At 47.1% G+C, this 57,671-nt stretch carries 37 protein-coding genes and 1 riboswitch (1 of these 38 only partly in view); of the genes, 14 read left to right on the forward strand and 23 right to left on the reverse strand.

The window, feature by feature from the left end; genetic code table 11:
• Positions 1-179: 179 nt before the first annotated feature.
• Positions 180-3,044, forward strand: a complete 2,865-nt coding sequence (locus tag JUB15_RS18900; protein ID WP_207514089.1) for a DEAD/DEAH box helicase — start codon at positions 180-182, stop codon at positions 3,042-3,044.
• A 179-nt stretch (positions 3,045-3,223) separates the two neighbouring features.
• Here the strand turns inward: JUB15_RS18900 and JUB15_RS18905 are convergent, their stop codons facing one another.
• Together JUB15_RS18905 and JUB15_RS18910 are read right to left on the reverse strand one after the other, a co-directional pair.
• Positions 3,224-4,555 (reverse strand): sugar porter family MFS transporter, encoded by a 1,332-nt coding sequence (locus JUB15_RS18905; protein WP_207514090.1) that lies wholly within the window; start codon positions 4,553-4,555, stop codon positions 3,224-3,226.
• 16 nt (positions 4,556-4,571) lie between these two features.
• Complete coding sequence (locus tag JUB15_RS18910) at positions 4,572-6,563, reverse strand: glycoside hydrolase family 2 protein (RefSeq protein ID WP_207514093.1); 1,992 nt, start codon at positions 6,561-6,563, stop codon at positions 4,572-4,574.
• Positions 6,564-6,722: 159 nt separating this feature from the next.
• On the opposite strand from JUB15_RS18910, the gene JUB15_RS18915 reads away from it, so the two are divergent.
• The 5 genes from JUB15_RS18915 (at position 6,723) to JUB15_RS18935 (ending at position 12,015) form a co-directional block, all read left to right on the forward strand.
• Entirely contained in the window at positions 6,723-7,610 is an 888-nt protein-coding gene (locus tag JUB15_RS18915) for an AraC family transcriptional regulator (RefSeq protein ID WP_207514095.1), read from the forward strand.
• A 273-nt stretch (positions 7,611-7,883) separates the two neighbouring features.
• On the forward strand, positions 7,884-8,216 hold the full coding sequence (locus JUB15_RS18920; RefSeq protein WP_207514096.1) for a YegP family protein: 333 nt from the start codon (positions 7,884-7,886) through the stop codon (positions 8,214-8,216).
• 210 nt (positions 8,217-8,426) lie between these two features.
• Positions 8,427-8,891 (forward strand): SRPBCC family protein, encoded by a 465-nt coding sequence (locus JUB15_RS18925; RefSeq protein WP_207514097.1) that lies wholly within the window; start codon positions 8,427-8,429, stop codon positions 8,889-8,891.
• A gap of 397 nt (positions 8,892-9,288) precedes the next feature.
• Entirely contained in the window at positions 9,289-9,756 is a 468-nt protein-coding gene (locus JUB15_RS18930; protein ID WP_207514098.1) for a (2Fe-2S)-binding protein, read from the forward strand.
• Between the two features lie 141 nt (positions 9,757-9,897).
• The gene (locus JUB15_RS18935) at positions 9,898-12,015 is read left to right on the forward strand and encodes a xanthine dehydrogenase family protein molybdopterin-binding subunit (protein WP_207514099.1); all 2,118 of its coding nucleotides are present in this window, start codon (positions 9,898-9,900) and stop codon (positions 12,013-12,015) included.
• A 187-nt stretch (positions 12,016-12,202) separates the two neighbouring features.
• On the opposite strand, the gene JUB15_RS18940 is transcribed toward JUB15_RS18935, so the two are convergent.
• The 5 genes from JUB15_RS18940 to JUB15_RS18960 all read right to left on the reverse strand — a co-directional run bounded on the left by JUB15_RS18940 (position 12,203) and on the right by JUB15_RS18960 (position 23,192).
• Complete coding sequence (locus JUB15_RS18940) at positions 12,203-12,796, reverse strand: protoglobin domain-containing protein (RefSeq protein ID WP_207514100.1); 594 nt, start codon at positions 12,794-12,796, stop codon at positions 12,203-12,205.
• 74 nt (positions 12,797-12,870) lie between these two features.
• A complete protein-coding gene (locus JUB15_RS18945; RefSeq protein ID WP_207514101.1) occupies positions 12,871-13,908 on the reverse strand; it encodes a PorP/SprF family type IX secretion system membrane protein in 1,038 nt (345 codons plus the stop codon).
• 26 nt (positions 13,909-13,934) lie between these two features.
• Positions 13,935-19,850, reverse strand: a complete 5,916-nt coding sequence (locus tag JUB15_RS18950; RefSeq protein ID WP_207514102.1) for an MBG domain-containing protein — start codon at positions 19,848-19,850, stop codon at positions 13,935-13,937.
• 406 nt (positions 19,851-20,256) lie between these two features.
• Positions 20,257-21,099 carry a metallophosphoesterase family protein gene (locus JUB15_RS18955; RefSeq protein ID WP_207514104.1) on the reverse strand — a complete coding sequence of 281 codons (843 nt, stop codon included), beginning with the start codon at positions 21,097-21,099 and terminating at the stop codon, positions 20,257-20,259.
• A gap of 80 nt (positions 21,100-21,179) precedes the next feature.
• Positions 21,180-23,192 (reverse strand): glutaminase family protein, encoded by a 2,013-nt coding sequence (locus JUB15_RS18960; RefSeq protein ID WP_207514106.1) that lies wholly within the window; start codon positions 23,190-23,192, stop codon positions 21,180-21,182.
• A gap of 160 nt (positions 23,193-23,352) precedes the next feature.
• Here JUB15_RS18960 and JUB15_RS18965 point away from each other — a divergent pair, with 160 nt between their 5' ends.
• The gene (locus tag JUB15_RS18965; RefSeq protein ID WP_207514108.1) at positions 23,353-25,932 is read left to right on the forward strand and encodes a calcium-translocating P-type ATPase, PMCA-type; all 2,580 of its coding nucleotides are present in this window, start codon (positions 23,353-23,355) and stop codon (positions 25,930-25,932) included.
• Here the strand turns inward: JUB15_RS18965 and JUB15_RS18970 are convergent, their stop codons facing one another.
• From JUB15_RS18970 to JUB15_RS18980, 3 genes are all read right to left on the reverse strand, one after another.
• Entirely contained in the window at positions 25,933-27,015 is a 1,083-nt protein-coding gene (locus JUB15_RS18970; protein ID WP_207514110.1) for an exo-alpha-sialidase, read from the reverse strand.
• 45 nt (positions 27,016-27,060) lie between these two features.
• Complete coding sequence (locus tag JUB15_RS18975) at positions 27,061-27,810, reverse strand: hypothetical protein (RefSeq protein WP_207514112.1); 750 nt, start codon at positions 27,808-27,810, stop codon at positions 27,061-27,063.
• 455 nt (positions 27,811-28,265) lie between these two features.
• Positions 28,266-28,460 carry a hypothetical protein gene (locus JUB15_RS18980; RefSeq protein WP_207514114.1) on the reverse strand — a complete coding sequence of 65 codons (195 nt, stop codon included), beginning with the start codon at positions 28,458-28,460 and terminating at the stop codon, positions 28,266-28,268.
• Between the two features lie 237 nt (positions 28,461-28,697).
• On the opposite strand from JUB15_RS18980, the gene JUB15_RS18985 reads away from it, so the two are divergent.
• A complete protein-coding gene (locus JUB15_RS18985) occupies positions 28,698-29,327 on the forward strand; it encodes a phosphoribosyltransferase (protein WP_207514116.1) in 630 nt (209 codons plus the stop codon).
• A 104-nt stretch (positions 29,328-29,431) separates the two neighbouring features.
• Here the strand turns inward: JUB15_RS18985 and JUB15_RS18990 are convergent, their stop codons facing one another.
• The 8 genes from JUB15_RS18990 to thiS all read right to left on the reverse strand — a co-directional run bounded on the left by JUB15_RS18990 (position 29,432) and on the right by thiS (position 36,520).
• Complete coding sequence (locus JUB15_RS18990) at positions 29,432-29,785, reverse strand: HPF/RaiA family ribosome-associated protein (protein ID WP_207514118.1); 354 nt, start codon at positions 29,783-29,785, stop codon at positions 29,432-29,434.
• A 165-nt stretch (positions 29,786-29,950) separates the two neighbouring features.
• Positions 29,951-31,087 carry a 2-iminoacetate synthase ThiH gene (thiH, locus tag JUB15_RS18995; protein ID WP_207514119.1) on the reverse strand — a complete coding sequence of 379 codons (1,137 nt, stop codon included), beginning with the start codon at positions 31,085-31,087 and terminating at the stop codon, positions 29,951-29,953.
• Entirely contained in the window at positions 31,080-31,853 is a 774-nt protein-coding gene (locus tag JUB15_RS19000) for a thiazole synthase (protein ID WP_207514121.1), read from the reverse strand. Before JUB15_RS19000 ends, thiH begins: the two co-directional genes overlap by 8 nt.
• Positions 31,854-31,956: 103 nt before the next feature.
• A complete protein-coding gene (locus JUB15_RS19005; RefSeq protein WP_207514123.1) occupies positions 31,957-32,583 on the reverse strand; it encodes a thiamine phosphate synthase in 627 nt (208 codons plus the stop codon).
• Positions 32,580-33,332 carry a hydroxymethylpyrimidine/phosphomethylpyrimidine kinase gene (locus JUB15_RS19010; RefSeq protein ID WP_207514125.1) on the reverse strand — a complete coding sequence of 251 codons (753 nt, stop codon included), beginning with the start codon at positions 33,330-33,332 and terminating at the stop codon, positions 32,580-32,582. Before JUB15_RS19010 ends, JUB15_RS19005 begins: the two co-directional genes overlap by 4 nt.
• A 2-nt stretch (positions 33,333-33,334) precedes the next feature.
• Positions 33,335-33,952, reverse strand: a complete 618-nt coding sequence (locus tag JUB15_RS19015) for a thiamine phosphate synthase (protein ID WP_207514127.1) — start codon at positions 33,950-33,952, stop codon at positions 33,335-33,337.
• 85 nt (positions 33,953-34,037) lie between these two features.
• Positions 34,038-35,924, reverse strand: a complete 1,887-nt coding sequence (gene thiC / locus JUB15_RS19020; protein ID WP_207514129.1) for a phosphomethylpyrimidine synthase ThiC — start codon at positions 35,922-35,924, stop codon at positions 34,038-34,040.
• Between the two features lie 392 nt (positions 35,925-36,316).
• Positions 36,317-36,520, reverse strand: a complete 204-nt coding sequence (thiS, locus tag JUB15_RS19025) for a sulfur carrier protein ThiS (RefSeq protein WP_207514131.1) — start codon at positions 36,518-36,520, stop codon at positions 36,317-36,319.
• Between the two features lie 69 nt (positions 36,521-36,589).
• A riboswitch (TPP riboswitch) is annotated at positions 36,590-36,682 on the reverse strand.
• Between the two features lie 417 nt (positions 36,683-37,099).
• On the opposite strand from thiS, the gene JUB15_RS19030 reads away from it, so the two are divergent.
• The 4 genes from JUB15_RS19030 (at position 37,100) to JUB15_RS19045 (ending at position 42,907) form a co-directional block, all read left to right on the forward strand.
• A complete protein-coding gene (locus JUB15_RS19030; protein ID WP_207514133.1) occupies positions 37,100-37,933 on the forward strand; it encodes a LamG domain-containing protein in 834 nt (277 codons plus the stop codon).
• A 298-nt stretch (positions 37,934-38,231) separates the two neighbouring features.
• Positions 38,232-38,603: a hypothetical protein gene (locus JUB15_RS19035; protein ID WP_207514136.1), complete on the forward strand. Its 372-nt coding sequence runs from the start codon at positions 38,232-38,234 to the stop codon at positions 38,601-38,603.
• Positions 38,604-38,883: 280 nt separating this feature from the next.
• On the forward strand, positions 38,884-41,178 hold the full coding sequence (locus tag JUB15_RS19040) for a TonB-dependent receptor (RefSeq protein ID WP_242696422.1): 2,295 nt from the start codon (positions 38,884-38,886) through the stop codon (positions 41,176-41,178).
• Between the two features lie 154 nt (positions 41,179-41,332).
• On the forward strand, positions 41,333-42,907 hold the full coding sequence (locus tag JUB15_RS19045; RefSeq protein ID WP_207514140.1) for a PepSY domain-containing protein: 1,575 nt from the start codon (positions 41,333-41,335) through the stop codon (positions 42,905-42,907).
• Here JUB15_RS19045 and JUB15_RS19050 read toward each other — a convergent pair.
• A complete protein-coding gene (locus JUB15_RS19050; protein ID WP_207514141.1) occupies positions 42,904-43,812 on the reverse strand; it encodes an AraC family transcriptional regulator in 909 nt (302 codons plus the stop codon). The two genes, JUB15_RS19045 and JUB15_RS19050, sit on opposite strands and share 4 nt — an antisense overlap.
• Before the next feature lie 92 nt (positions 43,813-43,904).
• Here JUB15_RS19050 and JUB15_RS19055 point away from each other — a divergent pair, with 92 nt between their 5' ends.
• Positions 43,905-46,265 (forward strand): DUF5703 domain-containing protein, encoded by a 2,361-nt coding sequence (locus JUB15_RS19055; RefSeq protein WP_242696423.1) that lies wholly within the window; start codon positions 43,905-43,907, stop codon positions 46,263-46,265.
• Between the two features lie 8 nt (positions 46,266-46,273).
• Positions 46,274-46,969, forward strand: a complete 696-nt coding sequence (locus JUB15_RS19060) for a hypothetical protein (RefSeq protein WP_207514142.1) — start codon at positions 46,274-46,276, stop codon at positions 46,967-46,969.
• A 137-nt stretch (positions 46,970-47,106) separates the two neighbouring features.
• Here JUB15_RS19060 and JUB15_RS19065 read toward each other — a convergent pair whose 3' ends face one another.
• The 4 genes from JUB15_RS19065 to JUB15_RS19080 form a co-directional block, all read right to left on the reverse strand.
• Positions 47,107-49,128, reverse strand: a complete 2,022-nt coding sequence (locus JUB15_RS19065; RefSeq protein ID WP_207514143.1) for an aceric acid hydrolase — start codon at positions 49,126-49,128, stop codon at positions 47,107-47,109.
• 26 nt (positions 49,129-49,154) lie between these two features.
• Positions 49,155-52,622 carry a glycosyl hydrolase gene (locus tag JUB15_RS19070; RefSeq protein ID WP_207514144.1) on the reverse strand — a complete coding sequence of 1,156 codons (3,468 nt, stop codon included), beginning with the start codon at positions 52,620-52,622 and terminating at the stop codon, positions 49,155-49,157.
• A 383-nt stretch (positions 52,623-53,005) separates the two neighbouring features.
• Positions 53,006-54,547 carry a RagB/SusD family nutrient uptake outer membrane protein gene (locus JUB15_RS19075; RefSeq protein ID WP_207514145.1) on the reverse strand — a complete coding sequence of 514 codons (1,542 nt, stop codon included), beginning with the start codon at positions 54,545-54,547 and terminating at the stop codon, positions 53,006-53,008.
• A gap of 11 nt (positions 54,548-54,558) precedes the next feature.
• Positions 54,559-57,671: the 3' portion of a SusC/RagA family TonB-linked outer membrane protein gene (locus JUB15_RS19080; RefSeq protein ID WP_207514146.1), read on the reverse strand. 34 nt of this gene lie beyond the right edge of the window; the window shows 3,113 of its 3,147 coding nt (coding positions 35-3,147); the start codon falls outside the window, past its right edge; it ends in the stop codon at positions 54,559-54,561.

Here is a 57,671-nt window from a genome sequence, read left to right on the forward strand (position 1 = left end):
AGACTGTTTTGAGGATTGAAATTGGTGCCCTGGAACCTGCAACCTGTAACATGTAACGCCAATTGCAAATTGCCAACTGCCAACTGCCAATTATTTCCACATTTGTGCAAAAAACGACACTGTGTTAATCCCCTCCTCCCCCTATTTTTGCCCATTACACCAATAAGTATTTTCTGCCAATGATTTCTACGAAAAGCGATCAGAAAAATGTGTTATTGCTACAGCCCCATCGTTTATTGTCGGATCATCATCTGCTGGAATGTTTGCAGATCACGAAGGAAAAAGGTATTCCCAAATATGTGAACAGTGAGCTTAACAGTGCGGAATTAAATAAGAATTTTCCCAAACTGCCGAAAGAGGTTAAAGACGTTTTACTGTCTTTTGGTAAAGAGCGGATCGGCCTGCTGAAGGAAGAGATCCAGAAAAAGTTTACCCTGCAACGCGCCGGCGTTTCTTACGAAGTATATTCCAAAACGGCTATCAGCCGCCGCCTGCACGAGCATATGGAAAGAATGAAACCATTTGCCGCACTGGTAAAATGGTATCATAAAATTCCGGGTGAAAAAGGCAATTTCAAAACAGCGCCCGGCAGTTTCAGCACCTTCAAACCGCAATTGCAGTTTGAGGTCACTAAAGACGGCAACGCCCTTCAGTTAAATACCTTGATTTCCATAAATGGGAATAGCTATGGTATCAACGAGTTCAGCCGTTACCAGTTCCTGCTGCTGAGCGGGAATGAATATTTCATTCTCTCTTATAAAGATTTTCAAACCCTGGAATGGCTGAAGGACAATGATCCGCAGCAATACAGTACCAACCCCCAGGAATTTTCCGAGACCATTCTCGCAAAACTGGAATCGGATTATACAGTTAACCGCAATAATCTTTTTCAGAAAAATGAGATCCGGGAAAAACCGGTAAACCGCGTACTGCTGAGTGAGATCAGCCAGTCGTTCCTGGTGTTGACGCCGCAATGGGAATACGATGGCTTTATTGCGGAAGGTCCATGGAAAGAAACCTATGAGATCACCCGCAACGGACAGGCTTACGCCATCTATCGCAACCAGCAGGAGGAAAAAGCACTATGGCAACTGCTGGAGGGATTACATCCCAATTTCGAAAAACAACTGAACGGCTATTATTACCTCTCTTTCGAGGAAGCGCAAAAAAAGCAATGGTTCCTGAAAGTATATCACAAGCTGCTCGACCTGAACATCCAGGTGATCGGCATGGATATGCTGCAGCATTTCCGCTATTCACAGCATAAAGTAAAAGCCGAGGTAACTATAAGAAGCGAGATCACCGATGCCCTGTTATTGCATATGGTCATCTCCTTTGGCGAAGAAGAAGTGTCACTCGTGGAAGTGCAAAAGATCATCCAGGCCGGACAAAGAGCCATTCTCTTACAGGACGGCTCATTAGGGATCCTCAATGATGAATGGTTACAAACTTATGGCACCATCATCCGCCATGGAAAAATTTCCGGACAGGACATCCAGGTGCCGCGCTGGCTTGCTTTCAGTGAAGAAGCAACTACCGACGGCACTGCCGTTTTAAAACCAACTTTAAAGAACAGCTGGCTGGAAAAATGGCAGCAATGGCAACAGGATGGGGAAAAAGTATACGAAGTGCCCGCAACTGTTCAGGCCCAATTGCGCCCTTACCAGCAAAAAGGTTTTGAATGGATGTTGCTGCTGGCCGAAGCAGGCGCAGGCGCGTGCCTGGCAGATGATATGGGTTTGGGTAAAACCCTGCAAACGATCAGTTTGCTCACCCATCAATTGCATGCAAAAGCTGCGCAACGCCATTTGATCGTTTGTCCATCGTCACTGATCTATAACTGGTCGCAGGAATTACAAAAATTTGCACCGCATGTTAAGGTGCTGATCTATCATGGCGCCAATCGCGCCATCCAGGATGCAGCCACCGGCGAATACCAGGTGATCATTACCAGCTATGGCACCGTGCGGCAGGATATCGAAGAAATGTGCCTTATCCCTTTCGGCACTATCGTGCTCGATGAAAGCCACAATATCAAGAATCCCGCGGCGCAGATCACCAAAGCAGTGGAAAGATTACAATCAAACTTCCGCGTGGCGCTGAGTGGTACGCCTGTCATGAACAACACGTTCGACCTCTACGCACAAATGAACTTCCTGTTACCGGGCATTTTTGGTACGCGGGAATTTTTCCGGCGGGAATATGCCGATGCCATCGATCATCGCCGTGATACCGACAAGATCAAGACCCTGCAGCGCATTACGGCGCCCTTCGTCTTACGCCGCACCAAAGAACAGGTGGCCGGCGATCTGCCAGCCAAGACTGAAATGGTCATGTGGTGCAATATGAGCGATGCACAAAAGCGATTATACGACGAAGTGAAGGACAGCATCCGCCAAAGTGTATTCCTCAACATCGAAACAGAAGGGCTTAATAAAAGCAAGCTGGCGGTTTTACAGGGCATGCTGAAACTACGACAGATCTGTAACTCGCCCTTACTGCTGCCCAGCGAGGAACAGACCTGCAACGATTCGGTGAAGACAGATATGCTAATGAACGAATTGCAGAACAACCTGAAAGATCAAAAGGTGCTGATCTTCTCCCAGTTCACTACCATGCTCAACCTGCTGGCAGCCAACTGCCGCGAGCAGGGCATAGCGTATTATCATCTCGACGGACAAACCGCTCCTGAAAAACGGATAGAGATGGTAAATAAATACCAGGAACCGGGCAATACCACCAACGTATTTCTCATCAGTCTGAAAGCCGGTAACGCCGGTTTGAACCTCACTGCTGCCGGCTATGTATTCCTCTTCGATCCCTGGTGGAATACAGCGGTGCAACAACAGGCCATTGACCGTACGCACCGCATTGGCCAAACGAAGAATGTATTTGCCTACAAAATGATCTGTAAAGACACCATTGAAGAAAAGATCATTTCGCTGCAACAGCATAAAAAGCAACTGGCTGAGGAACTGATCGCGGAAGATGAGGGTTTTGTGAAGTCGCTGACCGAAGATGATATTAAGTACTTATTTAGTTAGTACCCTTGGTACAGTTACAGGTTGTTGATAATTGGTTACAGGTTTCAGGTTACAGGTTACAGGGTTATCAGTTACCAGGCACCAGTTGCCGGGGCTTAGGTTTATTGCAGGTGGAGCTTAGATATGCCTTCGGCATTAAGGGCCCTGAACCCGGTAACCGGCGACTGGTAACTGCTCAATCAATGACGTATACTTATTTCTTCCAATGTCTTTCCTTTCGTCTCCGTTATTCTCCTCTTAACAAACAAAAATCCCAGCACACAGATCCCGGCATACATATAGAACGGGCCAAAAGCCCCTATTTTTTCAGCAAGTATGGGGAAGGTAAATACCAGCACGAAATAAGCGGCCCATAACGCCACTACCGCCACGGTAGTCGCTTTTGCGCGGATATGGTTGGGAAATATCTCTGCAATAAGCACCCAGGTAACCGGCGCCAGGGAGGTTGCATACAGCGCTATTGCTATCAGCACAAATACCGAAACGAGCGAAGCCGCTGCCTGTGCCTGTAATAACAAAGCCAGTACAATGTAGATCACCGATAAACCCGCAGCACCAGCCAGCATCAATGGTTTGCGGCCCAGTTTATCAACCTGCCACATGGCAATGATGGTAAACAGAAGGTTCACGGCGCCAATGGACACCGTTTCAAACAACTGTTGATTGAGATTGGCGCCAACCGATTCAAAAATGGTTGACGTATAATTGAACACTACGTTGATACCGCAGAATTGCTGGAACACCGCGAGCAGAATGCCCGGTACAATAAACTTGCGCAGCGAGGGCGACCAGATCTTATTCGACGCACGCTGCTGTGAACCAAATAAGGATCGCTTTATTTCGCTAATTGTAAGCTCAGCAAAATCAGGATTGCCGATCCTGCTCAAGATACGTCTGGCTTTTTCCTGTTGATTGGCCTGCATCAACCAGCGCGGACTTTCTGGCAACCACATTACACCGAGCAGAAATAACAGGGAGGGCACAGCGCCTAACCCGAACATCCAGCGCCACGCATCGGGTCCATTGTCAGCCAGCAGGTAATTAACGAGGTTGGTGATGAGTATGCCGATCACAATGGTGAGCTGGTTAATAGCCACATTACGGCCACGCACTGCTGCGGGTGATATTTCTGCGATATACATGGGACTTAACATGGATGCCATACCCACCCCAATGCCAGCCGCAAACCGCATGGCAATAAAAACGGTCAATGAACCGGAGATCGCCATACCGATCGACGACAATGCAAAGATGATAGCAGCAGTCATCAGTCCGGGCCGGCGGCCATAGCGGTCTGCCAGTGCGCCGGCAATTAAACAACCTACGATACAGCCCAGCGCCAGCGAACCGGTCAAAAAGCCTTCCCACCAGGCGTTCAGGCCAAAGGTCGTACGCAAAAAAGGCAGTGCACCGGAGATCACGGCAAAATCAAACCCGAACAAATATCCTCCCAGTGCTGAAATAAAGGAGATAGCTATAATGTAACCTGAATTAAAACGGTATTGGGTCATGGCAAACAATTTAAGATTAATGTACGAATGGATAACTGGTCACGCGATAACCGGCCGGTGTACAAATATCGAAACCAGCGCGGGCATTCATATCGGTAAGGGTAACAGTGGCGGTTTCGCCCGGTTTTAGCGCCGGCAGTTGCTGCGATAACCGCTTGCCGTCTCTACCGGGCCAGGTGATCATAAAATTCCGCACAGTATAACAAGGCAACTGATCTTTATTCTTCAGGCTCACCTGCACGGTCGTCTCGTTCAATTTTTTTGTATTGGTAATGAGAATGGGCGATGCCAGCTGTTTGAAAACATGGTATGATGATTTCTTATTAAAATACAGATCGGTAATACCATGTATCCGCGCCTTATAATTGGCGGACCCGTCTTCCCCGATATGCGTACGGTAATCGTTCAGGCAAAAATAGATACAGCCCGCAATGTATTTCCGTTTAGCCCATTCATTGTAATGATAGATCATATCTTCGATGCGCCGCAGATCGCCACCGGCAAACCGCGGTTCACACAAACCGTTTTCGGTGATGAGCAAAGGCCGGTCGCCAAGGAAACTTTCTATCCCGGCAAAATAGGCCGGCAGTTCTTCTGTCTTTTTGCCAAACCAGGTGCCAATATACTCATTCCAGGTGGGCAGATCGCCAATAAAGGATTCATCCTTCTCTTTCCGCCGGAACGTTTCATTCGATACTACATTCACCAGACGAGAACTATCCAGTCCTTTTACAAATTGCTTCAATGCCCTGTATTGGTTCGGGTTGCGGTCGTCGCCATACACTTCATTGCTGATGCCCCAGGCAAAAATGCAGGGATGGTTATAATCGCGTTCGATCATTTCAACAAATTGTTTCCGCGCCACTTCTTCCAGCTCGGGCGTTAACCGGCCGGGTTGCTGCCACCAGGGGATTTCCGCCTGCAACAGCACCCCTTTTTCATCCAGCTGGTCGAGCATATATTCATCTACCTGCCAGTGGAAACGGCTGATGGTTACGTTCAGGTCTTTGAACATATTCGAAACGGAGTCCATTACCCAACGTGGCTCTGCGCTGCCATAGGCTGGATGGCTCGAAGGCATATATTCCAGTCCCGGTAATCGAACGGCTTCATTATTCAGCAAAAACTGCTGACCGCGCAACTCTATTTTACGGCAGCCAAAAGTTTGTGTTACCTGGTCGGTCGGTTGTTCCTGTTGTTGAACCGTTACCTGCAGCTGATAGAGGAAGGGATCGTTAAAATGCCAGAGGTGAACCTTACCCAGATCGATGGCACTTGTAAACGCTTCCCCGTTTTTAGTTAACGACAGTTTTTTGGTGAACACATTTTTCTTCGAGTGCTTTTCAAAAATACGTACCTCTGCCTGTATGGCGGCAACGTCCTCCTCCCATAACTTCAGATCGAGCCTGGCTTTGGCAGTGGAATCGGCCAGATTGAGATCGGGTGTTATATGTACATAACGGATGGAAGGTTTCCCGGTAACCTGCAAATGCACGCCCCGAATGATTCCCCCGTCGTTGCACCAGTCGAACTTTTGTTTATAGGGCAGGTTGGAAGCAGCATAGGCATTGCTTACTGAAACTACCAGCTTGTTGGGCGCCCCGGTCTTTATTTGCCTGGTAACATCTACATAAAAGGTTGTATAACCGGCATTGGTATGCGCAGCAAGCCGGGTTCCATTCAGGTAAATCACAGCATCATGATACACGGCATCAAATTTCAATCTGAACTGTTTATTGCGGCTTGATGCAGGCACCGTAAATGTTTTTTCATACCAGGCCAGGCCGCTGTAATCTTCCAGTCCTTTCATTACATTCCAGGTATGCGGCACCTGAACGGTGACAGCGCCGGCCGGCAAACCGGCTGCCCAGTTCTTACCCTGTCCGGCATTGGTTGAATCGCTGATGAACCGCCAGCTGCCATTTAAGGAGATCGTATTTCTTAAGGTTTGCGCATGAATAGCTATTATAATAAAAAGCAGCAGGCACGTGCACGCGGTCTTTTTCATGATGGCAGCTTTGTTTGATCGTATAAATATAATTATACAAATATGCCGGTAAGCCGTTGGCAGGAAAATAGAAATTTTTACGGAAATGATGGACAATGTTATTTTCCCGGCTATCAATTATCAACTATATTTATAGACAAATCATACAAACAGCTTGTCATGCCGGTACTCAAGAAACGAGAAGGATTCCAGGGTCAGCGTTCCATCGTATTGCCCAGAAAGATCATCACTGAATTCAGCAACAGCAATACGATCGCATCGGGACTTTATATTACAGATATAGGCTATTATCCAAAGGCAAAATATCATTACCGGCAACGGACACATGGCAGCGATCAGCATATTCTTATTTATTGCCTGGAAGGTAAAGGCAAAGCGCAGGTATTGAAAAATAATTATTCCCTGCAACCCGGCTCTTTCATCATCATTCCGGCCGGACATGCCCACAGCTATGCATCGGCTGAGGAAGACAGCTGGACAATTTACTGGATCCATTTTACCGGTTCGTTATCCAAGAAAATGGTAGACACCTTAAAGCAAAAAATGAATGGTTATTGCAGCCGGGTCAATTTCAAACAAAAGCGGCTCGATCTGTTTGATGATATGTATGCCTGCCTCGAACGCGGTTACGGCAATGACAACCTGTGTTATGCCAATATGTGCTTATACCATTTTATTTCCAGCTTCCTGTACGACGATCAGTTCAACCTCGCGGAGAAAGTGCATGGCGATGACCCCGTAGAATTGTCCATCAGTTTTATGCAACAGCATATTGCCCAGGCGCTTTCCCTGGAAACCATTGCCCAATCCGTCAATTTTTCTGCTTCACATTATTCCGCCCTGTTTCGTAAAAAGACGGGATTTGCGCCCATTGAATATTTTAATCATTTAAAGATCCAGCTGGCATGCCAGTATTTACATTTTACCGAACTGCGGGTAAAGGAAATTGCCGATAAACTGGGTATTGAAGACCCCTACTATTTTTCGCGGTTATTCACCAAGTTGATGGGCATGTCGCCTAACCAGTACCGGAGCAGCAAAACCTGATGTGATAATTTGATAATGTGATGATTTGATAATGTGACAATCCCGACTAAAGCCGCGACAAGTTGTGACAAAGTGAATGCAGTTTGAATTTATTGCTTATTAGTGTTATTTGTACAAGATTGATCTAAATCAAAAGTTAGCCCCGATCCCTCAAACATGTATCATATTTCAACAATATGATTATTTTTATGCTATACGTAATAGTTAGTTAATCAATACCAAAGATCTACCGGTGCGAAAGACCGGATTTCAAAACCAAAAAACCTTGATGATATGGGAAAATTCGTAATCACCAAACGCGTGAGCGGGGAATTCCAGTTCAGCCTAAAAGCCGGCAGTGGCGAAACCATCCTGAGCAGCGAAGGCTATTCCACTAAATCAAACTGCCAGAATGGGATTGATTCGGTAAAACGCAATGCACCGGACGAAAACAAATACGACCGGAAAATAGCTTCCAATGGTAAATTCTATTTCACCCTCGAGGCGGTTAATGGCCAAACCATTGGTATAAGTGAATTATATGAAAGTGAGAGCAGCTGCATGAACGGGATACTGTCGGTAAAAGCACAGGCCCCGGATGCGACCATCCAGGATGCTACCATCTAATTATCATCTAGTTTTTTTGCAAGCACAATTCAGCTTCATGCGGTCCGCCAACTGGCGGATCGCATTTTTTATATGATCCCGGGTAGCGGCCAGCCCACTGTCGCAATCACCCCCTCAATTTGTCATAACTACACCCTTTTCAGGTTCGGAATTTGCATCAACTTTATACTGTTGAACAAACCCAATTCTTTCATTAAAAAAGCATTAACAATGGAAAAGCAGGAATTCAAGATCGCCATCGACGCACCCCGTGAAAAAGTATGGAAAGTATTATGGAGTGATGATTCCTACCGGGCATGGACAGCTCCTTTTTCAGAAGGCTCGCACGCAGTGGTACAGACCAATGGCGGAAGCACTTCTACCGACTGGCAAAAAGGCAACAAAGTGCTGTTCCTCGACGGTAGCGGAATGGGTATGGTTTCCAAAATTGAAGATGCCATTCCTAATGAATACATGAGCTTTCTGCACCTGGGCATTGTTAAGGACGGTATTGAAGATACAGAGAGCGAAGAAGTAAAGAAATGGGCTGGCGCACATGAAAACTATATTCTGAAAGATGTTCAGGGAAAAACCGAATTGCAGGTAGAACTCGATATCGATGAACAACATAAAGACATGTTCTCTCAAACATTTCCGAAAGCCTTGCAAAAGGTAAAAGAACTGGCTGAACAATAAATACAGGTCACATTTAAAGTTCATAGTTTATAGTTCCCGGGACCCGCGTTTTAGCGTTTGGAAAGTTTGAATAAAGCCGGTCTCCCGAATAAGTGAACTTAAAACTTTGAACTTTGTACTTAAAACTGTGAACCTTAAAACTTTGAACTTAAAACTTTGAACTTAAAACTTTGAACTTAAACTTTGAACTTAAAACTTTGAACTTAAAACTTTGAACTTTGAACTTTTATAGAGGTGAGCCACAAAGAAAGTGGTTCACTTTTTTTATGCCCCAACAACTAACCTTAATTACCCTACTATTAAGCCTTCCTGTCATTTTTTCGTTAAGCGCACAACCGTCCTTCATATTCTGACGTCATATAGGCCTGATTTCATTAATTTTATCAAAACCACTATCATGGCTTCCTATACAATTACCGTCAACAATAAAAAACACACTGTTGATGTGCTGCCTGATACGCCCCTGCTTTGGGTTTTGCGCGATGAACTGAACCTGGTAGGCACCAAGTACGGCTGCGGTATTGCCCAGTGCGGCGCCTGTACGGTGCTGATGAATGACAATGCCATCCGCGCCTGCAGTTATCCCGTTTCAGCGGTAGGCACCAACAAGATCACTACCATCGAAGGATTGAGCGAGAACGGGGATCACCCGGTGCAAAAAGCCTGGGATGAAATGGACGTACCCCAGTGCGGCTATTGCCAGAGTGGCCAGGTTATGGCGGCGGTTGCCCTGTTAAAAAGAAAGCCCAATCCCACCGATGAAGATATCAATGCAGCCATGAGCAATATCTGCCGCTGTGGCACGTATGTGAGAATTCGTAAGGCGGTGCATCTTGCCTCGCAGTCATCTAAACAGGGCAGTTGAAAAGTTAATAATGTTGAAATGTTGATAAAGGCCCAATATTCGAGTGCCCGACATATTTCATAACTCATCAATTTCTGCCCTTTATCAACCGTATCAACTTTATCAACTCAATCAACTCGTTAACTTGTCAACTAACTTCCAATGAAACAAAGTACCACCAATATATCCCGAAGAAATTTTTTAAAGATCACGTCCCTCGCCGGTGGCGGCATGTTATTGGGTTTTGAGCTGCTGGCCAATGCCACAGCCGAAACTATGGCCGATTCCCCGCTCTTTGCACCCAATGCTTATCTGTCTATCGACCCTAAGGGCATTATTACGCTGATGGCGCCCAATCCCGAGATCGGTCAGGGTGTTAAAACAGCATTGCCTATGTTGCTGGCCGAAGAGCTGGATGTGGATTGGAACAAAGTGGTGATCAACCAGGCCGATTTTGATAAAGAAAAGTATGGTAACCAGTCAGCCGGCGGCAGCGGCGCCATTCGTAGCCGCTATGAACCTATCCGGAAAGCCGGCGCTGTAGCCCGCCACATGTTGATCGCCGCAGCTGCAGCAACCTGGAATGTGCCGGCAGATGAATGCACTACCGAAAATGGTTATGTGCTGCACAAGGGCAGCGGCAAAAAGCTCAGTTATGGCGAACTGGCCGGCAAGTCGGCCACCATGCCCGTTCCGGACAATGTGAAACTCAAAGACCCGAAAGATTTCAAGATCATCGGAAAGCGCATAAAGAATGTCGATAATAAAGGCATCCTTACCGGTAAACCTTTGTTTGGCATCGATACCCGCCGAGAAGGCATGCTCTATTGCATGGTATCGCGGCCGCCTGCTTTTGGCAAGAAACTGAAGTCATACGACGATACCGAAACCCGTAAGATTCCCGGCGTTAAAAATGTGGTGCGTACTGACCATGTAGTAGCCGTGCTCGCCACTAATACCTGGGCAGCAAAAAAGGGACGCGATGCCCTGAAAGTGGAATGGGAAGATACCGGCAAACTGGAAAGTACAACAGATCACATAGCCGCCTTCAGGAACCTGATCCAGCAAAAAAGCGACAAACCCGACCGTAACGACGGTGATGCGGAAAAAGCGCTCATGAACGCCAAAAAAGTAATTGAAAGTATTTACGAAGTGCCCGTGCTGAGCCATGCCCCGATGGAGCCGATCAATTTTTTTGCCGATGTACGCGATGGTAAAGCCGACCTGTACGGCCCCACCCAGGTACCCGGCCGGGCCATTGCCGATGTAGCCAAAGCATTGGGCATTGTCGAAGCTAATGTTACATTGGGATTGCCCCGCCAGGGTGGCGGATTTGGCAGAAAACTGCGCAGCGACAATGCAGTGGAAGCGGCATTGATCTCTTCCGTCGCCAGGGCGCCGATACAAATGTTATGGACACGCGAAGACGATATGCAGGGCGATTTTTACCGGCCGAACGGCATGTATCGCTACCGGGCTGCTATCAATAACGACAACGAACTCGATGGCTGGTATCTGATCGCAGCCGCGCTGAATGCGGGCCGTGCCGCCGCTGCTGATAATTTCCCGGCCGGCGCCATAGCCAATTACCGCACCGACAGCCAGGGACTCACCTCCAATATTCAAACAGGGCCCTGGCGCGCCCCAACACATAATGCCATTGCATTTGCAGAACAGAGCTTCCTCGATGAAATAGCCCATGAACTAAAAAAAGATCCGGTTGCATTCCGGCTTGAACTGCTCGACAAGGCAAAAAACAATCCGGTTGGCAAAGTCAACTATAATATCGATAAATTTAAAAGTGTGATTGACCTGGTGGCCAAAATGAGCAACTGGGGTAAGAACACACCAGGCCGTTATAAAGGCTTTGCCGCTTATTACTCCTTCAACACCTATGTGGCTGAAGTGGCCGAGATCTCAATGCAAAATGGCAAACCCAAAGTACATAAAGTGTATTGCGCGGTGAACTGCGGACAGGTGGTAAACCTGAGCGGCGCCGAGAACCAGGTGCAGGGCGCTATTGTGGATGGATTGGGCCATGCCTGGTTTACCGAGATCACCTTCGATAAAGGGGCCGTTCAACAAAAAAACTTCAACACCTATAAAATGATGCGGATGCAGGATGCGCCGCTCGATGTGGAAGTGCAATTCGTAGAAACCAATGAAGCGCCAACCGGGCTGGGTGAACCTGCCCTGCCGCCGATTGCAGCCGTGGTATGTAATGCCATCTTCGCAGCAACGGGCAAGAGAATACGAAAAATTCCTTTTGGAAAAGCTTAACGCTGAACGTTAAATGCAGAACGCTAACGCTGAATGCCCAACGCTTAAGACATAAGGCAAATCACCAACGGCCAACGGGCACCCTCATAATAAAACGGCCTCGGGCTTCAGGTCAGCAACGATCGAAGCCAGAGGCTGTTCTTTTCCATTATCACATTAGCTAATTATCACATTAGCTAATTTAGTCTTACCATCCGCTATCACAATACGCCCTGGTCCACAAGACAACGTGCAGCAATACCGCTTTGCACCAGGCTTTATGCATTTTTTCAATAACGCCGAGGCTATGTCCTTTTTTGGCCAGAAATGGTTTCATGGTATCATTAACGACTGCGGTAAACGCAAGCACATATCGCATAGGTATATGCGGTGGAGTATTGGCATTATCTGTTTTATTCTTTTTGGCCTCCATATGACGCAATCCGATCTCATGCTGGTAGTTGAGCCAATCCTGATCGTATGGTTTATAACATACATCCAGGATCCATTGCTTAAAGCGCTCCTTTACTTTTTCTTTATATTGTTCGTCGATATTGCCTTGTGCATCCTTAAAATAATACGACAGGTGCGGTGTAGAGCTTATAACGCCACGCCACAACGTAACGATCGCTTCCGTCTGGGTTTCCAGCACATCGCCTGCCATACGCAGGTATTTCATATCATCCGAATCCAGGGTGATGGTTTGCTTCAACTGTTCCAGCTCTTTCATAGAAACCGGTGACGTGGCCAATTCTTTCGCACCATAGTCGTACCCGGCTACATTGTCCACTACTGTTTCCATAACTAATTGTTTTTATTCGTTTTAAACAATTCTAAAAAAACCGTACCAGCAGTATGGAGAAAATTACACACTGCCTACCATACGTTGCGTGGACAGGTGTCGCCGTACCGGTTACCTATTATAAATCCGATCATTAATTCATGGGTACCCTTACTGTACGTTCGCAGATCGGTTTTAGTAAAATCATAGGCATACCCAACATTTACCGTGTTGGCCACATTGAGTCCAAGCATAGCAGCATAACCATCGAACTGCCGGTAGCTTCCACCTGCCCATAACAGGTCACGGTACTGCAGCTTTACATTTATTTCAGCCTGATAATCATGCTTAAAAGCGCCGCTTACATATTTCACCATCACCGAAGGCAGGGCATTGATATCTTCATTCAGCAGGAACCGGTACCCGGCAGACAGGAACAGATGGGGCACCAGCTTTCCGGTTGTTTTGAAGGTGGCATCATCTACAAAAGCCAGCTTTTGAGGAACGAGCTGCTGGGCCGATAACCCAACAAAATAATCAGCCGAGTACAGCCACAGTCCGGCAGAAAAATCGGGTTTTATTTTTCGCAATTCGCGGGCAACAGCACCGCCAACGGCTGGGTCGGCGGGGTCGGACCCAAAAAAGGCTTTCCCATTTGTATTCAGTCCAACGGAGGTTATGCCGCCCGCAAAACCCGCGGCCAGGCTCGTCCGGGCCGTTATTCCCAAATGGTATGCATAACTTACCGTGGCCGTAAACCGGTTAAAATTGCCGGTTCTGTCGTTAATGATGCTCATGCCCACGCCATGATGAGGTTCAGCAGCATTGTACGATTCCCAATAAGAACTGCCCCTGGGGTTCTCGCCGGGGATCTCAAACGAAGTGGCCGTTGTTCTTGTATCGTTTTTTCCTAAAGGGGTGTGTACAGTCACATAGGCGGTACGTGGGGCACCGCTCATGCCGGTCCACTGATCCCTTGCACTGATCTTTATATCGGTATAATTCTCGATGCCGGTGAGGGCTGGATTGAGAATATAATTGTTGAGAATATACTGCGTATAATGCGCCCTTTGTTGGGCAGATGCAATATAGCAGCCATACATAACCGCCAGCAGCAACAATATCTTTTTCATGGTAAGGGTTATTTGGTTTGAATGTTTTATCTGATGATGTCTATATAGCCGGTTACTGGTTTTTGACCGTTCTTCGGATCAATTATGTAATAGTAAGTTCCTACCGGCATATCCTTGCCATTGACCTTACCATCCCAGGAAGTGAAATTGGTCCATTTAAATACCGCCTGACCGTACCGGTTATACAGCTGAACCACGTTGCCCGGATAGTTCTGGAGATTTTCAATAACCCACCTGTCATGAATACCGTCGCCATTGGGTGAGAAGATATTGGGAATGACAAGCGTCTGCTGCACAACCCTGCCTGCCAGGCGAACGGCACATCCCTGCAGGTTGGTAACCAGTACGTCATAAGTACCCGTTGACTTTACCGTTATTGAAGCCGTAGTTTCACCGGTATTCCAGGCATAGGTATAACCGGCGCCTGCGGGAGCGGTCAATTCAACGCCATTGGCGATACCCGGCGTTGATATGCTGGCAGGACCTAAATGGGTTTGCGTTATAGCGCCTTCCGGAATGGGCAATACGTTTAGCTGTCCATTTACATAATGAAAACTGTAGTTAGCAGCAGCCCCGCCACCCGGCACCAGGTTATAATTGCCGGCCCGGTTATAACGCGGTAAGGTTACAACAGGCACTGTAGTAAGGGACGATGCATCGTCGCCGTTTTTAAATCCTGCGTAGCTTACCGGTACGGGGTTAATGACACCGTTTAAACATACCGTTCTGTCGCCTGCGGTTACTGTTAAAATCGCCTTGTTGATAACCAGGTTATCATGCATATACACCAATTGGTAATTGCTGTTTAATGCCAGCGAATGTTGATTGATAGCATAACTGCCTGCATTTTCTCCGGGCGTTCTGCCCAATGCACCGGTGAATACATCTGTTCCCACAAGGGCCGGTGAATAGGTATAGGTCAAAGCCGGATCTGCATCGCCATAGGTCTTTGTTTTGGCTTCCGCTGTTACATGGATCGTTTTGTGTGTAATGGTAAGGCTGTTGCCTGTATAAACAAGATTATAATTACTGCTCAAAACCAACGTACCCTGGTTAATGGTATATACGCCCACATGTTCTCCTGCCGTGCGTTCCAGCGAACCGGTGAAACCATCGGTTCCCACCAGGGCCGGTGAATAGGTATAAGTCAATGCCGGGTCTGCATCGCCATAGGTCTTTGTTTTGGCCTCGGCGGACACCGTGATCGCTTTTGGCGTAATGGTTAAATTATTGCTATTATACGTGATCGTGTAATTGCTGCTCAATGCCAGCGTACCCTGATCAATCGAATATACACCTGCATCCTCCCCCGGAGTGCGTACAATAGAACCGGTAAACAGGTCTGTTCCAACCAATGCCGGTGAATAGCTATAGGTCAATGCCGGATCTGCATCGCCATATATTTTTGACTGGCCATCAGCGGTCACCGTGATCGCTTTTGGCGTAATGGTTAAATTATTGCTATTATACGTGATCGTATAATTGCTGTTCAATGCCAGCGTGCCCTGGTCAATGGTATAGGCGCCCACATCTTCTCCTGCCGTACGCACGAGGCTACCGGTAAAAACATCTGTTCCAACCAGCCCCGGCGTATAGGTATATGTCAGTGCCGGATCTGCATCGCCATATACTTTGGTTTTAGCATCGGTGTTTACGGTGATGCTTTTACGTGTAATGGATAAATTACTGCTTACAAAAGTTATGGCATAGTTGCTATTCAGTGCAAGCGTTCCAAGCGTGATGGCATATGTGCCCACATCTTCACCGGGAACTCTGCCTATGGCGCCTGTAAAAACATCCGGCGGTGATGGAGTAACAGCGTAATTAAAGGCAGGATCGGCACTTCCGTACACCTTGGTTTGTGGAAATGCAGTTATTGTAACAACAAGTGGCGTAATCTCTCCTACAGGCCCGCTGATGTTGGTCGTATTGGTAATCGTATAATTAGTAGCCGTAGTTCCTGTTAAACTGATGTTTGCCAGGGGAATGGCAACCGTTTTACCAGTGCCCACATCTCGTGTATCATACGACGCAGCCGTACTGCTTACACTGATCGCCACATCATCGGCTCCCACCACATCGCCCACGGCAAACTGCAGGTTGGCGGCGCTGATGACAGCATTGTTATTGCCATCATACACTTTCGTAACCGGTGTTGTTGTAAAACCAATCGTTACCGGTTTTGGATTTACGGTAAGGGTTACCATAACATCGGGCGTTCCATTAATGGTATGTGCAGTGATCGTTGTTGTTCCTGCTTTAATTACATGCAGGTTATTACCCACCATGGAAGCGATCGTATTATCGGCTATGGTAATTGTTACCGGCAGCCCCGGGCAGTTGACCAAATTGGGCACTGCTGCGTCAGGATCACCATACGTTTTTACAATATTGGTGAAACTGATGGGCGTAGGAGGCGTTTGCAGTTCATAGGCGCCCATGTCTACTGTTGTATTGAAAATACGGGCATTACCGGCCATATCGGTGGTAATAGCGCCTGGCACTAACGCATTATTACCCATATTGACGGCCGGACTGCAGGGTGTTAATTGCAGACCATCATCTGCCGTAAACCAGACGCCATCCGCGCCTGCCGGATTTGCTGCATTTACGAACTGCGGATCCAGATCGAGGTTAGGCAATGCCGCGGCGCTTCCTTTAACCAGCGAATAAGTACTGTTGTAAGTACCCTGGATCTGCCTCATGGTATTACCCCAGGCAATACTGTTATTGAAATTCAAGGTGGCGCCAGCCATAACGCGGATGCCATGGCTGATCTGCGTGGAATTGCTTTGCGTTAAATTACCGTAGAGAGTAACATTGTTACAATTGACTGTGCCGGCATAAATAGCAATTGCACCTCCCCCATCACCGCCCGAACCGCTCGTCCTGTTGTTAACCAGTACGGCATTGTCCAGGTTAATGGTTCCACCGCTTCCCCCGTTCATCAAGGCACCGCCGGGCGCATTTACAGCAACATTGTTTTCAAAAACACTGTAATTAACTGATAAGATCGAACCATGATCATTTAAGACAACGCCACCCCCGGCTGAAGCGCTGTTGGCAGAAAAACTACATTTTGTAAAGGTTAAACGGGCGGCAGTCCTGTTATACATAACGCCACCGTACCCAGCCTTATTTCCGCTGAATTGGCAATTGATGAATTGCGGCGCGGAAACGTTTTCCTGGGTAAACAGCACGCCGCCCGCGACATTTGCGGTATTATCAATAAAAGTGCAACCGGTAACATAGGGACTGGCCGCGTGGTCGTTGGCCATCGCGCCACCTAATTGATAGGTCCGGTTATTCCTGAAGATACAGTTCTGGATGAAGGGTGAAGCAAATACAAGCTCCAATCCGCCGGCAAGTATTTTAGCCGTGCCATGTGAAAAGGTAAGGTTGCGTAAAGCTGTCTTTTGACCATTTGCATTCTGCCTTATATACATCCCGGCGCCATGTCCGCGATAACACGGTTGCGCACCGTAAAGAACATCCACAGTGCCGTCAGCATTTCCTTTGGTCAGTGTAAAACCATCAATGACCAGACTATCGGCCGCTGCAGGAATGTCTACGATCACCATTACGTGGTAGCTGTTATCAAGTGTGTCGTTCAATGCGCCGATGTCGCCGCTCAGGATAGAAGGATTGGCTGTAATATCGCGTGTACCACCCCCATTGGGATAACCGCCAAATAATTTCAATTTACCCCGCGATATCAAAAAGCTGCTGTCTCTGTTAGTGCCGTTCTGTGCACCGGTAGGATAATACGTTCCTTTAGCCACCAGAATGCTTTCTACATTATTACTTTGCCGGGCTATTTGCAAGGCGAGTGACAGCGTCTTTAAAGCGTTGGGCCAGGCATCGCCGCAATTGGCATCATTGCCGTTCAGTGCATCTACATACAACACATTGTTTACCGGATTCACTGTTACGGTATAGGTTAAAGCGCTTCCGGTGCAACCGTTGGCTGTGGGTGTGATGGTATAAACAGCCGTACCAGGCGTGGTACCGGCGTTGGTGAGCGTTTGAGCAATGGAAGTACCCGTACCGGCCGAAGCGCCGGTAACGCCCGTTTGCACCACCGTCCAACTGTACGTTGTTCCCACAACAGAGGATGAGGGAACTATATTTGTTGTAGCGCCGTTGCATATGGTTGTACCGGTTGAACCCAATGTAGCTACTGGTAATGGGTTAACCGTGAATGGGAAGCTTGTTCGCACCGCTGTTCCGCAGGCGTCTGTCGCATTTGCATATATTCTATGGTAGCCAGGCGCCAGGGCAGCGCCGGTAGTTATGCTATTGCCTGTACCCAGAGAAGGCGTACCAGCAGCATTTAAACTCCAGTTTATGGCACCGAAAGGTGCAACGCCATTGGCGGTAGAAGAAGAGAAAGTAATATTCTGTCCGGCACATGAAGTAAATGCAGATGCGGTAATCGTTGCCAGTTCTGCAGTACGGCCCTCGATCTCGATCGCCAGCGGGTTAAACATCCCAATACAGGTATTGTCACAGCCAGCAGGTCCAACACAGCCTCTGTATAATTGAAAAACGAAATTAACTGGTGTAGGCAAACAGGATGGCGCCGGCATACAGGGTAAAACAGTGGGTAGGTTTAACCAACCACCAAACATACCCGGGCCGGTGGCGCTCGCCGGGATCACATATAGCACTCCTGGACTTGGAACGTGGCAGGTGCCGCTGTAAATATGGAAAGCGAAATTTTCCCGGCCACAGGGTGCAGCGGCTACCACAGATACATTTGCTCTTACATTCGTAATAGTGGCTGCCGGCGGTGGGGTAACCGATATTGTGTAATCGCAGGAACTGGCGTAACCGCAACTGGCATTGAACATGGTACCAACCAATGACTGGTTCATTGAATTAGAACTTTGAACCAGGGGATCTATGATCACATCACCGGTAGCCAGATTATTGATAATATAATCGGCAGGCACAGCCAAACCCAGTTTGTTGCCTGAGATCTGGTAAGAAAAATTGGTAACAAACGACGGATTCTTTTTAGCATAACCGAATGCAGGCGCGATTTTTATTGCAGCCGTTTCGCCCGCCACATCTGCATATACTGCTTCTGCCCTGTTCCTGTCATTTTCGTGGTCTTCGAAATACAGTCCTTTACCGTGCAGCCCTTTAAAGGAGTCTTCAAAATACAATTCCTGGTATTGAGCAAATTTGAATTCGTGAATGATAAAGCTGGTTTTCACACCACCCCTGCTGACGCGCATTTCAGCATCGATGCCGGGGAAAATATTCAGGATGCGAATGCCATCGGCGCCGATCGTGTAATTGCTCCAGTTGGCCTCAGCCAGTTTTGTTTTATCATTCCCATTAACGCCGTACAGGGTCCAGTCGTTGAACTGTACCCTGGCACTGTTGATTTGAAGATATGTTTTATGATCTTTAACGTGAATGCCCACGGGATTCCACTGGTCGGTGGCTTCATATATATTATTGCCCACCGGCTTTAATTGCGCATCGATAGGTATCCACTCGCCATTTCGTTGGAAATTGATAGGATATAATCCTTTTACCAGGTTGAACACAGATGGTTCAGCCGGGTTTACATAATAACTTTCATAAGCGTTGCGTTTGTTTATCACTTCTACAAATGTCACACTGTCTTTTCCAACGGTCTTGAAACGTGCTGCCCCGATAGCATACGATTTGCCGGGATTTACTTTCTCCCACAGCTCCCTATCGATTGTTTGCAACGAAGGAAAACCAGTATAATCCGGTTCAAGCATTTTTCCTTCCCAGGATCTTATAGTTGCGCCAGGTATTGTTTCCTGGTACTGTGCTGCAGCAGGCTGGTACAGATGTGTCACCATTACCAGCAACGCATACCTGATATAAACAGGCGCACGAAAGACAAGATGGGTGTTTTTCAGTAATTGAAGGATGAACAAGCGCAGTTTTGGGTTCATGATATTCAAGGGGGTTGGGTTGTAAGTGAAACAAAAAAATATCCCGGGTTTGAATAAAGCTTCAAACCTGCATCACCAATGTTATTGCATCAATAAAGCTATAGCATGATTACAGGCGTATCCGGGTTTGCATTAAACACTCACTTTATTGGTGGAATCGTGTGCAAGGGGCGTATATATTTTTATCTGCCTGGCGGTATAAATGCGCTGAAAGGATGTTTCAATTGTAAAAAATGATGCATATAGGGCGTTTAGGGGTAAAAAATAGAGTTACAGCTTTCATGAGCTGCACTCATTAAACAGCGCTAAAGTACAACCGGGTCATTGTTTATACAAGAGATTGTATGTGAACAGCAGGAATTTGTATGTGAAAGAATGAGAATAATGGCGCTTTTGTTGCTGTTTATTAAAAAGCTACCGCGGTTTGCGGCGCAGGCAGTTGCAGTTCATTCAGTTTAGTACCAGGATTTAAAATATAAGTAGCAATAGTATTATCGCTCAACACTTCAACCATTCTAAAACCTTTATACGTTGTTCCCCAACTGCCGCCGATATGCGAGTCGAACAGGAAAGGAATACCTTCTGTTTCTTTCATATCATCCTGGTCATGGTCATGGCCGTTGAAGACAGCCCGCACATTTTTATAATCTTTCAACAGGTTGATAAACTCCGGACACGGATTGGCATTGTCTGTCCATTTTACCGGGGTTATGTGAATGGCTACAAATACATTCGGCGCCTTCTTATATTTTTCCAGCTGCGTACGCATCCAGTCGAGGTCCGGACAAATATACTCTCCCTTTTCATTAGCCGTGGTGGCGAGCAGGAACACCTGTTTATCTACCTCAAAAGAATGATTCACCGGCATGTTCCAGGTTTTCTGCCACACGTCTGCACTCACCATATCATGATTGCCCTGCGTAACGTAATAAGGCATTTTCAATTGGTCGAGCTGTTGTTTGGCCAATGGCAACATAGCCGGATCATTATGAATGATATCGCCGTTGATGATGCAGGCTTTCAGTCTGCTTTTTGTATGTTGTCTGTTGATGTGCTGAATGATATTGGCATAATCATTTTCCCAGCTGGTTTTGGGTTGGCCAAAATGTCCGTCACTCGCCACCGCAAACCGAAACTTTACCTTATTCCCTGCGTCTGCCAGTGATAGCGCAGAACGATACAATAACCTGCCATTGGTGAGCAAGAGCAATACAGGCGTTGAGTTTTTAAGGAAAGAACGGCGATCCATAGAATTGCACTGTTTGAGATTTTAGATAATCAATCGTAGTTTATGTTCGAATTCACCATTCACCATTGACCATTGACCATTCACCACTTCCCCTCCAGCATCTTCATAAAATATCCGCCCACCACACTTCTTGCCTGAAATCCCACTTGCTTTCCATCGGTGGTTTCATGCCAGTCGCTCAGGGGTACCCTCGTTGGTGTTGCTGTAAGATACGTATAAACCGGGTTTATCAGTGCAGCAAAATCGGCCGGTTTATTAGCCAGGGTGGCCGTCCAGAGGATCCAGTCAGATTTGGTATAGGTCTTCCGGCTGTCGAGCGGCAACCCATAGGTATTTTGTCTTGTAAGATAATACCTGATCTCTTTTTCATACACTTCAGGCGGGAACAGCTGCAGCCCCAGGATCTTATCCCAGGCCAGGTTGTATTTCTGGCTCCAGGTATTCTTGTCGGAAAAGGTCAGGGCATAATGATCGCCATCATTGGCCAGTTCCATCCATTTTTTAACCATGTCCCTGGCCATGGCCCGGTATCTGGCGGCAGTATCTTTTTCCTGCAGTTTATCGGCCAGCATTGCATAACAGCCGATCCCCACAATGGCTTTTACCGATAAATTGGCGTTCCGCGCCAGGTGTCCTGCAAAATCATCGGTGCACAACTGGTTGGCAGGATCAAAGCCTTCGCGGCTCAAATACTGCGCCCAGGTGCTAAGCGCTTTCCAGTGCTTCTTGGCGTAATCAGCGTTGCCCTCCGCTTTGGCAATGGCAGCCGTCAGAATGATCATATTGCCTGATTCTTCCACCGGCATATCTTCGCCATAGGTTTGTCCGTTCGCCAGTGGATACGTTCCCAGGTCATGCGCCGCAAACGGTTTGGTAAAGCGGCCGCTTTCGGTATAATAAAAAATACCATTCAGCATACCTTTCAGCAAGGCAGGGTTATACAGCAGGAACAACGGCGCTGAAGGATAGGTGACATCTACGGTATTGACAGAACCATTACTATAATTTTCTTTCGAAAGGAATAACAACTCACCCTGAGGGTCTTTAACGATCTTATGCGCGGCAATACACTGGCGGTAGGCGGCCACACAGAGCTGCGCATATTTTTCGCCCCCTGCTTTTTTCGTATCATTATATAATTGCTGGTCAAAGTCGATACATTGCTTTACCACTTTTTTATAATCGCCTGCAGCCTGTGCCAGTTCCTTTTCAATAGTGCGTCCTTCCGCTTTCCATACCGGCGGCAGGTTCTGGTTAAAATATTGAATGGAATACAGGTCGTCGTAGCCGAGCATGATGAATTTCTCCTGGGGTGTTGCATTTACTTTCGTGAACGGAAGATCTGTTCGCAATGCAAGGCTTTTACCGGTGAGGGAATCGGGCCCCTGCACAGCAACGGGTACATCATTCACATTACCGGCTATCTGTTGCACTGCGTCTTTGGGGGCAGCCACATATAAATACCCCCAATCGATCCGCAGATCATCGCCTTTCTTTTTCAAAACCGGTTGTTCTACGGAACCGGCTTTTAATACGTTCAACACCTGCCCACCGGCGCTGGCAACGTATTTCTGTACGGCCACTTCCTGTTCAGGTTTATTGATGCATACGTTGGTGGATATGTTCAGTGTTACCCGCACCTCATGTGTTTTACCATCGTTCGATGTAAGGATCGCTGTTATATAGGAAACAGGCCGGGTCAATACCGTCCAATTATTTAATAATAAGGGAGAAGTAAATTGCAGTTGAAGGTTTACCGGACCACAAGTAAAGCGGTAGATGGTGCGGGTGGCAGTAACAGTTACCTCCTGCTGATTTGCAACGGCCAGGTTATTTGCACCTGATGTTTTCTTTTCTTTATCAGCAGGTCCCATAAAACGGTAGGAGGCTCCATCAACCTGCACCCAGCCGGTGATGGATTGTTCAGCCCCGGTCCAGTGCCGGGAGGCACCCGCAGTAAGGTCATCGGTAAAAGACCAGATACTGAAATAAGGGTCGTGGGTAATTAAGGGATATGCAGGCGCTTTTTTTAACTGGGCTGAAATTACAAGAGAAAAAAGCAGGAAAAGAGGCAGTAAAATGGTATTTTTCATATGCAATAAATACTGATTATAATGATGACATCCATAGCAAACTGACCCCGATCAGGCCGGAATATTGCATATAGTAAGGATGTGTTATGGCATTAGGACGAATTTAAGGCGTTTAGCAACTTGCAAACCTCATTGACTGTAAAAAAATAATGCTTTAAAAATGAACTGGCATACTTCTTCAATAGACGACGTTTTAAAGGAACTGCAAAGCCAGGCCGATGGCTTATCAAGCGATGAAGCAGCAAGACGATTGGAACAGTATGGCCCTAACCAGCTGCAGGAAAAAAAGAAAAAACCGGTATGGCTGTTATTCCTGATGCAGTTCAAGGATGTGATGATCCTCATTCTGATGGTAGCCGCCATCATTTCTGCCATCGTGGGCGACCTGAAAGACATGATCGTAATATTGATCATAATTATCATTAACGCGATCGTTGGTTTCGTGCAGGAATACCGCGCCGAAAAAGCGATCGAGGCCCTGAAGAAAATGTCAGCCGCCCATGTACGCGTGAGAAGGAATAGACGGGTAGAACAAATTCCGGCAACGGAAGTAGTGCCCGGCGATGTGGTCTTACTGGAAGCCGGTGATATGGTGGGCGCTGACGTCCGCATTCGTGAAAGCCATTCCTTAAAAATTGAAGAGGCATCTCTCACCGGTGAATCGCAGGCAGTAGACAAATCGCCCGACGCCATTACACAGGCAGATGTGCCGCTGGGCGATCGCATTAATATGGCTTATAAAAGTACCCTGGTCACTGCCGGTAACGGGACCGGTGTAGTGGTGGCTACCGGTATGCAAACCGAGATCGGTAAAATTGCCGGTATGCTGCAGGAAAAAGAAGCCACTACCCCACTGCAACAACGGCTCGCCGACTTCAGTAAAAAATTATCATTTATTGTACTGGGCATCTGCCTCATCTTATATTTCATTGGCATTCTGCGTGGCGAAAAACCGGTGAACATGCTGCTTACTACGATCTCCCTCGCCGTAGCAGCCATCCCCGAAGCATTACCCGCAGTGATTACCATTGCGCTGGCCCTTGGCGCTAAAAAACTTGTAAGAAAAAATGCACTCATTCGTAAACTGCCGGCTGTTGAAACCCTTGGGTCTGTAACGTATATCTGTACCGATAAAACCGGTACCCTTACCCAAAACCAGATGACGGTGCAGGAGGTCTGGCAGTATGAAGGATTAGATATCTCCATCCCCGGCATTCAAAAAGAACAGACCCTGCTGCTGGCCATGACCATGAACCACGACGCCAAAGAAGACCATACCGATAACAACAAACGAAAAGGCGATCCTACCGAAGTTGCCCTGGTAGAGTATGCCATTCAGCAGGAAGGCTACGACAATAAATGGGAACAGGCATTTCCCCGCAAACAGGAATTGCCATTCGATTCAGACCGTAAGCTGATGACCACCGTACATGCGGTGAACAATGAATACCTGGTGATCACAAAAGGGGCGCTGGAATCTGTATTAAAAATATCCCGCGCTGCCAACCAGGAGCAGATCAACGCAAAGAGCGATAAACTGGCGGAAGCAGGTCAGCGGGTCATTGCCTATTCGTGTAAACTGATAAAAGAATTGCCGAAAGAAGGCGATTACGAGGCATTGGAAAGCGACCAGCATTTTTGCGGACTGGCGGGCATGATCGATCCGCCACGGCCGGAAGCGCGCAAAGCCATTGAAGAATGTAAAACGGCGGGCATTGTACCGGTAATGATCACCGGCGACCACCCCATAACAGCAGCTGCCATTGCGCGTGATATGGGCATTCTGCAGCACAAAAACGATAAAACGGTCACCGGGGTAGAACTGGAAAAAATTTCTGATGAAGACCTTGACAACGAGATCACCCAGATAAAAGTGTACGCCCGCGTTTCGCCCCAGCAAAAGCTGCGGATCGTAAAAACCCTGCAGAAAAAGGATCAGTTTGTGGCCATGACCGGTGATGGGGTGAACGATGCCCCCGCATTGAAGCGCGCCAATATTGGCGTGGCCATGGGTATTACCGGTACCGATGTATCGAAAGAAGCGGCTGATATGATCCTGCTCGATGATAATTTCGCCACCATTGTAAAAGCCGTAAAGGAAGGCCGAAGAATATATGATAACATCAGGCGGTTCATCCGGTATGTACTGGCCTGTAATTTCGCCGAGATCCTCACCATTTTTATTGCGCCGATCGTTGGTATGCCGATTCCCTTATTACCTATTCATATTTTATGGATCAACCTGGTAACAGATAGTTTACCCGGCCTCGCCCTTGCCGGCGAAAAAGCGGATGCCGGTGTGATGAAGCGCCCGCCACGTGATCCTGGTGAAAGTATCTTTGAACAGGGCGTGGGATTTACCTCTATCTGGGTGGGAATATTAATGGCTGGCGTTGGCCTGGGCACACAGGCTATTTATATTAACAATGAAGATGCGCACTGGCAAACAATGGTGTTCACGGTGCTGTGTTTTAGCCAGATGGGACATGCCCTGGTATCGCGCAGCGAATATGAGTATATCTTCCGGATAGGCGTATTCTCTAACCGGCCGTTGATAGGCGCCATCGCGCTTACATTTATACTGCAGCTGGCATTGATCTATGTGCCGTTCTGTAACGAAATATTTAATACAAAACCGCTCACCTGGGGAGAACTGGGCATCTGTCTCCTTATTTCCACCATAACTTTTCATGCGGTGGAACTGGAAAAATTCATTAAAAAACGAATGGGCTTACTGTAATTATTCAACTACATAAGAATACGGATACAACAGGGTCTTCCAGGTCATACCACCATCGGCGGTGAGGTATAATTTCTGGTCGCCATACATTAACCCGTTCTGATCATCCTGGAAATGCAGCTTTTTCATATTGAGGTATTCATACCCTTCGTTTGACACCGTATTCCAGGTTACGCCCGTATCGGTGCTTTTCATCAAACTTTCCTTCGTTAAACCATAAACAATATGCTGGTTTACCATGTGGGCGAAGGTGAGCTTCAGGTCGGCAGCAGGCTTCTTCCAGGTTTTACCGCTATCGGGTGATATATATACATTACCAAACTCCTCTATTGCACAGATATTACCCTTGTTGCCTAATTGCAAACCGGTGATCACTCTGTTGTCTATCGCTTTAGGTTCGCTCCAGGTGCGGCCGGTATCGCGGGTTTTGGAGATAAACGTGCTGTAAGAACTGTTCTTATATAACAACATATAACCGGTACTGTCATCGGCGAACTGGATGTTCACGGGTTGAAATGCATCATCAAAATAGCTTATTCTTATCGCTTCCTGCGAAGTAAGATCCAACTTGTAAAATTTCCGGCTATCGGCAGTTGTTTCCGCTTTTTGCTGATAGGCCAGCATCACGTAATTACTGTTGATATAACTTGCATACACCAGTTCGGTAGCATAAAAACCGGTGGTATTGATGGCCGGACTGAATGCAACCGGGGCAACCGATGACCAGGTGGTACCATGATCTTTTGAAAAATGCACCACTGGGGCAAGGTCAGTACCTGAAGCCACGGTTATTGTATTTCCGTTGTAACTGAACGGCGTAATTTTCGTATTTGGCAGCGAATACGCGTTATAGGTAAAATTTTTGAACTGATCAGTTGTCTGGAAATAGTTATTCGTGGTAATACCCCGGATGCCGGCATTGCTGTCGAGCCGTACATGCAACAGGCTGTTATCTTTAATTAATACTTTGATATTTGCGTTTATGACAGGTTCCGTAGGAATACTGGTTATCATAAATCTGTCCTTATCGCCACAACCCCAGGCTGCTGCACCTATCAAAAAAAGGAAGTATAGTTTTTTCATCTGAAAATGTTTATGGTCTTTTACCAGATGTGATCGTGTATTAGGTTATTTCTTGAAGTTCAGGTTAACGCCAACGCTCAGGTTAATGGAGCTGCAGTTGTATACTTTTTTCTCCTGAATGATAATGCCTGCTGCCAGCATTTCCCGTACGAGGTCGGGATTCACTGTCATTTCCGGTTTATAGTATTCATAATCGAGCTTCACATACAGATCGCCTGAACGAACGACCATAATGCCGGCATCGAATGAAAAACCCGAACCGGTAAGCACTTTATCTGTTGTGGTGAAGGCAGGCGTTGTGGTCTTCTCATCAGTTATTTTAGTGAATTGATTAACCGACCAGTTCTGATCAACTTTTAACAGGGGGAAAAAGGAGAATTTACCTTTGGTGAATGCGTTGTATTGAAATTCAACCCCGGCTTTCCAGGTGCGGAATGCTTCGCGCTGCGTTTCGCCCAGGTTGGCATCTTTGAAATAATATTTCAATCCGGCTAATGGACGAACCCAAAGTTTATTTTTCAGGAAAGCCGTTTTTACGCCTGCAGATGCATTGAGACCGCCTTTGAAAACATCGCTTACATCTGCGTTGCCCGGATTGGCAAAGCCGGCATCGATATCAACAGCAAACTTCCACTTCTTTTTAACCTTTGGCTTCTTTTGCTTTTCCTTGTCAATGGTTATTACCGGAGAAACGGTCGTCTGTTGGGTTGCGGGAGCCACCTGTGCCTGTGCGGCAAACTGGAAAAACAGTACAGAAAAGACCCATAGGATACAACGGATGCAAAGGGTTTTCATTGGATATTTTTTATGATCAGGCTACAAAAATTAAAAATGGTCATACCTTTTTGTATGCCATATCTATACTAATTATTATGTGAAACCGGCTACAGTATCAATACCATAAGCCATTTCTTATGAACAGGTACATCAAGACGCACTATAAAACGCTAATATCCATGCTGGTATTGTAAAATGACGGGATTATCGCGACAATTTTATGAAGGCGCAAGGCTGAAGGCTGAAGGCGCAAGGCTGAAGGCGGAAGGCTGAGTGCTGAAGGCGCAAGGCTGAGGGCTGAAGGCTGAAGGCTGAAGACTGAAGGCGGAAGGCGCAAGGCTGAAGGCTAAAGGCTGAAGGCTGAAGACTGAAGGCGGAAGGCGCAAGGCTGAGGGCTGAAGGCTCTGCTTTTCGAAGGCGAGTTGCCGTTTCGCGAGCGGGCGTTCAGCCTTAAGCCTTCAGCGTTTGGCGTATTACTGTTTCCCCGGCTGTTCAGATGGTTCTTCAACCGGAATTTCAGCAGGCGAAGTACCACCGGGATCATCTTCAGGTACTATTTCCGGTTCCTGAAAAGGAGGTGTTGGCCTGTCGGGAATTATTTCAGGTGAGATATCCGGGTCTTCTGGCTTGGGCACTTCCGGGTTTTCCGGGTTCTTCTTTTTGGCCATAGTATTTGTTTTATGCCTGAAAATGCAAAAGCCATTCCACGCTGAACGCTTAACGCAGAACGCAAAACGCTTGCCCGTCCGTAGCTTTAGCGAAGGCGGGCTTAACGCAGAACGTTTAGTGCTGAACGCAGAACGCCTGGTTGCTTATTTATCCCGGATTCGCTTTCAGTATGTAGCGTTTCATAAGCATTTAGGGCAGGTATAGCTTTCGTGGCATAATTGTTCCATGAATACTGCATGTATGCACAGCAAATGTTCCAGGACCGGATGGATGCAGGACTCGCATTGTCGCGTCATTTACATCATTATAAAAATGTTGATGGTGTAACGCTGGCCGTCCCCCGGGGCGGCGTACCCGTAGCCCTGCCCGTAGCGAGGATACTTAATCTTCCGCTCGAGATCATTCTTTCTAAAAAGATCGGCCACCCACTGCACAAAGAGTTTGCCATTGGCGCGGTAAGTTTAACCGGACAGGTCATTGCGCCCAATGCCTTTGCCTCGGATGAATACATTAAAGAGGAAACCGAAAATATCCGCGAGCAATTAAAAGCCATGTATGCCAAATTCATGGGCGACAAAAAAGCAACACCGGTGAAAGACAAGATCGTCATCATCATCGATGACGGTGTTGCTACGGGACATACGCTGTTAAGCACTGTTGAAATGATCAGAAATTCGGCTCCTAAAAAGATCGTCATTGCGGTGCCGGTAGCGGCACAACAGGCAGCACAAAAACTAAGCGAAGTATGTGACGAATTCGTTTGTGTATGGATCCCTTCCCAATTCCGCTCTGTAGGTGAGTTCTATGAAAATTTTACGCAGGTAACTGATGAAGAAGTTATCGAAATGCTGAATCCCCCGACTTAATAGTTCACAGTTTACAGTTCACAGTTTACAGTTGTAAATGCAATCTGTAAATGCAATTCAATTTCTTTTAAACTTAAAACTTAGAACTTTAAACTTTGAACTTATTAAACTTTAACGGTGCTGGTTATCTGATCCGGGAGTCCATGATTCAGTCGGGCCTGTTCCTGTACTGCTTTTTCCAGTTCATGCACGGCCATACAGGCGCTTTCGTTAAAGCTATGGGAGCGGCGGTGCACAAACAGGGAATCGCCATACAACGTAAGCCTGATCTCACAAATCTTACTCTCCTGTGGTGTAGCAGTAGTGTCGTCTCGCAGAATAATTTCGGCTTTTACAATATCCCTGATCTGGTGTGAAAATGACAGCACTTTCTCCTTAATGGGTTTTAATATGGATTCATTAACTTCCGAATGCGGGGCATGAATCTCAATTATCATTGACTCAAATCGGAATGCCATATAAAATATTGTATATCCTAAGTTACGACTATAAATGCAATTAAATGCGCACTCATAGTGGCTTTAACAAGTTTGCCTTTACTCAAAGCACCGAATAGCATACTTGTAACTTAGTGATAAACAAGCGGGAAGACTAAACCGGCAACATTACTTTTAATTCGTGACCTACGTTTTGAGTTCCGTATTTTGCGTTGATAACGTTATATCCCAGTCTTTCCATACCGGCTCATAGCCAATGGATGAAATAACCTGCGCCATTTCCGCCGGACTCCGTTCATCGGCTATTTCAAATTGCTCGAGTGATTCCGGTTCAACGGCATACCCACCCGGATTGGTCTTTGATCCTGCACTGATAGAGGTAATACCCAATTTGATCACGTGATCGCGGAAGCGCGGCAGCTCACGCGTCGATAACGACAATTCCACCTCCTGGTTAAATATGCGCCAGGCGCAGATCAGTTGCACGAGCTCCCGGTCTACCATTTCAACTTTTGGTTCCAGTCCACCCGAGAAAGGCCGCAGGCGTGGAAAAGAAATGCTGTATTTCGTTTGCCAGTAAGTACGTTCCAGGTATTGCAAATGCAGGGCTGTAAAGAAGGAATCGGTGCGCCAGTCTTCCAAACCTATCAGTACCCCCAAACCGATCTTGTGCACCCCTGCCCTTCCCAACCGGTCAGGCGTTTCAATGCGGTATTGAAAATTTGATTTCTTTCCTTTCGGATGGTGCTTTTTATAATCTTCCCGGTGATAGGTCTCCTGGTACACCAACACGGTATGTAAACCTTCTGCGATCAGCTCGCGGTAATCGGCTTCATCGAGCGGCTGCACTTCCATGGAAATATGCGCAAATTGATCGCGTAACAATCGGATCGCATTTTTGAAATAGGGCACATGCACCGTATGATTGGCTTCGCCCGTTACCAGCAATACATGCTCATAACCCATCGATTTGATGGCAGCTGCTTCCTGCAAGATCTCGGTAGCAGTGAGTGTTCTGCGCCGTACTTTGTTATCGAGGCTGAAGCCACAGTACGTACAAATGTTATTGCATTCGTTGGAAAGATACATCGGCACATACATCTGTATCGTTTTCCCGAATCGTTGCTGGGTGAGCTGCTGGCTGAGTTTCGCCATGGGTTCCAGGTAAGCAGCGGCGGCGGGTGAGATCAGGGCCATAAAATCATCCAGCGATCTGCCCGGCTTTGTTAAAGCCGCTTCCACATCAGCAGCCGTCTTGCTGTAAATGCGCTCTTTTACCTCGTTCCAGTTGTATTGATTGAAGATGTTGATAAAACTATCCATAATGTTCGTCTAAAAATGCCGTTAATGGACTACTTGCTATTGCCGTGTGCAACGGTTTGGCCAGCCGGGCTTCATAAGCTATTCTGCCGGCTTCCACTGCCATTTTAAAAGCTGTTGCCATTTGCACCGGTTCACCTGCCACCGCAATGGCAGTATTCACGAGCACCGCATCGGCGCCTATTTCCAGCGCTTTGGCCGCATCGGATGGAGAACCAATGCCTGCATCCACTACTACCGGCACTTTGCTTTGTTCGATAATTATTTCCAGGAAATCAATTGTCTTTAATCCTTTATTACTGCCGATCGGTGAGCCAAGCGGCATAACGGCTGCTGCGCCTGCTTCCTCCAGGCGTTTGCATAATACCGGATCGGCATGAATATAAGGCAGCACCACGAAGCCCAGCTTTACCAGTTCTTCCGTCGCTTTTAGCGTTTCTACCGGATCGGGCATCAGGTATTTTGGATCGGGATGTATTTCCAGTTTCAGCCAGTTCGTTTGCAATGCTTCCCGCGCCAGCTGCGCCGCAAATACCGCTTCTTTGGCGGTACGCACGCCCGATGTATTGGGCAGTAAACTGATGTGCGGATGTTGCAGATGCCGCAGGATATCATCCTGTGGATCATTCATATCTACCCGCTTCAATGCCACAGTTACGAGCTCTGAACCGGATGCCAGCAAGGCATCTTCCATCAGCGCTGCAGAACTGAACTTACCCGTTCCCGTGAATAATCTTGAATTGAATGTTTTATTTGCTATTGTAAGCATACAATTATTTTTTTTACATTCTTCAGTATTTGAGTTACTGAGTTACTCAGTTATTGAGTTATTAAGCTCCTGTTTGAACTGAACAAGCCACGAACTAAATAACTTACGAACTGAACAACGTCTTAATTCTTTCCACAGCTCCTTTTTGATCTTCGGCAGCCGTAATGGCCCCCGAAACAGCGATACCATGAATACCGGCCTCCCGTAAACCTGGCACATCATCGGCTACGATACCGCCAATGGCTACGATGGGCAATTGAATGCGTGCCGCTCTTACCTGCTCCATGATCTGTTGATAACCTTCCAGTCCCAGGATGGGGCTTAGCTTTTCTTTGGTGGCAGTAAAACGGAAAGGACCCAGCCCAATATAATCGACCCCTTCCTGCACACGTTGCTGAATGTGTTCAAAGGTGTTGGCAGTACCACCGATGATCATCTCAGGCCCTACAATAGCACGCACTTCTTTTACCGCCATATCCTGCAAGCCCACATGAATGCCCCAGGCGCCTGTTGCTTTGGCCACTTGCGGAAAGTCATTAACGATCAGTTTGGCATTGTAACGGTCGCACAGTGCCTTTGCAGCCTGTGCCAGGGCCAACACGTCGGCTTCCGGCTGGTTCTTTACCCGCAGTTGTACTAAACGGCAGCCGGCCTCAAGCGCTTCTTCTATGGTCGCCAGATGCGTTTTTGTCGCAGTTTGTTGTGATATGAAATACAATCGATCTATCATAAAGAATGATACCCCAGTAATGACTGGTTACTGTTTAAAAATGATTCTACATATTGTTTTGCCAGCCTGCAGGCTTTTTTCAGGGGTACACCGGCAGCCAGGCGGGCGGTGATAGCGGCCGCCAGCACACATCCGGAGCCATGTTTTTGAAATACCTTATCAACGCCAGCTTCTATTACCGTAAGGCCGCCGGGTTCATACAAAGTATCGGTGCCCGGTGCATCCGGCCGGTGTCCTCCTTTCAAGAGCACGGGGCAGAAAACGGCGAAATCGTCTTTTACCAGGTCTTCGCCGGTGATCAGCTGCAGTTGTTGCAGTTCATGATAGTTCGGCGTCAGCAGCGCTATTTCCGTCAATATTTCTTCCAGGTTATGAAATGTATTCACTTCATGGAATTCAAATCCCGCGCTTGCTTTCAGCACAGGGTCCCACACAATGCGGATCGCAGGATTATACTCTTTTAAAAAACGGATCACCCGCAGCAGCGTTTGCGGTGAATTGATGACGCCTATTTTACAGGTAGAGACCACAAACTTGCCCAGCAGCGGTTCCAGCTGTTCAATGATCTGTTCTTCGCTTAGCCAGTGAATATTTAAAAACCGGTCATCCGTTTGAACCGTCCAGGCAGTACAAACGCCAAAGCCGTACACACCGTGTTGTTCAAAGGTTTTGCAATCGGCCAGCACACCTGCTCCACCGCTGGGGTCGAAGCCTGCTATGGTCAATACATACGGTCGTAATGGTTGCATATTCAAATAGTATGGGTTAGCTTCAATTGGGTTAATAAAGAAGTATAGTTGGAAACGGCTTTCGCCGGTTCATTCCAGATGGTTCCCAACACGGCAGCCCCATCAAAATTCATTGCTGCAACCGATTGTATATTGCCTGCATCAATACCGCCGAGGGCTATTACCGGAACCGCTTTCTGTTTATCCGCAAGGTAAAATGTGTCCCCGGCCACTCCTTTATATTGCTGTTTCGAAATACTATCAAATACCGGCGAGAAAAAAGTATACGAAAAACGGGTTGACAACAGTTGCATCGATAGCAGGTCATGCACCGACGTACTGAGCAGGTATCGTCGGGCTTTCATTTCCGACAAAATGCCTTCATCCGTTGCCGCCCGTTGCTGTTCCGTAAAATGCAGCCGCCGGATATCATATTCCTGCACCAGGTGATGATGGCTATGCAACGCAATGTGTTTGTGCCATTCAGCCGGAATGGCATTCAGCAATTGCCTTACGGCCTGTTCATCTGCACCAGGCTTGCGCAGGTGGAAACGCTCCATGCCCGCTTCAAACAATTGTTGAATGATGGATGCTTCGCCAGTGAACAATTCCGCCTTCGATATAACAACCAGTGAAAACATATAACAATTGTTGCAGGTTTCAGGTTACAGGTTGCAGGGAAAACAGTATCACAGTCCCTTGTCACCTGGAACCTGCAACCTGTAACTATAAATATAAATTACTTCCTTTCTCAGCAAACTCTTTTGCTTTTTCTTCCATGCCTTTTTGCAGGGCTTCTGTTTCCTGCAATCCTTTATCGGCGGCATACTCGCGAACATCCTGCGTAATTTTCATGGAGCAGAAGTTCGGTCCGCACATTGAACAGAAATGCGCCACCTTGGCGCCGTCGGCCGGCAGCGTTTCGTCATGAAACTCCCTGGCCGTATCGGGATCGAGCGACAGGTTGAACTGATCTTCCCAGCGGAATTCGAAACGCGCTTTGCTCAATGCATTATCGCGGTATTGCGCCCCCGGATGCCCTTTGGCCAGGTCAGCCGCATGGGCCGCGATCTTGTATGTGATCACGCCATCCTTTACGTCTTTTTTATTAGGCAGGCCCAAATGTTCTTTCGGTGTTACATAACACAACATGGCAGTTCCGAACCAGCCGATCATTGCAGCGCCGATGGCCGATGTAATGTGATCATAACCCGGAGCAATATCCGTTGTCAATGGTCCGAGCGTATAAAAAGGCGCTTCATGGCAATGCTTCAGCTGTTTCTCCATATTTTCCTTGATCAGGTGCATGGGCACGTGACCGGGGCCTTCGATCATGGTTTGTATATCGTGTTTCCAGGCGATCTTGGTTAGTTCACCCAGGGTTTCCAGTTCGGCAAACTGAGCGGCATCATTGGCATCGGCCAAACTGCCGGGACGCAACCCATCGCCCAATGAGAACGCTACATCATACGCTTTCATGATCTCGCAGATCTCTTCAAAATGCGTGTAGAGAAAACTTTCTTTATGATGCGCCAGGCACCATTTGGCCATGATGCTCCCGCCACGAGACACAATACCGGTTACCCGTTTGGCGGTTAATGGAATATAACGCAGCAGCACACCTGCATGAATGGTGAAATAGTCTACCCCCTGCTCTGCCTGCTCTATCAGCGTATCGCGGAACAGTTCCCAGGTCAGTTCCTCGGCTTTACCGTTCACTTTTTCCAATGCCTGGTAAATGGGCACTGTACCAATGGGCACGGGCGAATTACGAATGATCCACTCACGGGTCTCATGAATATTTTTACCGGTGGAAAGGTCCATGATCGTATCGGCGCCCCAGCGACAGGCCCATACTGCTTTCTCCACTTCTTCTTCAATACTGGAGGTAACGGCTGAGTTACCGATATTGGCATTGATCTTCACCAGGAAATTGCGGCCAATGATCATCGGCTCCGTTTCGGGGTGATTGATATTGCTGGGAATGATGGCGCGGCCGGCTGCCACTTCCTGGCGCACAAATTCAGGCGTGATATAATTTCTTGGGGTATTGGCGCCAAAACTATGGCCGGCGTGTTGCTGGGCCAGCATGGCGTACGTACCGTTCAGTTGTTCTTTCAACAGATCGATCCGCTGGTTCTCACGAATGGCGATGTATTCCATTTCAGGCGTTATGATGCCCTTTTTGGCATAATGCATCTGGCTGACGTTACAGCCGCTCTTGGCGCGCCGCGGTTTGCGGATATGCTCAAAACGGAAAGCATCCAGTTTTTCGTTATTCAATCGCTCCAGTCCATAAGAAGATGAAACCTGCTGTAATTGTTCGGTATCCTGGCGGTCGATGATCCATTTTTCACGTAAAGGCGACAAGCCTTTCTTAACATCGATGATCACATTTGGATCGGTATAAGGACCACTGGTATCGTATACGGTTACCGGTGCATTCTTTTCGGTAGCCCCTTTCTTACCATGTAAGGCGGTATCAGTAAGCGATATTTCCCGCATGGCAACAGATACATCAGGATGCAGTTGCCCTTTTACATATATTTTGCGCGAAGCCGGGAACGGATCGCACGTTAGTTTACTTTGATTGGGAATACTTTCTTTCTTCATTATACTTTATTATTAGAAATGAATGATTAAACGCGAAACGCTGAACGCTAAACGCTGAACGCAAAACGCTGAACGCGAAACGCTGAACGCAAAACGCTAAACGCAGAACGCTGAACGCGAAACGCTGAACGCAAAACGCTAAACGCAGAACGCTGAACGCGAAACGCTGAACGCAAACGCGAATTACTGCCGAATACGGCCCTGCATTTGATTATCACATTATCGAATCATCACATTATCACATTGCATTCTTGTTTCATTAGCACATTAGCTAATTAGCTAATTAGCACATTGCATTTGTGTTTCATTATCACATTATCAAATCATCACATTATCACATTGTATTTTGTTTCATTAGCACATCAGCTAATTAGCTAATTAGCACATTGGCTTCACCCTCCCTGCGTAGCCCTGATCAGCATTACCTTATCGGCTGGACATAACATATAAGCCGGCCATTCGGTGCTGGGAATAACTGTTTGATCAACAGCTACTGCCAAACCGGCCACGGGTATGCCTAATACCTGGGTGAGCAACTGCTCCAATGAACATTGATCCGGAATATCTCTGGGTTGTTGATTGACAAGAATGTTCATAGCCTACGTTTTTAAATACTTCAGGGAATGAACATGCAGCAAAAGAGAATAAAAAGAGAAAGATATATAAAGAAGACTTTCACTTTTCCCTTCGGCAGTACGAACTGCATCAGGTTCAAAGGGTATTATCTCAGTCCGTTATGGACACCCCTAAAGTGACGTAAAGGTATACAAAAATTGGAATTACAAATTTTTTTTTGCTGGCCGGCTGTTTTCTGCCCCTGATTTTTAACAATGCTGTCATATCTGCTTTCATCCTGCTGATGTTCCTAATTTATAAACTACTGAAAGAAAAACCGGTATTCATCCCGCCTTTATTGAGGTGTATACATGACACTTTTCTTTACCTGTCTGATCTATGTGCTTATAAAATAGATTATATTAGAGTAGGCTTAGTTGTTACGTTGAGTAGTTATTCAGTTATTCAGTTATTCAGTTAATAATTAGGAGGTAAACGGACCATAGTGAGCAATGGATTTTGGACCGTCTGCCGTTTGCCGTCTGCCGATTTACGATTGCGTATTTCATCAGCCCATCAGCTAATTAGCACATTAGCACATTAACCATAAACACAGTCATATGAAAAAAATGCAACCTTTCCTTTTGTTGATCCCCTTCTCCCTTTTATTGGCTCAATGTAAAAAAACATTGAACGAACCAACAGCCAGCAATGAAAATGGAAGATCAGCAACACCCGAAGCCTTTGAAACCGTCATCAACAATACCTTCGCCAATTACGCCACTTTTGAACAGTACTGGAATTATTTGTATCCCTGGGGTTCCGATCACAACGGTTCTGCGCGGATGTATGGAAGCGCTACCGATCATAATCATATTTACCTCGATGGGTCGGGCGTATTAACGATCAAGGCAACGCGCATTACGTGGAATGAAGGCAATAGCAGCGCTGACCCTTACTTACCGATCCGTTATCATTCAGGCGCCATCAATGCCAAATTCCATATACTCGTAAACGACCAGTTTCCCAACTACGAGGTCAGGGGTGAATTTCAGGCGCCCTCGGTTAGAGGCTCGTGGCCTGCTTTCTGGCTCACCGGTGTAAACAGCTGGCCACCCGAAAGCGATATCATGGAATTCAAAGGCAATACGAACAATTGGCAGAACACGTTCCGTGCATGGAACGATGTATCCTCCATTATTACCAATGTGTCATCACCCGGCAGCTGGCATACATACCGCATCTGGATGCAAAAATCAACGGCTACTGATGTCATCATTCATTATTATATCGATGGTGTGTGGAAAGGACAACACACCGGCAATTTTGTAGGCAAACCGATGTACATCATCATCAACATGCAAATGGAAGGCTCCAGTGGATCGCCCGGCCCTACGGCTGATACCTATTTGCGTGCGCGGAATATTTATGTAGGAAGAACAAGGGCTTTTTAATCCAACATACAACATGAAAAAAAGAAAGTCGGCAGGAAAGTAAAGTCCGGAATTTGAAAGTTAGTACAGAGAGGGTTCTTTCAAACCGCCGGACTTTCCGACTTTCGGGTTCCGTTCTCGGTCGTACTGATGCTTAAACGCCTGAACAAACACAACAATCGATATCAAAAATACACGTACCGTAAGAAAAAGCCGATGACCTGCAACAGGAAATAACATGACATTAATCAAGAGATAAGCTGATACTTTTCAACCATTATATTCGTTTACCTGATATCTTTGCGGAAACTTTGGTAATTTGAATAAATGGTGGACGATAGTGTTTTTGATGGGCCTGCTGGGGCAAACCTTCAGCAAGAGCCTTATCGTCCTCAATTTCAAGCTGAATCAAAAGGCCATTGCTGCTACCCGGTGTGAAAACCGATTCAAGCCAAAGACCTGCTGCGCAGGCACCTGTTATTTAGGCAAGCAGCTTAATAAAGACGAAGATTCCCGGAACACGCCAATGAATGGTGCATCCGGCTTTAAGTTCGAAGTAGCATTGTACAGTGAAAAGAAAGTTGAATCCCACCACCTTATCATTGACGAAAAACCGCTACATGTATCGCGGTATACCGATCCTATTTCCCAACAGGTAATAGACGCCGTTTTCCATCCTCCTCAGGCATAAGCGCTGCTACACGACAATTCAAACTGATATGGGCTTTTTTTCTGCAGGTTGCAGCTGTTTATCGCTGCACAATGGCTGGTTATGATCAGAACAACCAGATGGTCAGCTACATAATTACCTTACTGACGACCAGTTACCTTCAGAATATAACGTTCCTGTTGCAATCTTTCGGCCCAATCTCAAGCAGCAACCTGGTTCCTAACAACTTCAACCGGCATACGCAGGCCTGGCAGGCATACCTATTGCCTGAACAAACTACGTGTGCACCAACGTTATGACTATGAAAATTTTGATACCCGGTGTGATCGTTCTTTTGATCTTGCTCGCCGGTTTCGGTTCTTATGGCCAAACCAATTGTACCGGCAAAGTGATAGATGCCGTTACCAAAGAACCGGTGGCACGCGCTTCAGTGCAGATAAAGCATACCATGCTCGGCACTATTACCAATACAAATGGAGATTTTACCCTGCAGCTGGCAGATACCGTATATGAGCTGGTGATAACTTCATTGGGATATCAATCACTAACTATTCCGGCTTCTTCGCACAATCCCTTATTGATCAGCTTACAAACAAATAACAACAGTTTACAGGAAATTGTGATCAGCGCCAGCAGAACGGCACAGCAACGCAGTGAGGCGCCGGTAGCCATTGCTACCATCAGCAAACAAACGATGGAAGATACCAGGGCCACCCGCATCGATCAGCTGGTAAATAAAATAAGTGGTGTTAACATGGTAAGTCTGGGCAACGAACAACACCAGATGAGCATTCGCCAGCCCATGACCACCAAAAGTTTGTTCCTGTACCTCGAAGATGGCATTCCCATTCGTACTACCGGCGTATACAATCACAATGCGCTGTTGGAAATAAATATGCCGGCAGCCAGGCAGATCGAGATCATTAAAGGACCATCCTCTTCACTCTATGGTGCAGAAGCCATCGGCGGCGCCGTGAATGTGATCACCCAGGCGCCATCGGCTATATTAACCGGACAGGTAAATGTTCAGGCCACCAATACCGGGTATAAAAGAACCGATGTACAGGTGGGCAACAGTTTCGGCAAATTCGGATTACTCATCAGCGGTTACCATGCCAACAGGCACAACGGTCCTGTTGATCACAGCGATTTTCATAAAACGGGCATTACCATCCGCGGTGATTATGCCATCAGTGAAAAAACAAAATGGGTAAACAATATCACCTATGTAAATTATTACAGCGACATGCTGGGTTCGCTCGACAGCGCGCATTTCGCCGATAAAGACTACAGCACTCCCCAAACGTTTACCTATAGGAAAGTGCCTGCACTGCGGTACAAATCCCAATTGTTCCATCAATGGAACAACAACAGCAGCACCCAGGCATCATTTGTTTACCGTAATAACTCCGTGCAGCAAAACCCATCATACCGCGTAAAGAATATCGCGACAGATCCGACACGCGCCTATGGCGAGATCAACGAAAGCGCTTTTAATACGTTTATGCTGGTTGTACAGCATCAGCAATCGTTTAATTTCCTCAACAGTAAACTGATCGCAGGCTTAAGTATCGATAACAGTCCATCCAAATACAACAGTAATTTCATTAACATTCAGCGTGACGACCGTGGTTACTATGTCGGCTATACCACTACCGATTCCGTACTTAGCCAGTATAAAACCGGTATCAGCAACCTGGCCTCCTATGTACATTATGAAGCCGAATTGAGAAAAGGGTTGAAACTTACCGCCGCCCTGCGCTACGATCTCTATCAATATGATTTTGAGAATGCGCTGCCGCCATCTGCTTTTACCGGAGCGCCATCCACCAAAAACAATTTCAAACGCTTCTCGCCCAAAATAGGCGCCACCTATAATTATAAAGGCACAGGTGTATATGCCAACTACAGCGAGGGTTTTGTACCCCCACAGATCAGTGAGCTGTACACCGGTGTTAAAGTGCCATACCTGGGCCCGCAAACATTCTACAACTATGAGGTGGGCGGCTGGTTCTCCCTGTTACATAATAAGCTTTATGCCGATTGGAGCTGGTATTTTTTGCAGGGTACCAATGAGATCATCAGTGTAAAGAATCCCGATGGCTCTACCGAAAACCAGAATGCCGGTAAAACGAAACATACCGGTATAGAGTATGGTATTACTTATCGGCCCATAGCAGGCTTATCCATCCGATTCAGTGCCGCGAACAGCAAACATGCCTTCGTTGATTACATCGAAAAAGGAATTGCCTACAACAACAATGAGCTCGCCGGTGGTCCGCGCTTTATTGCCAATGCCGAGGTAACGTACAAACCTGCTTTTGCAAAAGGCTTGCGCATTGCGGCCGAATGGCAGCATGTTGGCCCTTATTATATGGACAATGCCAACACCAAGAAATACGGCGGCTATGACCTGTTGAACCTGCGTGCAGGTTATGCCATCCGCCAGTTTGAAATTTGGGTAAATACACTCAATGCCACTAACAGGTACTACGCAACGTTTGCCAGCAAATCGGGTGCTATGCTCAGTTATAATCTGGGCGATCCGCGGGAATTTAATGTGGGGGTTGCTTATAAATTTGGGGAAAAGCATTAACGCGAAGCGTACAGGTTCGAAGGTACAGGTTACACGGCTTTATTTTCGATATTTAAAACTAACATGCGCCCTGTAACCTGGAACCTGCAACCTGTAACCTCCAACATGGAACCGGCAACCTGCAAACGTTCTGATAACTTATTAAACAATGTAAATGCTTCGTAAGAAAATATACTTCTGGCACCGTACCTTATCGTTGATCATTGCCATACCCGTTTTATTATGGGCCGCAAGTGGTTTTATGCATCCGTTGATGACGAACATCAAACCACAGGTAGCTATCCAAAAACTGCCACCGGTACCTGTTGACAGCCAGGCTTTGAAAGTGCCGCTTCGGGCAGCGCTGGACCGCAATAATATCAAGACGATTCATGATGTACGGCTGATACATATCGACACCAATTTGTTTTACCAGGTACAGCAGGAAGTAAATAAGGCGCCGGTGTACCTGAGCGCCAATAATGGCAAACTGTTGCCATCGGGCGACTGGCTGTATGCGCAATACCTCGCCAGACAATTCCTGGAAGGACCATCCAAGGCTTCCTCTCCTGCGCCAACGGCTTCACCGGCGGCGATGGTCACTGAAGAGGAAACTTCAGCGCATGATTGCTGCAATGCCGCTACCGCCTGTGTATTGAACAATACCACGGGCAGCCGGGTAGCCAATGTATCGCGGCTGACGAATTTTGATAAGGAATACAAATACGTCAACCGGTTATTACCGGTATACAAAGTCGCTTTTAACCGGCCGGATGGCGTCCGCATCTATGTGGAAACCACGCAGGATCGTCTTGCGTTTGCCATGGATAACAGGCGGGCTGCATTTGATGCCGCTTTTCAATTCCTGCATACCTGGGCCTGGCTCGATGCGTTTGGCAACACTAAACTATATTTCATCATTGCCATTTGTCTGCTGTCCTTTTTGACTGCGCTGATGGGCATTTATATCTTCTGTATTTCGAAAACTAAAAAAGCGAATGGCCACCCGATAATGAAAGCGCGGCAAAAGCACCGGTATACGGCTATTGTTGGTGCGCTGTTCACATTATGCTGGTCATTCAGCGGGGCCTGGCATGCACTGGCAAAATTTAAACCCGATGACCGGCTCGCCTATTTTGCCAGCAACCGGTTTTCGCCGATACCTGATCTTGATTTCGCCCGATTGCAATCAGCCGTTCAGCAACCGGTGAGCAATATCAGCCTGGTAAAAATGAATGCACACAGCTGGTGGCGCGTGAGCCTGCTGCCGGCCAATAAACCAACAGTCATGCATGCAGCTGTGAAAACCATGAAAAACAGGGAAGCAAAGCTGCCGGCCGTTATGTTTGTGAATACGAATGATTATTCCGTGTTGCCGAAGGGTGAAGAACAATACGCCGCCTGGCTGGCAACACAGTTCAGCAAGCAGGCTGCTCCGGTGCAGACCATTTCACCCGTTACTAAGTTTAATGAAGAGTATAATTTTACAGATAAACGTTTACCCGTTTGGCGTGCGTGTTTTGCAGCCCCGCTTAACGAAAAGTTTTTCGTGGAAACATCAACAGGCAGGCTAGCCGCCAAAGTCGATGACAACGATCTGGCAGAGGGTTATTCATTTGCGCTGCTGCACAAACATCATTTCATGGATTGGGCAGGTAAGGCTGGAAGAGACTGGAGCACTATGGTGTGGGCGTTCTTTCAGATTATTATGATCACGATCGGCTTGATGCTTTGGTGGAAGAAGCATTAATCTTTCTTCTGTGATCTGTATTGCTTGGGAGATAACCCGATGATCTTCCGGAAACGTTTCGAGAAATAGTACGGATCGTCAAATCCCATGCTCAGGGCAATGTCCTTTACCGAGCTGGTGCTGAAGTCGAGCTGCTGGCTGGCCTTTTGCATCTTCATCTGAATGAAATAATCGATAGGCGCATAGCCGGTCTTTTGTTTAAATAAACTCGAGAACCGCGAAGCGGAATAATTATAATGACTGCTCAGGTCCTGCAGGGAAATATTTTCATTAATATGCTCCTGCATATAGAGGATGGCGCTGTCTACCACATCCAGCTTATCGTTCGGACTAACGGTAGTATGTTTCGAATTGTAAATGAACAGGCTCAGGAAATGCGGCAAACACAAATTGGCGAAAATGAGGTTATCAGTGCTGTACCCCAATTCAAGGGCTTTATACATACGGGAGAACATGGTGATGATCTCGCCGCTGCTTTTGATATAAAAAGGTTTGAAGTGTTTTTGTACGGCATGCAGGGCATTCAATTGCGGCAGTGATTCGCCTCCGAAGTGGATCCAGTAAATGCTCCAGGGATTATTATCATCACTGGCATAAGCATGCTCAACATGTTGTGGCAAAATAAAGAACTGGTTAGGCCCAACTTCCGATCTCTTATCACCTATCTGGTACCAGCCGGCCCCATCAACGCAATAAAATAAAAAGTTCTCAGGTAATCCTTTTTTCCGGTAGGTATAATGCCCGCGTGCATTTGGATAATAGCCCAGGCTGCAAACGTACAATTGATTTAACAACACGTTTGGCAGCACCTTTTGTTTAAGCACCGTTTTGGGTATTTCTATTCGCTGGCGACCAATACCATACCAGATATTTTTATGAGACCCTTCTTTATTTTTCGCATTCATATGGTATAACAAAAGAATTTACGGCAAGATACTTACATTCGCTGATTCTCAGTTCCGGGATATATGTTATCTATTAATATTCCAGCCCCGGAATGTATTCAGAATCGTCTACGCCCATGAACAAAAAGAACATCTTTTTTATTACAGGTCTTTTCATTGCCCAGCTGCTGCCGCTGGTTTTGCCCGCACAAGCTGTATTGCCAACTTACAACATTACGTGGAATTCACAAAGTAAGCATGCCGGCGAGTCCATGCCCTGTGGCGGCGGCGATATCGGGTTAAATGTATGGGTTGAAAAAGGAGACCTGCTGCTGTATATGGCTAAAAGCGGTTGCTTCGACGAAAACAATGCGCTGTTAAAACAAGGCAGAATACGTGTCAAACTAACACCCAATGTATTTGACGGTGAATACTTTAAACAGGAATTAAAATTAGCGGAAGGTTATATACAGATTGACGCACGGCATAATAAACAGCAGACGACCATCAAAGTATGGGTAGATGTTTTCCGGCCCGTGATCCATGTAGATGTTTCCGGTAATACGGCCGTAAAAGCCGACGTCGCCTATGAAAGCTGGCGCTATACCGACCGTAAAAGTACCGGCAAGGCCAATAATGCCAACTCCTACAAATGGGCGCCGCCGGCGCCAGTAATTACTAATAAAGATAATATCGCTTTTGACGGTAATACCGTACTGTTTTACCATCGCAACCGCCCGGATGTGCCGAATATTTTTGACGTTACTGTAAAACAACAGGGACTGGATGCTGTAAAAGATCAGTTGTATAATCCGATAGCCAACCTCACTTTTGGCGGCAGCCTGCAGGGGACAAACCTGCAGCCGGCCGGCACCTATACCGGAACGTATATGGATACCGATTTCACGGGCTGGAAACTCGAAAGCAAAAAAGCAGCCCGCAACCACCAGATCACTGTTTTCCTGTTTGCTGCTCAAACTCCCTCTTTGGAGGGATGGCGTACCAGTTTACAGCAAGTAATAGCCAGCGCCGGTAAACAAAGTGCTGCTGCGTGGCAACAGGCCCGCAACTGGTGGAAACAATACTGGCAACGCAGCTTTATTTATGTGCAACCCAATCAAGCTGACACCAGTTCTGCCCTATGGCAAACCGGCCGCAATTACCAGCTGTTCCGGTATATGCTGGGTTGTAATGCATTTGGCAGCTATCCCACCAAATTCAATGGAGGCCTGTTCACCTATGACCCTTCAGCGACTGATACCAGCTTACGGTTAACACCTGATTTCCGCAACTGGGGCGGTGGCATTCATACTGCCCAGAACCAGCGCCTGGTGTATTTTCCCATGCTTAAAAGTGGTGATTATGACCTGATGAAACCCCAGCTGGATTTTTACCTGCGCCTGCTGCGGAACGCTGAATTGCGCAGCGAAGTGTACTGGCATCATAAAGGCGCCTGCTTTGCCGAACAGCTCGAGAATTTTGGCTTGCCCAATTCCGCAGAATATGGCTGGAAACGGCCGGCCGATTATGACAAAGGACTTGAATACAATGCCTGGCTGGAATACGAATGGGATACGGTGTTGGAATTTTGCTTAATGATGCTGGAAACGGAACGCTACAATGGCAATAATATCAGCGAATACATCCCATTTATTGAAAGCTGTCTGCGCTTCTTCGATGAGCATTATCAATACCTGGCCGGCAAACGGGGAAGGAAAACACTCGACGGCAACGGCGACCTGATCCTGTTCCCCGGATCGGCGGCAGAAACGTATAAAATGGCGTATAACCCCAGCAGCACTGTTGCCGGCCTGCGTACTGTTTTAACGAAGTTACTGGAGCTGCCTGCCTCCTACCTTACCGATTCTGCCCGCAGGCAATGGCAATTGATGCTGTCACGCATTCCACCGATCAGTTTCCGGCAATTTGGCAATTATACGACGATTGCGCCAGCCAGGTTATGGGAAAGGATCAACAATACAGAGTGCCCGCAACTGTACCCCGTTTTCCCCTGGGGAATATATGGCGTTGGCAAACCGGGACTCGATACCGCCGTGAACACATTCAAACACGATACCGATGCCATTAAATTCAGAAGTCATGTAGGCTGGAAACAGGATAATATTTTTGCCGCACGCCTGGGTTTAACCGACGAAGCGCTGCAACTGACCACCCGGAAATTAAAGAACAGCGGCCGCCGCTTTCCGGCTTTCTGGGGCCCGGGATACGATTGGACGCCCGACCATAACTGGGGCGGCAGCGGTATGATCGGCCTGCAGGAAATGCTGTTGCAAACCAATGGTAAAAAGATCCTGCTCTTTCCTGCCTGGCCCAACAACCAGGATGTACACTTTAAACTGCATGCGCCCTATAACACAACAGTAGAAGCATCGCTTGTAAACGGGAAACTGCAATCGCTTATCGTTACCCCCGCGGAACGAAAGAACGATGTGGTTGTTCTGCTGAAACCATAAACAGCACTATGAAAACATTTCTGACCGCTTCGATACTAACGCTGACCATGAACCTGTCGCAGGCGCAATCGCCCTGCGATAACATCAAATACCTCGACAAGCTGGCCATGGCGCCGGCCGAACTGCCTGTGCAGGATTTTAAATCGATGGATTATAACCTGATCCCCGATTCTGTAAAGGCACGTATCCAAAGCGAGATCATCAAGGAAACATCCGCTTCTTTCTTTGCATCATTGCGCGTAAAAAGCGTAAAATATCTCGATTCGGCCATCAATGAAAAGCTCTTCACCCCTGTTGTCATTACCGACGACAATGAAAAGCCGGTGAACTTTGTATATGCTGTTTTTTACGAAATGCAATTCAAAGGGAGTATTCCTTTTGTGTTCAAACTGGAGATCAAACAAAATGGCGGGTTATTAAAGAAAGGACAGTTTGAAGGCATTTTTAACCAGAAGAAAAAGATCATTCCCTGCACTAAAGCTTTATCGATCGCAGCTACCGATAAAGAAGCGCCCATCACCAAAGCGGGCGACATTTACATCTACTACAATCAAACCTATAAGACCATTGTATGGCAGATCATGGAAGCTGATAACACGTCGGGCGACAGCCAGCATGTGACCGTGATCAATGTCTTTGATGGGGAGATACTCGAACGAAATGAGTTCCTGAAAGGGAATCTAAACTTTGATAATGATCTGTAAGATCATGGTTAAATGAAGCAGGGTCAGCGGTAGGGTCCTTTATTTCTGATTTTTGGGATTTAGAGATTTTGCGATTTCATCAGGTTTTTGCTTTCCGACAAATCTCAAAATCTCTAAATTCCAAAATCTCTAAATTATTACTTCCGGATCCACACCGTCATATCCGACTTACCACGATTGCCCCATGCATAGTAAGGGATCATGGTTATTTTAACGGGTGTTTCAGTAGTCCTTACTTCTTTATACAATGCTTTCGACCAGTCGGTTTTAGGCTGCAGCAGACCAGTTCCCTGCAGTGTGGCGATCCTGCTCTTGCTGATCGTTGTCATTACCGGTTTCAGATCGTTCTTAACAGGTATGGCAATATCAAATACATTCGTGCCTTTAGGAAGATCGGTTGATTCCAGGCAATACACGATCGGTCCGCGCTTTACCGCCATTTGATTCCTGGTCTCTTCAACCAGCGGGTTGCTTTCGATCAATGTCACCGGCATGCTAAGGTTCAGCTCAACCACATCGCCAGCTTTCCAGCTCCGGTTGATCTCTTCATATTCCGCCGCTTTTGCTTTCAGGGCCACTGGTTTGCCATTTACTTTCAGTTCGGCTTTTTTACACCAGCCAGGAATGCGAAGGAACAAAGAGAAAGGATTGTCCGGCGCTTTGTTCACTGTGAACTTAATAGCTCCATCCCAGGGATAATTGCTTTGTTGCGACATTTCAACTGCACCGCCTTTCTTCAGCTCGGTTGACAATTTGTTGCCGCCATACATATGCACCCATACACCTTTATCTGAAGTAGTGTATGCATAATCGCTCACCTGCGTCATGGTGCGAACCGTATTGGGCGGACAACAGTTCGACAGACTGATATAGGGGATCCGTCCACCAGACCAACGTAATGTGTAAGGAAAATCACCGGAAGCACTGAGCGGATTCGTATAAAAGAAATTATTACCATCGAGGCTGATGCCCGATAAGACAGCATTATACAATTCCAGCTCTACAATATCGGCATATTTGGCATCACCAGACAACAACAACATGCGCCAGTTCCATAACAGGTTGCCGATGTTGGCGCAGGTCTCATTGTGCGCGGTCATGTTCGGTAATTGATAAGCGCGGCCATAAGCCTGGTGTGTTTTCTGAATGAAAGGAGGTTTATAAGAAGTACCATACGGAGAAACGCCATCATACAGGGCGCCGCAACCACCGGTCACATACATTTTACGGTATACCACATCATCCCAGATGCTGTGCAGGCAATCCATTAAAGAATCATCACCGGTTTCAGCATATACGTCGGCTACACCGGCATACAGGTAGTTGGCTCTAACGGCATGGCCCATGGCCTCTTTCTGCTGACGGAAAGGAATGCGGTCCTGGTTATCGTCGGTGCCGTCCTGCACCAATCCGCGGATATTAATGAGATTGATCGCCAGTTGCAGGTACCTGGGATCTTTCGTTGTACGATAGAGTTCTACCACACCCATGTAATGTGAGGGACAAATAGCATTACGCGCCAGTTCCGGTGAAGAACGTTTGTAAAAAGCATCCAGGTAATCGGCAGCTTTAATAGCTACGTTCAGCAATGTTTTTTTACCGGTAACCCGGTAATGCACACAGCCGGCCGTCATCAGGTGCCCGAGATTGTAGGTCTCAAAATTCAACCTGTCGGCAAAGGCGGTTTCTTTTTTTGTTTTTTTACGCTCTTCAATGATTACCGGCGTATGAATGTAGCCATCTTCCCGCTGACAGGCAGCAATGGTTGCAATGGCTGTATCCATCATGGTCTCCAGTTTCCTGTCTTTTGTTACGGCATAGAGTTTAGCCACGCCTTCAAGCAGTTTGTAAAAATCACCATCATGAAACGGAGGGCCTGAATGGGAACCGGTATCCTTTCCGGCCGCAATCTCGAAATTTTTATAGGCATGGCTGACCTTGGCATCGGTATAGGTCCGCCACAAATTAGGCACCATGGAATCCTTACATACCTGCATACGTTCTCCCCAGAATCCGCTTGTCCATACAACGGCATTCATGTTTACCGGTTGCAGTTTAGCGTGGGTACTTTTGCTGGTATTCACCAGGCTGTTGTCCTGACTATACACACAATCACCTACTACCAACAGGAAGAAAAAAAGATGAATACGTCTATACATAGCTTTTACAAAATTTTTAAAATTCATTACGGTTGTTCTGTTACGATCATTGCCGGCCCCAGTAAACCCGCCGGCAACAGCGGTTTATCCTTTGCCCAGAAAGGGGCATTCGTTTTGGTAATTTTTTTGTGCTCCGGCAAAGACAGATCTCCTTTGAGCCGGTTGAACCAGGTATTGGTAACGGCTATCTGCAAGTCATTTTTACCAGGGCGCAGGGCTTTTGTAATATCAACGCGGTAAGGAGGTGTCCACATAACGCCACAAGCCTTACCATTAACATATACTTCGCCGAGGTTCGCTATATTTCCGGTTTCCAACCACACGCGCGTGCCGGCAGCAATTGGTTTATTATAGTCTACCGTCGTGGCATACACTGCTGTACCGGAGTAATACCTGATCGCCGCATCGTTCTCTTTTGACCAGTCTTTCAACTGCTCAAACACCACCGGTTTCGCTGGTCCGCCTTTCGTGCTATCGAATGTGACCGTCCAGGCATTTTGAATTTGCTGCCGAGTAACAGCCAGGCCGGCCTGCATATTGGCAAAGTTTGTTCTTGTAGTTGCTTTACGAAAAACCACAAAAAGCGACCCGTTGGCCGGCAGCACCAGCGGCAATTGCGTACAACCGTTTTTGATGGTATACATGTCAGCAGGCATCTCATCACCTGAAACGGGGTCCCAGATCTCCGGTACCCGGCCTGTAACCCGGAATGATGCAATCATCCCCCGCGCTTCGTTCCGCTGATTGCTGATGAAGTAAATATCAAAACCGTTATCTGCCCTGTGCGTCCAGGCTATGTCGCGCACCGGCTTGCCTGCTTCATCCATCGCCGCCATATCTTTTGCAAGTCCAAGCGGCTCAAAAGAACTTTCTTTATAGGGCCCCTGCACCACCGTCCCTTTCCCAACATTCCATTTCATCAATTTTCCGGCAGGCGCTTTTTTCCAGACAGCACCCGCGATCGTTTTCACCTGTTTATCGGCTGCGGCCGATTGTGTGAGGCTGTACGATCTCTCAGGCGCGTCGTTGACAATAATGGTTGCACCGGCCTGCACTAATTCTGCAATTTTTTTGGCCACTGCGGGCGTCATGCGTTTATTCACCGGCGACATGGGATGTGGTTGCGGTAATACCAGTATTTTGTAACTGGCGCCGCCTGGAAATTCTACCCTTCCATTGCGCACAGTTGCCTTCATCAACACATCGGGGTTGAAGCAATCGTAAGCATAACCCTGTAAAGGATCGATCCAGTCTTCCGGGTCCGCCATATTGGCCGTATGCGTTACCCCTTCCGGCATCGTTCGCAAGGGATTACCCAGGTTTGCCAATCGCTTCTTCTCTGCCTGAACAATTGAATCGCCGAAAATGCCGGGCAGGGTTTTCACCAGCCGGTCGGGCAGGATAGAACGGCGCGGAATTTCTTCGCCGGTGAAAACGGCTATGTCTACCACCGGTTTACCCAATTGCAGCAAAGCCTGGCAACGATGTGCGTATTCCACCCATGCTTTACCGGGCTTCCACCAGGTTTGATTCCGCTGAAAATACAATCCGATCCCATTCAGCGTCATACCTGGTGCACGATCTACCCAGGGATTGTGCATGAACACATGGTACGCCATGCGATTGACGCCTAATGCGAAATTGCGATCCTTCAGCACTTTTAACATCCCGGGATGTTCATCCCAGGCCGTACGTAATTCGGTAAAAGCTTCCGCCCCAATAATTTGTTTACCATAGATATGGGCGCCTGAAATAGCATCGAACATATCGTTCGGTTTATCATGAGTTGGGCTGCGCACCCAGAACTCGCCCATGGGAATATCCACCACCTGGTAATGCAGCAGGCCATCACTTGTCATGGTAGGCGCAATGGTTTCCCCGGTCATTATACAACCTTTCTCAGCCGACAGCTTTTTGAGGGTCACATAGAAATTATCCTTTACCAGCTCCATAATTGTCTGTCTGACATCATATAGGAACCGTTCGGATACATCGGCGCTCTGCACCGGCACCCCGCTCATGGCAATAAGGTAAGGTAAACAATCGTAACCCCGACGTTTATTAAACTCCTGCCTGAAAACCGGCGACCAGTTCTGGCTGCCGCATTCCCAGCTATCCAGGTGCAGCATTTTTAACACTTCTTTAGTTATATCGGGACCGGCCCGGCGAATGGCTTCACCAAACCAGCTGTTGAACTGCAGGGTCACTGCTTCGGGATTGAATTTATCACACTCCAGCCCCTTACCACCACCACCGGTTGAATTGGTTTGGCCGGTAGACGTATGACCAATGCGCATTATGGTCCAGTTGCCTTCGGGCACATCCCAGCTAAGGCGGCCATCGGGTGTCATTTTATCGGTGATGTTTATAATACGATTTAATGGCACACATAAGGAATCAGGGACCATTGCAGCAGTAGTGCGTTCGCTTACCCGCCACACAGAACCGTTCTTTCCTTCATATTGATGGATCACCGGCTCGCCGGATAAAATAATGCCATTCACCTTCAACACCGGTTTCCATTTGGCAGCGTCCAGGTCTTCCGATCCGGGCTCCAATCCTGTTCTGTCATATACAAACCGGAAATAACGGGCGGTGGTGGGCTTTATGGAATAGGTAATATCTGCATCGGTATCCTGCCAGCCACTGCGCGGCGCCTGCATGCGCTCAAGTTGTTTGAACTGTTTGCCATCATTGCTTACCAGGATCTGTAACTGGCGCGACGGATAGTTCGTACCACTGGGACGGATAATTATCGAGCGGCAGGTAAACGGCTTATCGTAGGCATACTGGATCCAGCAGGCACTGTCGCTTCTAAAACTCTGGCGGTTATTTTTCTCTGTAAGGAATTGCGGCGATACACCGGCTACACTGCTCGTAACCACCGGCACCATAGCTGTATCGGCAATGCTTTTTTTGATCATGGTAGGATATGCAAACACAGCTATATCCCGGTAATAATTCACCCGCGTTTCCGGCTGAGGTAAAATATCATTGAATTTCTTTTTACCGCTTACATAAGTTGTTGTGCTCACGACCCGCTGCATCGACATTTCGGGTTTTATCCAGGGGCCGCCGGCCAATGCAAACCCATCACTGACGTGCATACCCAGCTGCAGATTCAGCCGTTTGGCCTCCTGCATCGCAAACAACACCAGGTTCCACCAATGAGGCGTCAATTGCTGCGCCGGCGGGTTAACCAGGGGCACACTGTCGGCGCCTTTGATGAACATCATATACGCACCACCAATGCCGGCGTCTTTCATAGCCTCCAGGTCGGCAGTAATGCCTTCTTTGGAAGCCGCCGCCTGCATCCAGTACCAGATCACCCAGGGTTTGGCTGATTCAGGCGGATGACGGAACAAGTCATCTAATGAAGTATCTGATACAGGGGCATTTTTTGTGAACGCAATCGTTCCCGGAAACTTTTTAGCATACGGGAACAGGAATAATACACCTAAACTGCATAGAATTACAATGGTACGTTTTCTCATCCTTGTTGTCATATCGGACGTGAAGATAAAACCATAAAATCACAAATCTCAAATCACAAGAACCAAAAAATAAATCGCAAATACCAAATCACAAGAACCAAATAATAAATCGCAAATCCCAAATCACAAGAACCAAATAATAAATCGCAAATCCCAAATCACAAGAACCAAAAAATAAATCCAAATCTCAAATCACAAGAACCAAATAATAAATCGCAAATACCAAATCGCAAGAACCAAATAATAAATCGCAAATCTCAAATCACAAGAACCAAAAAATAAATCAAATCCCAAATCGCAAGAACCAAATAAATCTCAAATTCCAACCTTTGGTGCTTGTGATTTATTTGGTTCTTGAGTATTGGTTCTTGGCTCTTTTATCGCTATAAATAATCGTCGTTTTGTTCGAGCTGCGGATTCGCATCTATTTCCGTTTGCGGAAATGGCCAGAAATAATTCCTGGGTTCAAAGATCAGCGGAACCCCATTCGGATCTTTCAATGTTGGCAAAATGACATGGGCGATATTCCATCGTTTCAAATCATTGTACCGTTGGCCTTCCAGCGCCAATTCGATGCGCCGTTCATGCCTGATATAATCTCTTAACTTTTCTTTAGTATTATATCTTGCCTCATTAACCGGCGGCATATTGATGCCGGGCCTTGCACGCACATCATTGATCGCTTTGTATACCGTAGGATCAGGACCACTCACTTCATTTTTTGCTTCTGCATACATCAACAGCACATCCGCATACCGCAAATGAATATAATCCTGGTCAGTGGCGTTGGCCGTCGCCGTGGTAAAAGGCGCTCTCGACAGGTCCACATATTTCTCCATGGCAAAACCGGAAGCCGGATTGTTGATGCTGGGAACATACTCGGTACCGTTCGGCGCCAGCCATTTTTCACCCGGCAGTTTAACGGTAAGATCAAGCCGCGGATCGCGGTTGGCGTATGGCATGGACGGGTTATACAATGGTGACTCCGTGATTGGCAGACCATCGGCAGCCTCGTATTCATCAACCAGGTTTTTATACGGTTGCATGATCGCATAGTGTCCCAGTTCAAGGTCCAACCCATTCAGGTTTCGATGGATCCTTTGTGGCGCCAGGTATTGCGTACTGAACATGATCTCTGTATTCACGGCAGCATTTGACTGGCCAGCGGTTCTGAACAAGGCAGCGTAATTGTTCGACAAAGCAAATTTGCCGCTGCTCATTATTTGTTGCAGAACAGGCACCGCTTCACTGAATTTCTGTTGGGTGATTAATACGCGGGCCAGTAATCCTGCTGCACTGCCTTTCACTGCATGGCCATTGTATTTTTCATCGGGAAGGTTGTTCATCGCAAAATTCAGGTCTTCTTCTATCAATGCATATACTTCTGCCCGCGGGCTTTTCTCTATCTGGGATGCTTCGAGGGTGGCAGGTGGTGTTGTATAAATGACTACATCACCGAACGTTTGCACCAGGTCGAAATAAGCCAGCGCCCTTAAAAACCGGACTTCCGCACTATAGGTATTTCTTTTCTGATCAGTCAAAGGCGCTTTATCAACATTGGCTAGAAAATAGTTACTGGAAGCAATGACGCGGTAGGGCGTGCTGTACATTTCAGCCGCTGTTCCCAGTGTTGGCGAGATACCTCCAAACGCTACGGTTGTAATGCCCGAATGAAACGGATTGGCGATCAGGTAGGCATTATCAGTAAACCCATCGAGGTATACCCGTTCATACCCTAAAAAGTTCTCGTGCAAGCGGGTATACACCCCTGCTACTGCGCTTTGCACATCTGCTTCTGATGCCCAGAATATCTCTGTTGACACAGCGTTGAGCGGGTTCTTATCCAGGAACTCTTTTCTACAGGATGTACCTGTTAAAACGATTGCAATTACTATAACCTGATATATTAGCTGTATTCTGTTCATGGCAATAGCATTTAGAATTTAACATTCAAACCCAGGTTTAATATGCGGGTTTGCGGATACTGACTGAAGTTAGTAGTAGGACTGTTCTCGGCTGTTGAAAAATTAGCCCGTTCAGGATCACCGTTCTTGAAATCGGTCCAGGTAACCAGGTTGTCTGCCGACACATACAGCATTACGTCCTTTACTTTTAACCTCGACATCAATGGCCTGGGGAATGTATAGGAAAGTGTTACGTTCTTCAATCGCAAATAAGATGCATCGCGCAGAAAATACGTGGAGCCATTATAATTGTTCATGTGTGGGTAGTCCTTGATGTAAATAGCCGGCATGGACTGGCTTTTGTTTTCCGGCGTCCACGCATTGCGCCATTCTGTTGTAGGCGGTGTTCCCTGCATAAAAGGATCGACGCCCCAGTTAATGACCCGGCTCTTCACTCCTTGCACGCCCTGGAAGAAGAAAGTTAGTCCGAAACCTTTATAATCAACATTTCCTCCAAAGGAATATGTATAATCAGGATAAGCACCTTTCACGATCACGCGGTCTTCCGGTGTTATCCGCCCGTCGGGTTTTCCATCGGGGCCGTTTACATCTCTCATTTTTATATCGCCTGGCTTAAGTCCGGTATTGGTGAGACTGTGCGGTAATGGCGTTTCTCCTTCCTGCACGATACCATCCCAGAGATAGAGATAGTAGGAATTGTAAGGAGCACCCACCTGTACGGTAGTCGTTCCAAAACTGGGTATACGCACTTCCAGCACTTCGTTCCTTGCTGTGCTAAGGATACCATTGAGGCCATAGGAAACCTGGCCGATCCTGTTTTGATGCGTCAAAGCCAACTCGATACCGCGGTTACGCATTCTACCGTTGTTAATGGTGGGTGCGTTCATCCCGATACTTGCAGGTATCAGGGGCGTTGCCAGGATGTCGTAGGTATATTTATTGAACCAATCGAACGTTACGCCAACCAACCCTTTTTGTATGACCAGGTCAAAACCCAGGTCGAACACGCGGGTAGATTCCCATTGCAGACTTATATCACGGAAGGTGTTATTGACAGCACCCTGCACAGCCGGCTGGTTACCGAAAGGATACAGCACATTGTTGATCGTAAGCACATTCTGGTACAAATAAGTTCCGATATCCTGGTTACCCAATACGCCATAAGAACCTCTTAACTTAAGATCTGTTAACCAGTAGAATTTGTCCTGCAGGAAATTTTCGCGGGAGATCATCCAGCCTGCCGATACAGAAGGGAACAAGCCCCAGCGATAGTCAGGATGCACTTTGGAAGTACCATCATATCGCAAATTGCCTTCGAGGAAATACTTGCCCTGGTAGTCATAATTGACGCGGCCAAACCAGGATCGTAATCCCCACTCCTGTGGATTAACATTTCCCGGCAGCCGGGGATGGCTGAAATATAATGATTCATTAGTGGCGTTATAACCGGTGAGGTCGGTCAATGCCTGTGACACAGTATTGATGCGCCGGCCGCGCAAGCCCTGGTTGCTTTGAGACACCTGCTCATAACCAGCCAGTGCTTTGATACTGTGATCGCCGATTTGCGTATTGTAAGTAAGTGTTGAATAAATGGTAGGTTGTAACAGTTTTGAATACTGATCTGTTACACCCGGGATATCAGGACCAAAAGAAAACCTCGCATAATCACCATTTGCCGCTCTTTCCTGCAGCACATATGAGTCGTAATTATGCTGGTACATTTTATAATACTCATCCACATAGTTTATGGCTGCCTTGGATGACCATACCAGGTTCTTCAATATCTTTATGTCAACAAACGCCTGACCGTTCAGGTTATATTCTTTGGTATTCTGCCAGCCCATTTCATACATTTCCTGCGGATTGCGGTTGCGGCCTTCCACCGTATAGGCGCGTGATACAATGCGGCCGCTGCCATCAGGTAAGAAGGGACCATACAAGGGACCTGCCGCATAAATAGCCAGCATCATGTTCTCGCCGGTGAATGGCGGATCCTGCCTGTTCTTATATGTGGCGTTGATTATAGTACCAACTGTGATGGCTTTGGTGAGCTGCGTGGAATAATTGATCAGACTATTATACCTCTTAAAATTATAACCGGGCAGCAAAGCATTCTGATCGAGATATGACATTGAAATATTGAATGTGCTTTTTTCACTTCCGCCAGACACGGACAGGTTGTGATTGTGCACCAATGCGGGCCGTACATAGTGATCGATATAATTGAAACTGGGATATTCGTCAGATGGCGTCCTGTATTTTTCAATTTCAGCCTGCGGATATTTAACCGGAACACCATTCGTTCTGCCGGCATCAATGGCTGCATTGTACAGCTCCATGTATTCAGCTGAATTGGTGATTAGATCGGGTAAACGCGTAGCAGAATGCCGGGCCACATTCACCCGGTAATTGAACAGGGTCTCCCCTTTCTTCCCTTTTTTTGTGGTGATGAGAATTACGCCATTGGCCGCTCTTGCGCCGTAAATAGAAGCGGAGGCGGCATCTTTTAACACAGTAGCGTTCTCAATATCGTCAGGAGAAAGATTGTTCAGGGAACCTGGCACACCATCGATGAGCACCAATGGTGTATTGCTGCCGGTGAAAGAACTGCGGCCACGTATCAGTAATGAGTTGCCATCTCTTCCCGGTTCTGCGGTATTTTGATTTACGGTTAACCCCGGTAAGCGTCCCTGTAAAAGGTTAACGGAATTAGGCGCCGGCCGTTCGGTAAGTGTATTGCCGCTCACGGTGGCAACAGCGCCTGTAACATTCGCGCGTTTTTGTGTACCATAGCCAATGACTACCACATCTTCCAATGCAGCCTCTGCCGGTCTTAATTGAACCCGGATCGAGGTTGACGTATCAATGTTCACTTCCTGTGTTTCCATACCAGCATAAGAAAAGACAAGCACTTTAACGCCGGCAGGCATTTCTATCGAAAAAACACCTGCAGCATTTGTCTGGGTAATTCTTTGCGTGCCTTTTGCTGTGACTGTTACTCCTGGCAATGGTTGATCCTTATCATCAGTGACTGTACCGGTAATGGGAACAGCCTGATAAAGGCCATTGTTGTGGTCAAATGTTCGATCGCGGGGAATGGAATAGACGGGGGAATAAGCTAGCA

This window comes from Longitalea luteola, from assembly GCF_017356035.1.
Lineage (GTDB): Bacteria > Bacteroidota > Bacteroidia > Chitinophagales > Chitinophagaceae > Niastella > Niastella luteola.

Excerpts from the sequence above, each read along its gene's own strand:
- JUB15_RS18900 (WP_207514089.1), top strand. The coding sequence starts at position 180 with ATGATTTCTACGAAAAGCGATCAGAAAAATGTGTTATTGCTACAGCCC.
- JUB15_RS18905 (WP_207514090.1), bottom strand. The coding sequence starts at position 4,555 with ATGACCCAATACCGTTTTAATTCAGGTTACATTATAGCTATCTCCTTT.
- JUB15_RS18910 (WP_207514093.1), bottom strand. The coding sequence starts at position 6,563 with ATGAAAAAGACCGCGTGCACGTGCCTGCTGCTTTTTATTATAATAGCT.
- JUB15_RS18915 (WP_207514095.1), top strand. The coding sequence starts at position 6,723 with ATGCCGGTACTCAAGAAACGAGAAGGATTCCAGGGTCAGCGTTCCATC.
- JUB15_RS18920 (WP_207514096.1), top strand. The coding sequence starts at position 7,884 with ATGGGAAAATTCGTAATCACCAAACGCGTGAGCGGGGAATTCCAGTTC.
- JUB15_RS18925 (WP_207514097.1), top strand. The coding sequence starts at position 8,427 with ATGGAAAAGCAGGAATTCAAGATCGCCATCGACGCACCCCGTGAAAAA.
- JUB15_RS18930 (WP_207514098.1), top strand. The coding sequence starts at position 9,289 with ATGGCTTCCTATACAATTACCGTCAACAATAAAAAACACACTGTTGAT.
- JUB15_RS18935 (WP_207514099.1), top strand. The coding sequence starts at position 9,898 with ATGAAACAAAGTACCACCAATATATCCCGAAGAAATTTTTTAAAGATC.
- JUB15_RS18940 (WP_207514100.1), bottom strand. The coding sequence starts at position 12,796 with ATGGAAACAGTAGTGGACAATGTAGCCGGGTACGACTATGGTGCGAAA.
- JUB15_RS18945 (WP_207514101.1), bottom strand. The coding sequence starts at position 13,908 with ATGAAAAAGATATTGTTGCTGCTGGCGGTTATGTATGGCTGCTATATT.
- JUB15_RS18950 (WP_207514102.1), bottom strand. The coding sequence starts at position 19,850 with ATGAACCCAAAACTGCGCTTGTTCATCCTTCAATTACTGAAAAACACC.
- JUB15_RS18955 (WP_207514104.1), bottom strand. The coding sequence starts at position 21,099 with ATGGATCGCCGTTCTTTCCTTAAAAACTCAACGCCTGTATTGCTCTTG.
- JUB15_RS18960 (WP_207514106.1), bottom strand. The coding sequence starts at position 23,192 with ATGAAAAATACCATTTTACTGCCTCTTTTCCTGCTTTTTTCTCTTGTA.
- JUB15_RS18965 (WP_207514108.1), top strand. The coding sequence starts at position 23,353 with ATGAACTGGCATACTTCTTCAATAGACGACGTTTTAAAGGAACTGCAA.
- JUB15_RS18970 (WP_207514110.1), bottom strand. The coding sequence starts at position 27,015 with ATGAAAAAACTATACTTCCTTTTTTTGATAGGTGCAGCAGCCTGGGGT.
- JUB15_RS18975 (WP_207514112.1), bottom strand. The coding sequence starts at position 27,810 with ATGAAAACCCTTTGCATCCGTTGTATCCTATGGGTCTTTTCTGTACTG.
- JUB15_RS18980 (WP_207514114.1), bottom strand. The coding sequence starts at position 28,460 with ATGGCCAAAAAGAAGAACCCGGAAAACCCGGAAGTGCCCAAGCCAGAA.
- JUB15_RS18985 (WP_207514116.1), top strand. The coding sequence starts at position 28,698 with ATGTATGCACAGCAAATGTTCCAGGACCGGATGGATGCAGGACTCGCA.
- JUB15_RS18990 (WP_207514118.1), bottom strand. The coding sequence starts at position 29,785 with ATGGCATTCCGATTTGAGTCAATGATAATTGAGATTCATGCCCCGCAT.
- thiH (WP_207514119.1), bottom strand. The coding sequence starts at position 31,087 with ATGGATAGTTTTATCAACATCTTCAATCAATACAACTGGAACGAGGTA.
- JUB15_RS19000 (WP_207514121.1), bottom strand. The coding sequence starts at position 31,853 with ATGCTTACAATAGCAAATAAAACATTCAATTCAAGATTATTCACGGGA.
- JUB15_RS19005 (WP_207514123.1), bottom strand. The coding sequence starts at position 32,583 with ATGATAGATCGATTGTATTTCATATCACAACAAACTGCGACAAAAACG.
- JUB15_RS19010 (WP_207514125.1), bottom strand. The coding sequence starts at position 33,332 with ATGCAACCATTACGACCGTATGTATTGACCATAGCAGGCTTCGACCCC.
- JUB15_RS19015 (WP_207514127.1), bottom strand. The coding sequence starts at position 33,952 with ATGTTTTCACTGGTTGTTATATCGAAGGCGGAATTGTTCACTGGCGAA.
- thiC (WP_207514129.1), bottom strand. The coding sequence starts at position 35,924 with ATGAAGAAAGAAAGTATTCCCAATCAAAGTAAACTAACGTGCGATCCG.
- thiS (WP_207514131.1), bottom strand. The coding sequence starts at position 36,520 with ATGAACATTCTTGTCAATCAACAACCCAGAGATATTCCGGATCAATGT.
- JUB15_RS19030 (WP_207514133.1), top strand. The coding sequence starts at position 37,100 with ATGAAAAAAATGCAACCTTTCCTTTTGTTGATCCCCTTCTCCCTTTTA.
- JUB15_RS19040 (WP_242696422.1), top strand. The coding sequence starts at position 38,884 with ATGAAAATTTTGATACCCGGTGTGATCGTTCTTTTGATCTTGCTCGCC.
- JUB15_RS19045 (WP_207514140.1), top strand. The coding sequence starts at position 41,333 with ATGCTTCGTAAGAAAATATACTTCTGGCACCGTACCTTATCGTTGATC.
- JUB15_RS19050 (WP_207514141.1), bottom strand. The coding sequence starts at position 43,812 with ATGAATGCGAAAAATAAAGAAGGGTCTCATAAAAATATCTGGTATGGT.
- JUB15_RS19055 (WP_242696423.1), top strand. The coding sequence starts at position 43,905 with ATGTATTCAGAATCGTCTACGCCCATGAACAAAAAGAACATCTTTTTT.
- JUB15_RS19060 (WP_207514142.1), top strand. The coding sequence starts at position 46,274 with ATGAAAACATTTCTGACCGCTTCGATACTAACGCTGACCATGAACCTG.
- JUB15_RS19065 (WP_207514143.1), bottom strand. The coding sequence starts at position 49,128 with ATGTATAGACGTATTCATCTTTTTTTCTTCCTGTTGGTAGTAGGTGAT.
- JUB15_RS19070 (WP_207514144.1), bottom strand. The coding sequence starts at position 52,622 with ATGAGAAAACGTACCATTGTAATTCTATGCAGTTTAGGTGTATTATTC.
- JUB15_RS19075 (WP_207514145.1), bottom strand. The coding sequence starts at position 54,547 with ATGAACAGAATACAGCTAATATATCAGGTTATAGTAATTGCAATCGTT.